Here is a 57,671-nt window from a genome sequence, read left to right as displayed (position 1 = left end):
GATGTCGGGACGCCGACCATCCACGTCAACGGAGTCGCGTTCTTCGGCCCGGTGCTGTCCCGCATTCCGCGTGGTGAGGAAGCAGGCAGATTGTGGGATGCCGTGGTGACCCTGGCGGCCTACCCGCACTTCTTCGAGCTCAAGCGCACCCGCGACGAGAACCCGGAGTTCGACTGAGCCGCCGGGTTGCGGTGCCGGCTCGGGCGCCGCAACCCGCCCGGATCAGTGCGGGGCTTTCGACAGGGTGACCGGGTCGCCGCCGTATCCGGGAGCCGGTGGCTGCCCGGGCATCGGGGCGAACCGCGGCGGGGCCGGATCCGGCCGCCAGAACAGCCGTCCGTGCCGGCTGCGGTCACGCAGCGCCCACATCCGCCAGGTCAGCACCGGATGCGAGGCCATCGCATTGACCATCCAGACGAAGAAACCGCGTTCCTGGGCCGCGCGGTCGGCCATCTCGTCGAATCCCACCACCGAGTTCAGGTACTTGCCGGCCGCCAGCGTGCCCATCGCGGCCGGCGCCCCCTGCGGCCGATGGCAGTAACCGTGGTTGTCGGCGGTGTACTCCTGGGCGCGGATCAGCGAGTTGCCCAGGATCGGCAGGAACGGCGCCAGGAACATGCCGAGCTGGCGCCAATAGGAGACGTGACCGGCCGCGATATGACCCACCTCGTGACCGATGATGAACGCCAGGGCATCCGGTTCCCGGGCGGCGCCGCTGATCTCGAACAGATCGCTGTACACCACCACGTAGCGGCGGAAACCGTGCCCGGAGGCGAAGGCGTTGATACGCCCGTTGCCCAGCACGACGTAGGCGTCCGGCGCACTGGCCATACCGAAGCGGGCCGCGGCCTCCTGCACCATCCGATATCCCTCGGGGAACTGGGAGGGCGACATCTTCACCCCGTTCACCCGCTGCGACGAGAGGTTGACGCCGCGCCCGAACCAGAGCAGCAGCGGCGCCCCCACCAGGATCAGGATGAACTGGTTGACCAGCCCGAGGAACAGGAACAGGAACGCCAGTAGGTACGAGACAGTGGTGAGCAGTATCACCACCACCAGCAGGGGGATCTCCCAGCTGTGCCGGGCGGGCATCCCGAACGGCGACAAACCGCGGGGCTCGTGCCGGGGCACCGGCGGTGGGGGGTATCCGCCCGGGAGCGGAACAGACGAGCCGGGATGGTCGGTGAGCCACGGGTAGGGTCCGGGCTCCGGTGTACTCGCGGACCAGGCGGCGCCGGGGCCGGATCCGGACGGCTGCTGAGGGTCGTGCGGCTGCATACCCACGACTCTAGGCAGTGAGCCGGTCACCCCGCCCGCCGTCGGCGCCCGTCAGGAGGCCTGACAGAATCGCAGCCATGCGCGTATACCTGGGTGCCGATCACGCTGGTTTCGAATTGAAGAATGCCGTCAAGGACCATTTGGAAAAGGCCGGTCACGAGGTCGTCGACTGCGGCGCTCTCGTCTACGACGCACTCGACGATTATCCCGCCTTCTGCATCGAGGCGGCCCGCCGCACCGTCGCCGACCCGGGCAGCCTGGGGCTGGTCTTCGGTGGCAGCGGTAACGGCGAGCAGATCGCCGCGAACAAGGTGCCGGGTGCGCGGTGCGCGCTGGCCTGGAGCGTCGACACCGCGCGTCTGGCGCGGGAACACAACAACGCGCAGCTGATCGGCATCGGCGGCCGGATGCACTCGCGCGACGAGGCACTGGCGATCGTGGACGCCTTCATCGAGACCCCGTGGTCGAACGAAGAGCGCCATCAGCGCCGGATCGATATCCTCGCCGACTACGAGAAGACCGGCGAACCGCCGGCACTGCCCGCCGACTGATCCACCGGGCAGGCGAGTAGTCGGGTGCCCGAAGGTCATACCCTGCACCGCCTCGCTCGTCGGCACGAGGAGCGACTGGCCGGCGCGGTGGTGCGGGTGACGAGCCCGCAGGGGAAGTTCGCGGCGGGAGCCGCCCGGGTCGACGGCCGGGTCCTCGTCCGCGCCCAGGCGTGGGGCAAGCATCTGCTCCACCAATACGAGGGCGAACTGTACGTGCACGTCCACCTGGGCCTGTACGGCGCCTTCACCGAATCGGAACTGCCGATGCCCGAGCCGGTGGGGCAGGTCCGGATGCGGCTCACCGGGCCGGGTCGCGACGGCCGCGGATTCGGCACCGACCTGCGGGGTCCCACCGCCTGCGAAATCCTCACCCCGCCGGAGACCGAGGCGCTCATCGCCCGGCTCGGCCCCGACCCGCTGCGCGCGGACGCCGGCCCGGACCGGGCGTGGGCGCGGATCCGCCGCTCGCGGCGCAGTATCGGATCCTTGCTCATGGATCAGCAAGTGATCGCCGGAGTGGGTAATGTCTACCGCGCGGAAGTGCTTTTCCGGCACGGCATCTCCCCGCAACGTCCCGGCGTGGAACTGACCGCCGCGCAGTGGTCGGCGTTGTGGGCCGATCTGGTCGATCTGATGCGAGTGGGTGTACGTCGGGGAAAAATGCACGTTGTGCGGCCCGAACACGATCACGGCGCGCCCTCCTACGCCGCGGACCGGCCGCGCACCTATGTCTACCGCCGGGCGGGTGAACCCTGCCGGTGCTGTAGCGGCCCGGTGCGGCATACGGTGCTGGAGGGCCGGAACCTGTTCTGGTGCGCGCAGTGCCAGCCGGCGTGAGCCGCGGGGCTCACCCTGCGACGGCTGTATCGGCGTCGAGCGTTTCGGCTCCGGCGTAGCGGCGACCGCCCGCGGTTTTCGCCGAGTACATCGCCTGATCGGCCCGGCGCAGCAACTCGGCCAGTTCGCTGCGGTCCGTCGGCGGGGCATAGGTGGTGCCGACGCTGGCCGAGACGGGGACCGGCCCCACCGACGACCACACCGAGTCGTTGAGCGCGTGCACGATGGCATGGGCCAGTTCGGTGACGCAGTTGTCCGCCATGCCGGCCGCCAGCACGAATTCGTCCCCGCCGTAGCGGCACACCACCGCGCCCGGCGGCGCCACCTCACGGAGCCGTTTGGCCAGTTCGACCAGTACCTCGTCGCCCACCGCGTGACCGTAGCTGTCGTTGATCTGCTTGAACCGGTCCAGATCCACCACCAGCAGACCCACCCCCCGGTCGGCCTGGTCGGCCATCTTGCGTACCCGCTTGCGCAGCAGGGTGCGGTTGGCCAGGCCGGTCAGTGCGTCGTGGGTGGCCTCGTATTCGAGCCGCTGCTGCAGCGCGGCGAATTCGCGGACCCGCTGGGTGGCCTCGTCGGAGAGGTTCTTCTTCTGCTGGGCCAGGGCCAGCTCCTGCAGCGCCTGGGCGTAGCTGTCGATGGCCTGGCTGGCCACCAGCGGCCATCGGGTCGCCACCAGGGATCCGCGCGGGCCGGCGGGAAAGCCGAGCAGGGTTCGGGTGACCAGCGCGAGCATCCGGACCTGGTGCAGCGGTTCGGCGCAGAGACGGGCGCCGAGCCGGCGGGCGGCGCGAATCGGGAAGGGATCGGAAACGGTGAGGTGCAGCAGCTGCTCGAGAATATCGACGAGAACAGGTTCGATCTCGGCGGCGCTGATATCGGCGTCGGGTTGGGCCCCCGCGGCCAGCGCCCACTCCCGTGCCGTGGAACGGACGGGTGGCCGGATCTCAGCGGTCATATCGACCACCGGCGGCGGTGGAACTCGCGCCACGGACCGGGGTCCGCCACGTCGGTACCGGTCTCGGCCGGCTCTGTCGCACTGCTATGCGGATGGTCCACCTTGTCGGGTGCACGCTACCGCCCCCTTTCCAGATACCCCGTCCGGCAAGAAGATCGTAGCAAGATGGTGGAACCCGCCGACCTGCGTTCTATAACAAGTTCTCGGGCCCCGGTACAACAGTGATCTCTGCTCCTATCGTCGCGGAAACCCTTGCGTTACACACTTTTGCAGAAAGTCCGGTGCCGCGGGCAGCCCGTTCGGGCGAGGGGCCCCCGAACCGCGGAATCGGCGGGATTCCCGCCATTGGTGAATCGACCGGGCCGCCCCGCCCGGTGCCGCCGGTGATATCTGTGCCCTCGCGGGGCTGATTGGCGAAATGAAACCGGGATTGGGTAGAGTCTCGGTGCACACGGTATCGTGGCGATCCCATCGATGTCGTATGCACGCGGGTGTAGTTCAATGGTAGAACCTCAGCCTTCCAAGCTGATGGTGCGGGTTCGATTCCCGTCACCCGCTCCACCGAAAGAGCCCTGTCATCAGGGCTTTTCTCCTCGAATATCCTCTCCTCGGTCCCCGGTGTAGCCCCGGGTGGAGCCTTTCCGTTCATCTCCCTTCCCTGCCGGCGGCGGTATCCGACGGTCGGGGCACGCGAGCTCGCTCACCGCGGTGTACCGGCCTCCGTGGTTCGTGGTTCGGCTACCGCCGCAGAGGCTGGTCGGGGCTGCCGGAGAAGGTGGCGATCGCCGCGACGGGCCCGCTGAGGGACCGTGGCGGCCGTGTCGGTCCCGCCTCTCCGGCGTGGTTTGCCTTTCGCCGTGGATGCGTGGCATCTTGTTCTCGTTCGAACGTCCCCGGGTAGCGGGACCGGAGAATACGGTGAGATCCGGCCGGTACGGACATCGGTTCGGTCCCACCGGCCCGATCGGGTACGATCGGGCGGAGCGAGAGTCAGTTCGACCAGCGGTTTTCTGGCATATGGGCAGGTCCCGTACTACTGAAGATCCGTCTTCCGAGAGCTGATGGTGCGGGTCGGATTCCCGTCACCCGCTCCGGTCCGGTGCTCGATTCCTCCGGGAGAGTACGGGGTGTGGCGCAGCTTGGTAGCGCACCCGCTTTGGGAGCGGGTGGTCGCAGGTTCAAATCCTGTCACCCCGACAAGTGTTCGTTCTCGCCGCGTGCCGCTGATCTGTCCCTCAGATTCGCGACCGTGACGGCTGTTTTCCGTCGTTCATCGCACTCTGCTGGCCGGCGCGGGGAAGCCCGATCTCCACATCCGGCGCCGGTAGTTCCGCGCGTCGCCCGAAGGCCTGGTCGATCAATTCGGACGCGGCCCGGGTCACAATCAGCCGCGCGATGGCGAGATCGGTCTCCAGTTTGGTGCGATCCTTGGGATTTCGTTCGGATTGCTCGTAGGCGCGGCTCGCCAGGACGTAGAAGATCTCGGCGGCGTAGCGGTCGGCGATACGGTCGCAATCCGCGCGCAGACGTTCGACCAGATGGAAGGTGGCGGCGGCGGGTAGACCGGCGTCGGTGAGCCGGGTGGCCAGATCGCTGCAGCGTGGGTTGGTGACCCGGTATACGTCGAACGGGTCGTCGCTGGCGGCCAATGCCTGCTGGACGTATTCGGGAAGTTCGTGGACCGGCTCCTCGGGCTCGGGCTGGGCCGGGGCCGGGGCCTGCCGTTCGGGCGTGCTGACGGTCTGGTCGGTGACACCCAGTACGTCGCCGAGCCCGTCGCCGCGGTCCCAGGCGGCGAGGAGTTCCCGGATGCCGTTCAGTTTCATACCCCGGCCGAGTAGACGGCTGATGGTCTGCAACCGGTTGAGGTGGTCCGAGCCGTAGTAGCCGATCCGGCCCCGGACGTCGGGGGAGGGCAGCAGCCCACGCTCGTGGTACACGCGGACGCTGCGCACGGTGGTTTCGGCAGCCCGCGCCAGCTCGTCGATCGTGTACTCGGATTCGCCAGCCATACGTATAGGAAACCATAATCGGGCCCGTAGATAAACGGTCCGTAACCAAACGAACCGCTGAGCAGCGGCTAAAAGATGTGAAAAATAGGTCAACGTCCCGTTACCTAACGGCATGAGGCCTTGCCTGAAGCCCCTTCTGTGCTCTAACGTGCGTGATACAGCTGACATCAGCTGGTTTCCGGGGACTGTTGAGCAGCCCTGACGTTCCGCCCGACCCACGGGACACGTATCGGTTTTCCCCGGCGTGCCCTCGGCAGTTCCGGAGACGGTTATGAGCACAACGCGAGTTCGTTCCTTGAGCGTGGTAACACCTCGCTCCACCACTACTTCCCGGCTTCCCGCGACGCCGCTGCCGGCGCCCGCGAAATCGGCGCAACGGCCCCCGTGCGCGGAGGTGCCCGACAGCTGGGACCTCGACTCCGGCACTCCGGAAGCCTGGCATTCGGCAGTGCGCATCTGCTATGGATGCCCGTTGTTCGCGCAGTGCAGCCGGCTGGCGCAGACTCTCATCGAGCGCGGCGATGCACCGCGAGCCATGATCTGGGCGGGCGTCGCCTACGACAACTCGGGTAACGTCATCGAGAACCTCGACCGTCACCGGACCGTGCCAATCGACCACAAGCGTCCGATGCGCATCATTCGCAACGGCCCGCGCCCTACCCACGGTACGGCGGTCGGGGGCGCCCCGAAACGGCATATCGTGCTGGGGCGCCCACTGCGGCCGACCGAGTCGGCCGCAGTCTGACTATGCTCCGGGGGGAAGTACAGATCTAGCTCGGGTGGTGCGTAGATGACAATCCTGGCGTTGGAGATCGGTCCGACCCGGTTCGCCGCGATCGAGATCGCCGACGACGTCGGGGCCGACCGCGTCGAACGGATCCCGGTTCCCCGTGCCGGGGCATGGGACCGAGTTCGGGAACTCCTGCTGAAGATCGCCGCGGGGCGAGATGTCACGGCGGTCGGCATCGCCTCGGGCGGTCCGATCGATATGGCCTCCGGAGTGGTGGCGCCGGATCGGGTGCGGGAATGGCAATCCGGTTTCCCGCTCGTGGAATCGGTGCAGAAGCTGTTTCCCGCCGCCACCGTCGCGATGGCTCTCGACGGGGTGTGCCTGGCCCTGGCCGAACGGCATTTCGGCGCCACCCAGGAGGTCATGGACTCGCTGTCGATGTATGTCTCGGACACCATCGTCGGCGGTGTGATGGTCGGCGGCTTCGTGGTGGTCGGGCGCACCGGAAACGCGGGCCAGATCGGCCATGTCCTGGTGCCCGGCTACGACGACCGATGTGTATGTGGGGGGCGCGGCTGCCTGGAATCGGTGGCCGGTGGTGCGGCGCTGATGGAATGGGCACGGGAGCAGGGCTGGGCCGGCGACTCGCTCGAGGCCTTGGCGGCCGACGCGCAGGCGGCCGACCGGACCGCGGTCGTCGCCCTGGAGCGGGCCGGGACGGCGCTGGGCCGGGCGATCGCCTCGGTGGCGCCCCTACTCGATATCGACCGGGTGGTGATCGGCGGACCGATCGCCACTCCCGGATCGGCGCTGTGGAAACCGCTGCACAACGCCGTCGCGATGCACGCGCGGCTACCGTTCCTCACCGGATTGCGGGCGGTCGCGTCGGAGCTGGAGGATCTCGGCCTGCTGGCCGGGGCGGGCGTTATCGCGCTGACTTCCCAGAGTGAGTGAAGCCCTTCTCGGAGAGCGCACTCGGCGCACCCGGCTCGTTCGTGACACCGCGTCGAGGTTCCGTGCCGTGGCGGCTCCGTATCCGCGGGGCCGCGACGGTGGCACGGCGATCCGCGGATTGCCGATGATTAGCTCGTATCCCCGGCGGAGTTCGGATCCGGCTCCGGTCCGGGCGGTAGCCGGTGCGGGCGACCCGAATCATTCATGTTGCCAATGGTTTCCGTAGAATCCCGATTCGGCGGGCGGCTGACTCGGTCAACGGGGGTTGCGTCAGGCCCGGTTGCGGGGCGCGCTCCTCAGGGCGACCCAAGGTCCACTATTGAACGTACCGCTGCGCAACGGTACATTATCTCTTGCGGCCGTTGTCTCGTTTGAGGCACCCACCGCGCAACAGTAGGACGCACGCGATGAGAGGGCGCAGTGATCCCCTGGGTGACGGTCGAAACTTTGGCGCCGGAAGGATTCTCGGTCGCGTCGGTCGGGGATACCGCACGGGAGTTCGCCGATTGGCGACGAGTACTGCAGCGGCAGCTCGCGCGCACACCGGCCCTGTACGACGGGCTGAGCACACGCGATATCACCGAAGCTCTCCGTGCTTGTATCGAAGGCTCGGTCGAAGTGGACAAATCCGTGGCCACCCGCTCGGGTCCGCACCGGTTGATCGTGCGGCCGGTCTTCGGGCCGGGGGGAGAAGTGCACGCTGTTCGCTGGTGGGCCGGTCCTCGGGAAGCGCCGGTCCCCCCGTTGCCCGGCGCGGTCGGGGTGATCTGGGATCTGGACAGTCAGACCCTCGCGCAGCCCAGTGGTATCACTGCCCTGTCGGGGATCGCGCCCGAGGAATACGTGCCGCGGATGTCCATCGCCGAGTTCTTCCACCGGATCTCGGCCTTCGATCGGCACGCGGAAGTGCTCGATCTCCTCTATCGGCCCGTCCCCGGAGACAAGCTGCAATTCGAGGTCTCCGTACTACGCAACGCGGGCCGCGCCACCCGGTGGCGGATCACGATGCGGGCGCGGAACGACGAATACGTGCGTGGCGCCGGGTGGCTCATAGAGGACATCACCTCCGACCGTGACCCGGCGATCTGGCCGACGCTGGAAAGTGTCGGACTGCGGGAGGCCCATCGGAGGGCGGGAAACCACCTCGCGGTGGTTCAGCTGGCGCACGCCAGCATCTCCCATTGGCTGACCGACCCCGCACCCTGGATCCGCTGGGACTACCTGTTCCGGCCGGTCGATGTCTTCCATCCTGAGGACCGGGTCCGGTTGATGGACCTGGGTACCCAGGTGAGCGATGGTGACAGCGCCGGGGTCACGTTGCGGGCGCTCAATTACGCCGGCGGCTACACCCCGACCTCGCTACTGCTGTATCCCTACCCGGGGTTCTCCAATAGAGAGCTGGCCATCGCTCAGCTCGTACGGGTTGCCGACAACATACCCATGGTTGAGCCGGATCCGGCCGACCTGGCCGCGCCGGGAACACCGATCGGTTACGACGACCAGCTCCGATATCGGCTGGCCGGCAGGTTGCGGCACAACGCGATGTCCTGAATATCGCGGCCCGCGCCCCCCCACTCGGGTCCCCAGATGTGGGAAGGGATTGCGGGTCGATGGCTCGGTGGCTCTTTACCATTTCGAGAGTGAGGACTGGGGTTGCCGGACGTGCAGATTCTCGCGAAGCGTTGCTTCGCCAGATGACCGTGCGCAGGCGCCGCGACAACCTCGTCGTAATCGTTCTCGCGGTGCTCGCCGTCTTGGGTGGTGGCCACGCTGTGTACGACTTCTTCGCCACCGACCCGGAGCTTCCCGGCGACGACGCGATGATCGCCGTTGCCGGTCACGATCGTCTGGCCGGTTCTTTCGCCGAGGACTTCGTGGTCGCGTATCTGAGCGCCGGGACGGGACAGCAGGAGGCGTTGTCGCGATACGTCGGCGGGTCCCAGCAGCTCTCGCTCCCCAAGACCGGTCAGCAGGTGCGCGACCCGATCATCGTCTACACCAGCCGGACCCTGTCCGCGGGGACGATGGAGGTCTGGTCGGTAACCGTGTCCGTCCATGTGGGGCGGAGCCAAACCGACAGCGCTCGGCAGTATTATCGAGTGCCGGTCTCGATATCGGAGGGGAACCTCCGAGCGCTCACCCTGCCCGCTGCGGTGCAACCGCCGGGTGTCGGCGCCGATCTGGCCCAGGCCTATTCGGCGCCGTGCGGTGAGGAAACTCCGTTTGCGCAGGTCGTCACCGGATTCCTCACCGCCTACCTCACCGGCTCGGGGGATGTCGCGCGATATGTGAGCGTCGACTCCGGGATCGCGGCCCTGCGCCCCGCCCCGTTCACCGAGCTGTCCACCGTGGCCGTCACCGCCGAGGACACCACCTGCGGAGCCGCCGGGGACAACGGACGAGTGCTGGCGACCGTGACTCCCGAAGGACAGTCCGGAGCTGCTCCGGCGCTCGCCTATCCGCTGACGATGACGCGCGGCGACGGGCAGTGGCAGGTGCGGGTCATCGAGACGCTGCCGGCTTTGAAAGAGCCCCTCACCGCTGTCGCCAACCAGGGGGAGAAGGCCGGTCCGGTTCCGGGCACCACCACCGGGGCACCCACCACGACCGTTGAGATTCCACGGGCCACCCAGAACTGACGTGAGGCGAAAAAATGGGCAACATCTCCAATATCCTGTACGGAATTCTCGTCTTCGTCCGCTGGGCGGGCCTGATCCTGATCACCATCGTCTCGATGGGTGTGATGATCTCGGAGGCCGCTAAATCCAAACTGTCCCCGGCGAAGATCCTCGGGGTCGCCGGTTCGGCGATCCTGGCCGCGGTGTTGTTCTGGATGCTGCCGACCCTGGTGAATTACGCGCGTGGTGACGCCAACATGATCGTGCCGGACCACCCTGTGGGTGGTTATAGGTGACCCAGGTGATCAAGGTCTTCACACCGGTAAAACGTGTTCCCACCATGATCGGCAAGGCCCAGAACGGCCAGAAGTTGCCGTTCGGGCCCTACACCCTGCCGCAGGTGGCGGGTGTGGCCGTCGGGTTGATTCTCACGGGCCTCGGTGCGATGACCTTGCCGGTGAATCCGGCGATCACCTTCCTGGTAGGTGTGGCGCTGACCGTAGTGATCGGGTTCGGGCTGGGCCTGATTCCGTATACCGGGGTTCGGCTGCTGTCCCGGGTCGTCTGGTTCGGCCGGCTCATCCTCGACCCGAAACCCACGCTCGCCTCCGGTATGCCGGTCACTCCGGAATCGGCTCGGATCACCATGTTCGTCGAGGAGACTGTCGTAGCGATTCTGCCGCACGAATCGGCCGGCCCGATATCGGCGCGGGAACGCGGTAAACGCAACACCGCCCGCGGAGGTCAAATCCTCGAAATGCTGGGGACGAACCGTTTCCTGCGGCCGGTGGACGTAGGCGAGCCTGTCGCCACGTCCGGTGCGCCCTCGAATTGGCGGACGATGATAGGTGGTAACGGGGGGCGACCGAAGAGCGGAGAGGGACGCTGATGGGGTTCAACCGGGATCTACAACCCACCGCCGCGATTCGAGGGCATCTGCAGTTCACCCATACCGGGTTGGTCACAGCGAACTATTTCATCACCCCGCTCGGCTACGGATTGCGTAAGGCCAGCGATAAATTCGATGTCAAACTGGCTCATCACTCCCTTGTCAACAATCTGCCGAACGGGTCGTTGCTGCTCGGTATCCAAGCCCGGCAGAACACCATCGACGTATTGAGCAAAATGGTCGAAGGCGTGGATCTCGACGAATGCGCCGACTACGCCGACGAGGTGTTCGCCTCCTACGAGCGGGTCCGCGCCATCGCCCCGCAGACCCGGATCTTCCTGCTTTCGATCCCCGTGGGGACGGCCAACACCAGCGGAATCTCCGCGCTCTCGCGGATGTGGCGGGGAAGTACCACCACGATCGATGCCACCGCCATCTCCCGGGCCGAATTGGACGCCTACGAGAACGAGGCGAACGAGATCCTGTCCCGCATCGGTGGCGACTTCGATCCGGTACCCGTACCGGCGGCGATGTTCCAGTGGCTGTGGGAGCACTATCTGGCCCGCGGTGCGGTGGGCGACCCGGTGGCCCCCACCCGCGCCGGCGCCCTGGACGACGCGACCTCCGCGGTCTTCAAATCCGCGGCGCTGGACGAGGGCGCCCGGGCCGATTCACAGCGCCGGCTGCGCCCCTCCTTCGTCCCGGTGATCAAGGTGGTACAGCCGGACACCGGCTATCGTCCGTCCTACCAGGCGATGCTCACCCCGCGTTCTTTTCCGTACGCCGGCATGATGTTTCCCGGGGGCAGCGAATTCCTGAACGTGATCGACGGCCTCGGCGATGTCACCGTCGACTGGGGCATGCGGATCTCCACCAAACCCGCCGAGCAGGTACTGAAGGCCAACGAGATCAACCTGCGGCGGCTCGGCGAGCAGATGGACCAGCGCGACCAGGAGATCTCCTTCGCGCAGAACACTTTGATGTCCAAGGCGCAGATGCTGAGCGAGTACAACCAGCATTTCGAGGTCAACGGCGGCGAATCGGAGGTGTCCTTCACCACGGTCATCGCCATCGGAGGCCCCTCCCGGGACGAGACCATGGACGCGGTCAACACCCTACGGCGCCGCTACAAGCGGTTCCAGGTGGAGATGACCGCGCCGGTGGGTGCGCAGGTGGACCTCTGGTCGTTGCTGGTGCCCGGTAGTCCCCCGCGGCGGGCGTTCGATGATTTCGCCCATATCGTGCCCTCGGATATGTGGGCCGGGTTCGTCCCGTTCACCACGAGCCAGATCGGCGACGACAGTGGTCCGGTCATCGGTATCAATCTGCTGTCCGGGCATTTCGAGCCGATCCATTTCGGCATCATGGAGGCGGCACTGCACGATCTGTCCGCTTCTTTCGCCGTGACCGGGGAACTCGGCTCGGGGAAATCGTATTTCCTGAAGTTGATGGCCGTCCTCGTCCATGATATGGGCGGACAGTTCCTCGCCATCGACCGCAGCCAGGTCGGGGAATGGGAGCATTTCGCTTCCGCCATCGACGATGCCGTGGTCATCGACCTGGCAAATCCCACGGTCTCACTGGACCCGCTACGTCTGTTCGATCCACGGGTGGCCGGGGAACGTGCGCTGGACTCCGTGCTGCCGCTGCTGGACCTCTCGCCGACCTCGGGTACCGGCGCGGTCATCAGCAATCTGCTGTCACCGCGTGGGATCGAGGAACACAAGATCACCAGCTTGCTGGACCTGTTCCGGGTGGTCTGCCGGCTGCGTGACGAACCGGGGTCACTGGAGGAGTACTCCGACCTCGCCTCCCGCCTGGGAACCATTGTCGAGCGGGTGCCGGTGCTTTTCGATCCCGGTCTGGCGCCGATCCGGCTGGACGCCGCGGCCACGGTGGTCCGCAGCCACCGGCTCGCGCTACCGACCGCCGAGGAACTCACCACCCCGCACCTGTACAACCGGCTGCCGCTCACCAAGCGGCTGGGCACCGCGCTGTATGAATTGGTGGGGGTGACCGCCCGGGAAGCGTTCCTCTCCGACAACGGCCGGTTCGGTCTGCTGGTCGGGGACGAGGCCCACCATTTCACCCAGACTCAGGTGGGTTCGGCGGTGACCTCCGATTTCAGCCGTGACGGACGTAAACACCTCGCCGCCATCGGACTCGCGTCGCACGATCCCGCCACCGACTTCCAGGGGGCCGCGCACAACTTGATCCCCAACCGCTTCGTCTTCCGCCAGCGCGACGAGACACTGGCCCGTAACAGTCTGGAGTGGCTGGGAGTCGATCTGGAGGAGGCGCCGTTCCTGCTCCAGGCGCTGCGCGAGGAGACCTCGCCACCGGTGGGTGCGGGCCGGCAGGTACCCGAAGAGCGCCGAGGTGAGATGTTCATGCGCGATGCGTTGAGCCGGATCGGACGCGGCAAGGTACTCGGCCCGGCCCGTACGGACAGGGCCGAAGCCATCACCAGTACTCCGACCGTCGTCGCGAAGACCGAGCGGCGAGAGCCGGAGGCGGTGCGGTGACCGGGGCGTGACGATGGCGGACGAATCGAGTTCGGACCATAAACGTAAAAAGGCTCGGATGCGGCTGATCATCGTGCTCGCTGTCCCGCTGATCTGCTGTTGTGGCCCCGTGATCGGTGCCCTGGTCCCACTCGGGAATCTGACGTCGTACGGCAGCAAGCACTACAACACGCAGTGCGATATCGCGCTGGGGCCGGAGCCGGGCGCGTCGACGTCGGCCACCGCCACCACAACCACCGCCTCGGTGCCGCAATCGGTCGAACGGCAGCAGCGGCCGGAGAAGAATCCCTATGCGGAGTTGACTTTCGATCCGGACGATCCGAACGTCACCGATCGAGATCTGGCCTGCGCGTCGGCTATGAAGACGGCGCCGATACAGGACGAGCCGTGGCAGGAGACCAATTCCGGGCCGGCTGTTTCGTGCGCTGCCGACCTGGCGCTGCGCTATCCGGAAGCGGGGGGCACCGCCACCATGGCCGACTACGCGCGCGACGTGATCTATAGTGCCTCGATCGCCGGATCGACCGGGCAGTGCGCCCCGACCCGGGCGCCGGCGGTGGTCGTGGTGGAGAACTGCGGAGACCCCACCGCAGCTACGACAGCCGTGATCTTGCCGGCCACGGTCGGCGACCAGGGTTACTGCGGGCAAGTGGTCGACCCGAAAGCGGCGTCGCCCGGTGACCTGGTGTTCTGGGAGTACGTCGACCGCCGCGCGACCCGGGTCGGTGTCGCGCTCGGGCCGGGAGAATTGGTGACGGTGGACAGCGGGAAATTCGCTCGTCTGAGGATCCCCCAGGGCGCCGAGATACAGATCAAACGGGTATTGGGGGGTGGCAGGTGACCAGCGCGGAAATCGGTCCGTATCCGATCGAAATCGAGGTCATAGGGGAGGAACGCGACGGCGGTGACGCCCGGCCGGAAAAGCCCGGTGACCGTCGAACCGGGGGCGGCGGAAAGAACGGCTCGGTGCCGGGGGCGCCTGCACCGCCGCCCGTTTCGCCGCCCCCCAACGCCACCGCGCCCCCGGCGGCCGGTTCCCCGCTTGCTCCCGGATCGGCCGCCACGACCGCGCCGCCGCCCGTTGCGACTGCATCTCAGCCACCGGCGACGCCACCCGCTGTACCGGCGCCCTCGGCCGCGGCCCCGGCGGCTCCGGTGCCACCGCAGGTGGCCGCGCCCGCCCCTGCTCCGCTCGCCCAGGGCGAAGACCGGCCGGAACCCGAACCACTGGTCGACCCGGAGACCGTGGCCCAGATGGCGCCCATGGCGATGATGGCCGGCGCCGCTCTGCTGCCGATGATCGGTTCGGCGTTGTCGGGCCTACTCGGTGGCGGTTCCGGTGGTGGTGCGACTCCCGCCGCGGCGGGCGGCGGCACCGCGATGGATCCGGAGTCCCAGCAGGCCATGAATGCGTTGAAAGCGCTGGAGTCCGTATACGGCGACGGGGAGCCCACCGACCCCGGGATGAAGAAGCTGCGGGACGAGACCACCGACTCGGACACGGGCAGCGGCGACGGTCCGGCGATGGTGAAGGCGAAGCGATTGTTTCAGGCCAATCGCGCCACAGCCTTCAACAATCTGGACAAGCAGTTCGTCAACTACCTCAATACGCTCGGAACCGCCAACAAGGTCGACCAGAACGCCGTGCGGCGCCTGCTGAAGATGACCAACGACGCCCTGGCCGAGCTGGGACCGATGGCCTACACCAAAGAGGGGCAACAGAAGGTCCGCCAGATCCTGACCGCCGCTCTGCAGACCGCGCACAAGATCGTATCCGGGGGTACGGCGAGCAACGGTGATGCGGCGTCGGCGATAAACCAACTCACCAACCAATATCTGTACAACATCATCGGTAAGCCGTTGCCGGGTGGAGTCAAGTTCAACGCCGCCGCCGCGACCGTCCAAGGCGGGTCGGAACGTGCGCAATTCGCGGTCCAAACCGCGCTCGCCCAGATCGGCGACCCCTATGTGTGGGGCGCCGAGGGCCCGAACAGCTTCGACTGTTCGGGACTTACGCAATACGCCGCGGCGAGGGCGGGAGTGAACATTCCACGTGTCGCCAACGACCAGTACCGGCAGCTACCCGCTGTGAATCCGAGCGAAATCCAACCCGGCGACCTGATCTTCCCGTCGACCAGTATGAAGAACGGCCAGATGGGTCACGTGATGATGTACATCGGCAACGGGCAAGTCGTCCATGCGCCCAGAAGCGGCGAGAATGTGAAGATCACGAGTCTGCCGAGCAGCTACGAGGCTCGCCGCTTCGCCTGATGGAGTACGGGCCCGTGGAAAGGCGGGTTCTCAACGTAGCCATCAATCAGTAACGCCTGGTTACGTATCCCACGGATCCAATCCCGAACCCGGATCGAGGTGGTCCAGGTTCGCTACGCGGGTACTCCATCTGGCCAGCTCGCGCCGGGCGGATTCCGTCGGGGTGTTGTAGTACTGGTTCGCGGCGGAGCGGAATGATTCCGACACCTCGCTGGCGATGGCCCAGCGGGTGTTGCGGCCGACCGCGTTCCATTCGTCCGGCGAGATCGCGCTACGCAGGGCGAGGTCGGAATCCCAGTTCTGCCGGACCCTGCTCACGAACCCGTGGTTGATCACCGCGCCGGGCGGCGGTGAGCTGGTATGCCGGGCGAAGTTGTCGGCGGCCACCACGGCCTGCGCCGCGAATGCCCGTTTGGTCGAATCGGTATCCGTCGGCCGCAGATGGTTCTCGACAGCACGAGACGCGGCGAGCGCTTTCTGCAGCGGCGCCCAGCCGTACGGATTGGTCGACATACTCGCCTTCATCGCGGCCTGCGCGCGGAGAACCTGATGTACCAGCTCGTCCGGCGCGTTGCCGGCACGGAGCACAGCGGCCAGGTAGCTGTCCGGTACCCGGCTGTCGCCGAGGCCGTCGAGCGCATTCGCGGCGCCCAGCGGATTGGCCATACCGCCGTAGCCGACGGCCCGGGCCTGCGCCTTGCGCAACCAGTTCGCGCGACCCAGCTGGCCCCAGCGGTACAGCTCTATCCGTGAGTCGGCCGTCTGGATATTGGCCAGATCGGACATCTTCTTGCCGCGGGCGAGCGGATTGAGTGGTCCCGGTGTCGCGGCCATCAACCAGCCGGTGACCGGCGAGTTGTTGATGGTGTTCAGCGCGGCGATCGCGGCCAGGCCGCTCAGTGAGCCACCGCCACCGCCACCGCCCCCGCCACCGCCCATGCTGCCCATGCCGATAGCCACAGGGCCGCTACTCCCTGGCCCGGACGGGCTACCCTGAATAGCCAGGGAGACTCGGTTCGTGACCCAGTCGGTGCCATGGGACATGCTGTTACTGAGCGTCCCGAGCTGGGAGATCGCCACGACCATCACGGTACACGCGATGAACATGACCGACATCACTTGCCCACGCGCTTGGTCGAAGAGATTGCTCATGAACAGGATGTAGACACCGAGAAAAATCGTGAACACGGTCATGCGAGCGGCGGCCATCAGTCCGTCGACGATATCGTGCACCATTGCGGTCTGTGTCGGTCCATACATGAAGCCGCCTGCTGCGCAGCCGAATATCAACCTGAAGGCATGGTAGACCGCCTTCATGGCCGCCTTCATGACCTTGAAACCGAGATAGACCCCGAAGGCGAGCAACAGCGACGCACAGATCAGCAATATGATTCCGGTTCCGACCTGGCCCATCGACGGATTATTGGCCCGGGAGTACGCGGAGCTGTTGCATTGCTCGATACCCTCGAGAACCTTGTCGTCCTTGCCCGACAACACTCCCGCAGACCAGGCCGACTCGCACGCCGCAGAATTGTCGACCACCTCGCCGAAGTTCCATACCTGTACGGGTTTCCGGGCGAAGTTGTCCGCGAGGTCCTCCTGCATCGTTTTCACCAGCAGGACCGGATTGGGGTTGCTGTCACCGGTGAGTCCGGCCGCGACCGAGAGGCCCACATCCCGGCCCTGGGTGAGTAGACCGTCGGAGGACAGGACATCGGCGAGTGGTTCGGCGAGGAAGAACGGACCGATGATCGCGACACCCAGCATGGTGATCACCTGCATGGTGGCTTTGCCGGGGAAGCCGCGGACGATGAACCAGGCCACGAAAAAGGCGCCGATTGTCGCTGCGGTGATCAGCATCATCGGGGTGGCGATCTGATGGGACAGCGCGGCGGCGACACCATTCAGCGCATTGGCGAACATATCGAGCCATGTGAAGCCGAAGGTGAAACCGATGATCCAGATGGCTGTGGTCACAATGGCCATGTAGCCCACGAACTCGAGGCCGAGTATCGTCCACAGAATGGTGTAACCGGGATTGATGAGACTGCCTCGGTTCGAGGCGAAGGTGTAGCTCGACAGCGGTACGCCGTTGGAGTCGGTGATATTCATCCAGCCCAGGCCGTCGATCTGTGAGACGCCGCTGCTGACCTGTGCAGTCGCTACAGCACCCACTACTCCCGGAAATACGACGAAGAGGAAGACGAGACCCAGGATCCACAGTGTCCGCCGAAGCCGCGGACGCTCGGCGAGCCGGTCCCGCGCCCTTCGGGCAAGGGCATCGGGATAGTAACGCAAGGGGTCCCGGCCGGTGTCGTCGGCGCCGCGACATCGGAGGTCGCGAGTGTGCCGGGAAGGCCGGACGGGCGCGGTCATACGGCACTCACCGCCGGATAGCGGTGGGATCGACCGGTAGTGACGGGATGGTCGACGATACGGCGGAATTGTGGCACGGGTAATTGCCGGCGTCGGTTCGCTGACCGGGTGCAACGCAGGTCCATCCGGTTGTTCCTCCTGCGCATGAATCCGGGCCTCGTTGGAAAGAGGGCATGTTGGTGCACATCAGTTTACGAGTCGCTGATTCGATGATGACGTGTCGTACCAGGTCGCCGCTTCCCCGAGGTGGGAATCCCCGACAATGAGGTCAGTCAGGAAGGAGAGGCGCATATGGTCGGCTGCCGGTGTCCGCGATCTCGGTTCGGCCGGTCCGGACTGCCTGGCCGCGGCGCCGATATCAACCACATGACGCCGACCGCGAGCGTCCTCGCCATCGGCAGGTGAGGCCGTGGCTTTCTGGGACGGAGTAGGTGACTTCTTCAGTGAACACGGTGCCGATATCGCGGTAGGCGCCGTGAGTGTGGCCGGCTTCGCGGTCGGCGGGCCCCTCGGGGCCGCCGTGGCCGGAGGTATCGCCGGCGGAGTCGCCGCTGGTTTCGAAGACGAGAACATTTTGATGGGAGCCGGTCTGGGTGTCGCGGGCGGGCTGGTCGGCGGCCTGGGTGGCGTCGCGTTCAGAGGTTCGGCCAAAGGGATGGTGGGTGGCTTGCTGCGCCAGGGGCATTCGCTGGATATAGCCCGGGGGATGGGCGCCGGTGCGGAAAAGATCGCGTTCCAGCGGTCGGGGCTGTTCGCCAAACGAATTCCCGAGCTACTCGGGGGCGCGCACCTGTCGCCGTGGAAAACTTGGATCGGTCTGTTCAATACGGCATTCGTTCCACAATACATGGACATGATCCAGAATGCTCCGGACGATATCCGGAACCTGTGGTACAAGAACATGGGTTTTCCCGAGATTCCGCTGCTCGACATCAGCGAAGAGGAGCTCGCCTCCATCCCGGACAAGATGCCCCATATCCTGATGCCCGACCCGGCTCGCCTGCCGAAGGGACTGGAACTGACGGCGCCGGTCGAGGCGAACTATCGCACCCTGGCCACCGCCTACGCGGGCTACTGGAACGCCTTCGGAGAGAAGCCGGGCACACTGGATCCCCCGAAGGAACTGGAGGTCGGTGACATCTTCGGGGAGGACAGAGCTCGGATCGCGAATTATCCGCAGAAGGTCGAGAAGATGCGGAGCCGGCTGGCGGAACTGCGGTCCGAGGCGGCGGCGGCGAAGGAGGCGAACGAGCAGACCATCCAGCTGTGCGCGGCCGGTCGCGGGGATTTCGCCCAGGCGGTGGAGGGGCTCACGGGGTTTGCCCGACTGGACCCGCGGGATGGGGAGCCTATCGGCGCACTGGTTTCCCACTACTCACAGAAAATGAGCCAGTACACCGGTCAACCGGTGTTCCGGATCAACCCGACACCTTTGGGCGCCGGCCCGCCGAGCGAGGACGTGTACGCGATGGTGTTGGTCGACGCGGCCTACGGGAGTGCCGCGTCGATACTGTCGTGGTACGCGGACGCATTCGAGGCATTGGGCGCGAGAGTGCAGTCCCGGCAACCGACCACCGAGGAAAGCGGGCAGACTCCGGGAACCCCGACGACTATTCCCACAGACAATGGCAACGATCCCTACTATGATGCTGCGGCCGCCGCCGGCAGCCGGATCTCGCCGACCGCGCAGGCGAGCCCGTCGGCGGTGCCCGCGCCCACCCCGTGGAATCTCGAGAGTGACGCCGGCTCGGGAACCGGCGCCGATCGCGCAGTGGCCGATGATGCGGTGGCCGGCGAGCTCGGCACGGCAACGAGCACTCCCGATGCCTCGTCGGTCGCGGCCGCGGCGGTACCCGGGGTGTCCGCCGCGGGAAACGCCATGGGCTCGGCAATGAATTCCATGATGCTCCCGTCGTTGATGCAAGCTCTCATGGGTAACAACCGCCCGGACGCCGGGGCGGACCCGGAAAAGGATCACCGGGACGGCCCGGAAAGACCCGAGATCCACGCGGCCCCGGGGCCCGTGCCCGCGCCGGCGGCCACCGCCGCGCCCGCCGCGCAGCAGCCGGTACACCCGGCGGCCCCCACCCCGAATGGCGAGACCAGGCCTGCTGTGGCTCGTCCCGATTCCGGGCGGCCGCCCGGGAGCCCGCTGCCCGCGAACGCTCCCGACGCAAAGGGCACGGTGGTCTACACCGTCCCCGATGGCCGGACTGTGGAGGTTTCCGCCGTGGTGGCGCGTGGGCTGGACGCGGCATTCGGTAACGCGTCGGGCACGGACGCGCGCGCGGCGTACACAGGGACACCCGCGGCGTGGACCGATCCGAAACAGATAGGTCGCCGGATCGATCCGAGCGAGACGGTGACCGGCGATGTCGGCGCGTGGGCGGAGCGGACCGCCGTACTCGTCCGATTCGAGGGCCAGGACGTACTCGAAGCGGTGGTCGACGGTGCATTGGTCAAGGTCGGCGAGCTATCGCAGATGCGTGACGACGCAGGCGACTTCGGTGGGTTCGTGGGTATCTTCCATCCGCCCGGTATCGAGCAGGTGACTGACGAATCCGGTGCGACCGTGGTTCCCGGTGCGCCCGCCGACCAAACCGGCTCCGTCGTCTCGGTGTCGGTGTAGGAGGATTCGGTGGGCAACGACTTCTGGGATGGTGTCGCAGGGTTCGCGGTCGACCTCGGCGTAAGTTATGGACTCGAGCACGTCTTCAAGGGCGGCAGTGGCGGCATCATGAGACAGGTCCTTGTCGGTGCTGCCGCCGGTGGTATAGGCGGTGCAGCGGGGGATGCATTCGCCCACGGTGGCCCAAATTGGGGGGATACTCCCGAGGCATTTTTCTTCGGTGCACTCGGCGGTGCACTCGGCGCGGGCGGGGATCGATACATTGCGAGCAAGTTCACGAAAGTGAAAGCCGACGCCGACAATGCCTTGAAAGAGGCGAATTCGGCCAAGTCGACCGCCGATGCGGAGCGGGAAGCGCTGGAGAACGCGGAAAACGCGCATACCGCGAATCAGAAGGGGCTGGATCAGGCCGAGGACGCCCTGCGGAAGGCGAACGCGGACGTTCTTCCGCTGCAAGCCAAGGTCGACGACCTCACCCGCCAGGCACTGGCCGATCCGGACAATGTCATTCTGCGAGATCAGTTGTCCCGGGCGCAGAACAAACTGGACGCGGCGCAAGACAAAGCAAAAGCAGCCGAGTCGGTACGTGACAAGGCCAAAGCAGATCTGGACCTGGCGGGCGACAAGTTCAACGAACTGAATGCCAAGCGGGGCGAACTCGACAGCGCGAAGACCTCGGCGGAGAAAGCCTTCGACAAAGCCGAAGCGGCAGCGAAGGCCGCGGGTAAGAGAGCCGACTACGTCGGAAAATACGGCCACGGCACCTTGGTCGCCCTCGGCTCGTATGCCTTCATGATGCTCAATGAACACGGCTGGCCCGGGACTTCCGACGGGTCCGGCGGGGAGCAGCCGGGTGCGGCGGTGAACAGGGTGCCCCTGATGTGGGACGGCTACCAACCCGCCGCGGCAGCGGGGGTGATGGGCACGCCACCGTTCGAGCAAGGCTCGTCTCCCCAGAAAGGGCAGGGTTTCCTGCTCCGCCCGGAGGGACTGAATCCCAGTATTGTCCGGTGGTTCGGTGGCCCTTCCGACTCGTTCGCGTATTCGCTGGTGGATACCCATGAGATGTTCGGCGATCTGAAGAAGAAGGAAGAACTGAAGGTCACACCGATTCCGGCGATGCCGACGACGGTGCAGACCCCCACTGGATTCAGCGCCAAGGGCGGCGCCACCTATACAGACTTATCGCGCTCGCTCGGCGAGGCGGGCAAGAAGCTGACCGACACGCAGCAGAGCGTGGTGAACGTACTGCCGACCGTGGAGGAGATCAGCCAGCGTGGCAAGGAGAATCTCGGGAAGCTCATCGTCGGTGTGAACAGGTTCATGGTGGAACGCCTGCAGACCGGCTCGGACAAGGAGGTTCTCGTCGTACTGGGCCAGGGATTCACCGAACTCGCCAACGAGATCCAGAATGCCGCGCAACAAAACCAGAATTTGGCCAATGGCATCCCGACCCCGGAGCAGGACGCGGCCGCGGCCCAGGACCTGGCCAACTCGGTCGGTGGTTATGCCAACCAGATGAACAACCCGGGCCTGACCCCCGACAGCTCCCAGATCGGCGTGAACAACCCCTGGGACCCGGGCAACCTCGGGACCAGCAGTGCCACTACTCCGGACACCTCGGCGCTGAACGATGCCACCGAGAGGTTCCGGGAGCAGGCCGAGAACCTGGCGGGTGCGGCGAACACCCCCTCGAATCTCAACCCCGCCCCCTTCGACCCGGGCGCTTCTCAACTCGGGTCCACCGGCGGTATGGGCAGCTTGATGGACATGATGTTGCCGTTGCAACTCATGGCCCAGCAAAGAGCCATGCGGGAGTCGGTGGACCCCGATATATCCGACCGGATGGATGATCTCGATCCGTCCCGTTTCGACCAGCCCGCCGTCCCGGCCATGCCGCAGGTGCAGCAGCCGGTGGGAACCACGCCGTGGTCGAATCAGGCGGCCGCCAACAATGCCGCCGCGACGCCGGCCCAGCCCGCCGCGCACCATCCGGCCGGTGCCCCCAATGGCGCCACTTCCACCCAGCCCGGCGCCTCGGTGCCGAAGCGAGTGCCCGGGGATGACGGTCTGGTGCCGTACGTGTTCCCGGAGGAGACCCAGCGCGTTCCGCTCGCTGTGGCGCTGGCGCTCGACAAGGCGTTCGCGAACAAGAGCGGTACCGATGCGCAGGCCGCGTATCAGGGAACCGCGGGGGCGTGGACGGATTCGAAGGATATCGGCCCCGCGGTCGATCCGTCCGCGCTGGCCACCGGCGATGTCGGCACGTGGATAATCCGGCAGCCGAAAAAGGAGTCGCAGCCGACGGAGCCGGTGCCCGCGCGGGCCGGCGGCGACGCGCAGATCCGGCCCGCCGCGATGGTCACGGTCGGTGGCGACACCGGAGAGAAGAAGAACGAGCCGGAAACCGGTTCGAGCGGGGACCCGGAATACCGGACCGCCATTCTGGTCGTGTTCGGAGAAGGCGAGACCGGCACCGTGAAAGCCGTGGTGAACGGGGAGCTTCAGCAGTACGAGGCGGAAATGTCGGATACTGAAGGGGACTTCGGCGAGTTCGCCGGGTTCAAGCACCCGAAGGGTGTGGAGGCCACCGGCGGTAAGGGCCAGGACAGCGAGACGATGGCGACATCCGGTGACCAGACCACGGCCGATATACCGTCGCTCACGATGCCGGTCTAGTGGGTGTGCAGCCACGGTGAGAGGAGATGAGACATGCCGGTGAATGTCGATCTCGGTGACCTCGTGTCCGTCGCGGGCCGGTCCGCCGACCTCGCGCGGATGACGGGAGCGGCGATGCCCCGCGAATGGGTGCTGCCCGCGGGGGCCGATCCCATCTCGGCGCAGGCGGTTCCGCAACTGAACGCGCAGGCGGCGGCGCTGTTCAACGCCACCATCGGCGTGCTGAACAAGATCCAGCGCGACGCCCATCGCATCGGTGCGGCGGCGACCGAGTACTCGACGGCCGATGACGAGGGCGCCCGCCTCGTCAACGCTTCGGGAGGAGAAATAGTCGCCAACCCGGTCCCGGCCGTGGAACCGGTGGGATTGCGGCGGGTACCGGATGGGCTGAGCAGTATGCCCGTGGTCACCGGAGATCCGCTGACTCTCGCCAAGCAGTTGCACAGTGGTCCGGGGCCGGAGCCCGCGCACCGCTTCGCCGATTCGGTACGGTTGTTCAACGCGAGCTCCCGGACGCAGGCGTCCGCCGATATGGATAGCGCGAGCTCGGTCCTGCAGAATTGGACGCCGGTGGGGACGGAGGTCGCCCAGCGATTCGTCACGTATCGCGGCTGGATGGACCATTTGGGGGACGCGATGGAGAAATTGGCGCAGGGCGCCGAGGACTACGGCAATGCCTTCTCCCGCGCCAAGGCGAAGCATCCCACGCCGGAGGAGATCCTGGCCGCGCGAAAGCGTATGCTGGCCGCGGCGCGGGCGAAGAACGAAGCCGCGCTCGCCGCCGCCACCGCGGAATACAACGAATTGAACGTGCGATCGGGCGAAGCCGCGGGGTCCTACGCGACGGAAACCGGCACCGGTATCGCGAATTCGTCGGAGGGTACGGCCGCCGCCGCGCAAACCGGTTCCGGCGGTTCCAGCGATTCGCTGTCCCAGATGCTGCCGATGCTGATGCAGATGATGCAGCTCGGAAACAACGGCCTGGGCCAGGCCGACGACATTTCCGACGACGACTGGTACGACGATTCCTTCGACGACTACGGTCTGGGGGATTACGCGATACCGTCGATGGGCAGCAGCCCCTCCGGCGGCTCGCCCTCGCTCTCGCCCTCGTTGCCCGGTAGCACGATTCCCAGCGTGTCGGATGTCCAGGCGCTCTCGGCGACGACTTCCATGCCATTGGCTGCCATGACCGGCGGCAGCAACGCCGGGTCTCCGGCCCGGTTGTCGCTGGGCGACGGAGGAGCGGGAGGTGCCGCCTCCGCTCGCGGTGCCACCGCCGGTGCTCCCATGATGCCTATGGGGGCGCCCATGGGCGGCGGGATGGGCGGGGCCGGCGGCGGTGGCGGTGGCGGCAACGAACGCAACCGCGTGGTCGCCTGGCATCCCGACCGGCTGATGTACGTCGATGACACCCCGCACACCGAACCCGTTATCGGGGAACGGCCCACCATCGCGCCGACGGTCACACAACCGACCCCGACGCCGGCCAATCAGGCCCCGACCCGCTCCGGAGGTAACGCATGAGTATCCACCCAGACGTGCAGGCCGCGCTGGACGCGGCCCGCGAACTACGGCATCGCATCGCCGATATGCGGGAGCGTATCGACGATGTGCGTGCCCGGCGGCCCTCGCCCAGCGGCACCGTCATCCCGGAGGTGGACGCGATGGGCCGACTCACCAGCCTGTACCTCGCGCCGGGCACTGCGGGCCGGTTCACCAGCGAGGAACTGACGGCCGAGATCATGGCCGCCATCCGGGAGAGCACCCGCGATGCGGCCCGGCAGTACCAGGCGATCATGGAGACCGTGATCACCGAGAACAGCGAGGTGGACGACGCGGCGGACAATCATGAGTCCGCCGGTGTCGCCGAGGCAGTGCGGTGACCGGTACCGAGGACACGGACGCGGCGGACGATTCGGTATCGGCCGCCGATGCCATCGGGTGGCTCCACGAGGAAGGCCTCACGCGGCTCGCCGCGCTGGGTTCCGGCGCGCCGAACCCGGCCGTCGCTTTCTCCGTCGATGTCGCCACCGGAATCGTCACCAAGTACCCGGCCGCCAACGGCGGTATCGGCGCCGATTCGAGCACGGTCGCCGCCGATGATCTGCCCGCCCCCTTGGACAGCTCCAATCGGCTGGTGGTCGTCGGTATCACCAGCACCGACCAGGTTCTGGTGGTCGATCTGGCCGGATCGCTGGTCATCGGGATCAACGGGGACCGCCCTGAATCGGCCGCGCGATCCTGGGTGATGCAGTTGCTGCTGAACCCGGAGATCACCGTGACCACCAACAGTGGTGATGTGGCGATCGGCAGCAGTCCGCGCTGCCGCAAGAGCTTCATACCCGGTGGTGGTGGTTCGATCGTCAGTGTGGACGACGGTAATCCACCGGTGACCACGATATCGATGAATTCCGATGTCGAAGGTTCCGACTACCTGGACCTGCTCGGCGACGGTACCGGTGAGATGTACCTGGGCGCGCGGGTATGGCCGCTGCGGCTGGTCATGACCATCGGCGACGCCGCGTGGTCGTCGCTGTCGAAAACTCTGGACCGGGCAGCCGGATAGATTCGCAGGAGAAGAAGATGAACGACGATTTCGACTACGACGATATCGACGACGATCAGGAGGATGCCTCGGCCACGACATCCGCGGCCGCTCCGCAGATACACGAGGTTTTCAACCCCGATCACACCGTCGGAGTGGCCTGCGACCGGGACGGTGAGATCGTCGGATTGCACATCACCGAGGATGCGCAGGAAAACGGCGACACCTGGCTGAGCGCGGAGATACTCAAGGTTGCCGGGCTCGCACACGCCAAATCACGCCTCGGTCTGCGGCGGGAGATGGAATCGAACGGCGCCCGCTCCTACACCGTCGACTCGTTCGGCCTACCGACCGAGGCCGCCTATCAGGCCATGGAAGACGAGGCCTTCGGCCTCCGCCCCGCCTGACCCGCGCACCGGACAGACAGGACACCACCATGGTGAACATCCTCTCCCTCGACTCGGTGAAGGCGATCGTCGGTGACGCCGCCGGGGCGCTCACAGTGATGACCGACGATATCGGTACCACCGTGGATTCGCTGGTCCTGCAGTCGAAAGCCGATTCGCCTCTGGACCGTGATATGACCGGCAAGCTGGATTGGATTCGCGATGTCTTCACCGCCGCGGCCGCCGATGTCGCGGAACAGTCCGGAATCACCGTCGAGGCCACCGGTCACGGCACGACCGTACTGTCGAATGCCGATATCGACGGCCAAACGACCGTGCGCTCCACCGCGGTGTGATCGGACACGATGGCGCCGGAGCAGACGAGCCCTTACTGGGACCGCATCGTCGGGGACCGTTGGCCGCAGATACCGCCGTCGGCCTGGCACGGCCTGGCCGACAATGCTCGTGAGGGTGCCGCGGCACTGAACCTGGTCGATGTGGAGCAGGCGCGGCGCGCGTTCGAACGGACGGTTCAGCAGTCGGTCGGTCTGGCGGAGATCCGGCGGGCGCTCGTAGCGCTGGAGGCGAATCCGCGGGCGTTCGCGACTGCTCTCTCCGCCGCGGCGGATACCTTCGATACCTTCGGTGAGGTGGTCCGGCGTACCCGCAACCAGATCCTCGACGTCGTCGCCGATGCCGCCGAGCGGATCGAGCAGGCCACGCGGGGCGACAACAACGACGACGGCGAGGAAGGCGACGCGGCCGAGGCCGAGGCCGACCGTCAGGCGACGGAAGCCATCCTGGACGATGCCCGGGGAGATGTGCGCGATATCGTCGCCGCCGCCCTCAATTCGCTGGGGCCGCAGGGTCTACCGCGGCTGGACGATATCGCCGAAGCTCTCGGGCAACCGGGGCCGTGGCGCAAGGGCGGGGGCATGCCCGGTGTCGCACCACGCAGGCCCGGCGCGCCCGGTCGGCACCACGACGTTCCGGGCCACCAGGGGCCGGGGTTCGAGCAGGGGCCTTGGGTTCCCGGCCACGACCGGCCCGTGCGGCCCGATCCGGTTGCCGGGCAGATACTCATCGATCTGATCGACGACCTGCTTCATCCGGCAGCGGACCCGACGGTCTTCGGGCCGCCACCGACGCCCGACGTGCCACCGCCGGTGGGCGTGGAAGACGGGCCGCCCGCGCTCACGGACCCGGCTGGGCAGACCGACAGCACCGGTCCGGCGCCGACGGTGGCCAACCCCTCTGCCGGGGGGCCCGGCGCCCCGCAGCCGGCGCAGCCGGTGGAGAACGCGGGACCGCCGGACGAAAACGCGGCGGACGGTGCGGAGACCGGCGTCGACACGGCCGCTGTCGACGAAACCTCCGAGTCCACTGAATCGTCGAGTTCCGGGACCGCCGGCGAACCGGACGAATCCACGCGGCCCGACCGGGAGATCTCGACCCACGGCAGCGCCGATACGCCGGATGCCTGGGGACTCGCCCGGCAGGCGGGTATGCACGTCACCCCCGGGTCCGACACCGAGAACGTGCCGCCCGGCGCCGCCCCGCCTGTTCTGCCGGCGGCGACGGGCGGTCCGGTCGCGGGGACGACCACGGCTACCGCGGCACCCGGCGCGAGTACCGCGGCTCCGGCGAGCGGTCCGGCGGTGAGCGGACCCGCCGCCCCCGCGGCGGTGACATCGGCACAGGCCGCCCGCGGCGCGGTGGGACCGATCGAATCCCAGCGTGGTGCGGGCGCCACCGGTAAGTCCCTTGCTTCCACGTCCCAGCCGGGGGTCACCGCAGCGCCCGGCGGGAAACAGCCGGTGCCGGTGCCGGACAGTGATCCGGGCGGCGGAAAGACACGGGGTCCGGGCGATTTCGTCCAGGATGCCGTCGGCGCCGCCATGATCTCGGCCGCCGCCCCGGCTTTCGTGGTCGGCGAACGCGTCGACGGGGACCTGGTTCTCGCGCGCACATTGCTGGGTGGGATCCGCGCGGCCACCGATTCCTGGGTCGTCGGTGTGGACTGGGCAGTGGCGATCATGCGCCACCCCAGCGGGGTCAGCGCATTCGTCACCTCGAACGAGGGGCGCGGCTGGTTGCCCGCTCGGCTCTATCTACCCACCGAAGTGTCGTTGCCCTGGCTGTGGGCCGTATCCGAGGGGACGGGGTGGGAAGGTACCGCGGACCCCGCCCGGATCCTGGTGGAGTTCGCGATCGCCTGGGGCGCGAAGTCCGGTTCGAAATTGTCCGCGCTGGCCTCGTCGCAGCCCATGGATCCCGGTCTCGGCGCGCGGCTCGGCAGCGTCGCGCTGGCCGGATCGGTAGCGGCTTCGGACACCATGGACCTGCGCAGGCCCGCCCCGGGCACACTGGATCGTCTGGGAGTCACATCCTCGCCCCGGTTGCTCGACCGGGCAGCCAAGGTCCTCGACCGGGATATCGCGCTCCGCTGTCTGGAATTGGCGGTCGACGCGCATATCCGGGTCCAGCGCGCGGAAATCGCGACGGTGGACACGATGGAGGCACCGGACATCAGGCTGCGGATTCTGCGCGCGCTACGCGACGGTCGCGATTTCGCCGACAGCTGGTGGGAGGAACTCCAGGATGTCGACGATCTGATCGCCGCGACCGTGCTCGGGCACCGTGCCGACACCAGCCGGATCGGGCTCGGCGAACTCCGCTCCGGGGCAGCGGATCTCGATCCGGACTCGGACCTGTCGATACTACGTGCCCTCACCTTCCAACGCCGCTGCAACGAGCTGGTTCTGCTCCTACCGGAGGAGAAGTCGCGCCAGACACTGCGCGACTCCATGTACGCGCACACCCAGGTGCTGGGGCATCCGCTGTTCGCGGCGCCGCCGGCGGCCGCACCGGCCCCGCGGCGGTCGACGGTCACCACCGGCGCCCACCGGTGAGACCGGCGCGGCCGCCCGCAATTTCTCCCCAAGGTTGGGAAGAATCGACAATGAGAGAATCGCTGTGGGAAAGGATTGATCGAGCATGCCGGAATGGTTGGACATCGACCCTGCGGTACTGCGTCAGCTGGCACTTCAGCACGATCAGGTAGCGGCGGAGACCCGGGAATGGGCTCAGCCGCCGTCCGAATGGCTCGCCAAATTCGAACCCACCTACGGCAAGATTGCCAATCCGGTCAAGGAAGCCCTGGAACGGTACTACGACGCTCGGCTACGCGCTGGCGAGGCCCTGGCCAGGGAACACGAGCAGACCGCCGCATCGCTACGTGAATCCGCGAATGCCTATGAGCGGACCGACGCGGAAGCCGCCGCGAGCGTGAACCGTTCCGGCGAGGACGTCGGCGGCCGGGGCGGAACCTTCGGCGATCCCGCCTCGGCCGGATTCGCCCCCACTTCGACAGGTCCGAACAGCCGGCTGGGCGCACCGGTGGTCACCGGTCCGGGCGCCGGTGCGGGCTTCGGCCCCTCGACTCCTCCGGGACAGATGGATCCGGCGGCCGCAGCGAACGGGGCCGGACAGGGCCCGAGCGGTGCCCCGCCCGGACAGGCCCAGAACGGCGTGGTTTCCGGTGGCGCCACCGCCACGCCCGGCGCGGCGCCGCCCGCCGAGCACACTGCGGGGACCGGTACCACACCGGGCGCCGGCGCTCCGGCGGGTACCGGAACGGTTCCGCCCGGTGGCGCGCTGGTCGGCGGGCCCCTCGGCTCCGGTACCGCCGACGACCGCGGTACGACCAGTCCACCCAGCGGCGCAAACGCGCAGGACGGGACCGCTGTCCCGGTGGTCGGGGCTCCGACACCCTTCAACTCGGCGGTGGCCTCGGCGAAGGACAAGGAAGCCGAGCCCGCCTACATCGTCGGCGATGCGGTGAACGAGGACCTTCTCATCGCCAGGACCCTGCTCGGGGCGGTTCTCGCCGCTACCGAGGAGGCAGTCGGAATAACCTGGGCGGTGGCGGTATTGCGCGGTCCCGCCGGTGCGGGACTGTTCATCACCTCGAATGAGGGCCGGGGCTGGCTGCCGGCCGGTCTCTTCCTGCCGCGTCAGGTGTCGACGCCGTGGCTGTGGGACGAACTGCTCGGTGCCGACGGTGAGGTCGCCGCACCGTGGGAGGGGATTTCGGACCCGGCACGCACGCTGGTCGAATTCGGCCGGGCGTGGGGCGCGAAGGCCAATGCTGTGCTTTCCGCGATCGCCTCCTCCGGTCCGATCGACCCCGGCCTGCGGAGCCGGCTGAGCGAGGTCGCCATGCAGGGCCTCGTCGAGCCCGGCGCCGATCTCGATCTCCGGGTGCTCACACCCGATACCACTGATCGGCTCGGTCTCACCGGTTCCGTGCCCGCGCTGGAATCGGTGGCGGCGGTACCGGACGCCCAGGTCCACCGGCGGTGTGTGGAACTCGCGCTGGACGCCCACGCCCAGGTCGGCCGCACCGTATCGCAGCATTTCGACAGCTCCGGCTCGCGTGCGATCCGGGATCGGATCCTGGCGAAGGTGGAAGTCCGCGAAGAAGTCCCCGCGTCCTGGTGGGAGGAACTCCGCGACGCGGACGACCTCTTGGCCGCGGCGATGGTTTCGCAGCGGCTCGATGTGACCCGGGTCGATCTCGGTGCCATCCGCGTGGACGACGAAGTGAGCGCCCTGCGGGCCATGGTGTGGGATCGGCGCTGCAACGAGCTGGTGGCACTACTGGCGGCGGAGCCGAACCGGCAGGTTCTGCGCGACGCGGTCTACGCGCATCAGGAGATCCTCGGTCACCCCTCGTTCGTGGCCACGCCGGCGACGGTGGCGACGGGCGCCGACGAACAGGTGGTTCGACCGGCCGCCGGTGGGTCCGGGGTTTCGGCTCCGGCGGAACAGGCCGGTGCACCCACGGAGTCGGCGGCACCGAGCGCCGGCGGTCCGCCGTCCGGTGCTGTCGTCGCTCCGGAGGCCGGGGGGCCGCCGCAAGGTGCGCTGCCGCCGTCGGTGACACAGCCACCCGAGTCGCGGGGCGCCTCGTCCTGATTCCTCGATGGCAGATCTCCCGTTGGTTCTACGTGGGAAGAGTCTGCCTGCGGAAATACCGAACCGTGGACGCGACCGGAGCTCGGGCTGTATTCGGTGTGAGCTGACCGGAGCGCTGACGATTTGCCGGGTGACATCAACCGCGGGCATTGCCGGTCGGCCGACCGGCTGATCCCTCCGGGGCGGGGGTCCCTGCGCGTCCGTTCGCGAGGAGCGAGCTCGACGGCCGCCGAGAGACCAGGGGTCGATACGTGGGAGCACCTGCCCGGCCGGCGCGTTCGATTTCCGGCCCGGCTCCGGAGCGGGACCGATTGTTGTCGGCAGCGCATGGCATTTTCACCGGGCCGGGTCGAGCCGTCGACACGGAGGCATCTGAACGAGCCGGAGAGACCCCCGGATTGCCGGGGGAATCAGCTACGCCCTAGCTAGGTCCTAGACCTGTTTGCTGGGAGATGTCGGACCGTACGGAATATTGTTCTGGGGGTCGGTCGAGCCAGGGGCCGCCGGTGCGTTCTCGCCTGGTGCGGGGGCCGCCCCGGTGGGCGGTGCGGCGACCGTCGGATCGGAGGCCGGGCCGGGGGCCGGGGGAGCGGGCCGACTCTCGACCTCGTCCTCGTCTTCTCCCTCCTCGTCTTTCTTCTGGCCGAGGAGTTCGGGGAGCTGGCCGAGCATGGGCATGAGAGCCATCGGCAGCATGGCCAGCATCGGCAGCATGGACCCGAGGCCGTTCGCCCCGGCTGCGCCGGCGGCACCGGTGCCGCCGGCGCCGGACCCGCCCGAACCGGATCCGCCACCGCCGCCGGCGGCGCCGACGTTCACATCCTGCGCGGCCGTGACCACCTCGTTCACCTTCACCACCGCGGCCGCGATATGGTCCATCACCGCGGCTGCTTCACTCGAACTGAGCTTCTTCGGAGCCACGGTCAGCAGGGCGGCGTTCAGGTCGCTCTCGATATGCAGGATCTTCAGCAGCGTCTGCGCCTGTTCGGCGGCGACCATCTGCGAGGTTCCGTCCACCTGCGCATCCATATCGACCAGCGAGTCCTGCCGCGCGCTCGCGGAGACCACCTGCTGTTTGTACAACTCGACGCCCTTGCCCGAGCCCGGCATGTCCGCTGCCTGGACCTTGATCGGCATGATGCCGCCACGCGGCGGGGGTGGCGGGTCGGACCGGCCGAACCCGAGCACATCCACCGATTTCTGCATCGCGTCTTCGGCATCGGCGATGAGTTTGTTGACGATATCGTTCGTTTCGGAGTCCGCTTTCATCCGGACCAGTTCTACCGTGTGCAGCGGCTTCGCCGGACCGGCCCGTTCGGAGACCAATGAACCGCCCTCGGCGGCCGGACCGTCGGCGCTCGTCGCGACGGGTTTTCCGGTAACCGGGTCCGTCTTGCTCATCAAGGTGGTCGGGCGGTCGTCCGGGCTGCCGGGAACCGGCTGGCCGGGGCGTGGGTCACCCGGCCGGGGGCTGCCGGACGGCTGCCCATCATCCGGTTCCGTTCCGGGGGTGTCGATATCCGCGTCTGCCGTCGCTGTATCCATCCGCTGTCGTCGCCTCCCGTGATGTCTTCTTCATTGTGTTGTCTTCCTAGAGATGGGAATAGGAGGAATGCCGTTCATCGGTGTGTTGTCGCATAGTCGAACGGACAACAAAGGCTTGATTGCCGAGGAATTGCCCGGGGTGCTGGGGCAGAGAGGTAAGTCGGTGCGATGAGCGATGGCGAGCTGATCGTATGCCGGCACTGACCGATGATGTGCACGGTGTGTTGCGCGAGCTGCTGGGGTTGTACGGGGCCGGACAGCCGTCCGAGCGCGCGTCCACCATGCTCGCGCAAACCATGGCGGCGGACCTGTCCAGGCTGTCCGGCGGGGGTGCCCGCGGCTACGGTGACGCGCTGGGAATCCAGCGTACGGTGCTCGACACTCAGTACGGCCGGGACGGCGTCGTCACGACGACGGTCGGCGAGTCGGGAGCCGGAACGCTCAACGGGCGCGGGATATTGAGCAGTCAGATCTCCGACCTCCAAACGAGAATCCAGGCCATCACCACCATTGCCGACACCCGATTCAGCGGGCCGGCCCTACTCGATTCGGCTCAACAGACCATCACAAACGCGACCAGGCAGGTGAACGCCGATATCGACGCGGCACGCAGACAGGCGGCTCAGATAATGCCGCCGGTGGCGCTCGCCGAGCGCAACCGAAAAGCGGCGTCCCCGCCCCGGAAAAGGCGGCGACGGCGACCCCGCATGGTGTCCGGGCAACAGGTCGCGAATCAGCCAGCCCGCCGCGGTATACGTCGGAATTGGGACAAGACCCGAGGTGGGCGGGCCGCGCAGGCCGCCGACGGCGCGCTCGGCCTGCCCTACATCTGGGGTGGTGGCGGCGCGGGCGGGCCCAGCGGGGGCGGTTTCGACTGCTCCGGGCTAACCCAGTACGCCATCGCGCAAGCCACGAACGGCGAGGTCGTCCTCCCGCGGACCACCTACGATCAAATCTACGCCGGTGAACGAATCGATACCAGCAAGGAGCCGGTGCGGGCCGGGGATCTGGTGTTCCCGGCGTCGTCGTTCAGCTCCCGCGGTCCTGAACATGTTCAGCTCGCCGCCGGCAACGGTATGGTGATCGAGGCGCCCTATTCGGGTGCAACGGTCACCTATTCGCCCATGCCGGCCAGTGCTGTCGTGGTACGAGTCGTCTGAGCGGAACTCTCGCCTTTGGCTATCGAGATACCACACGAAGTGGCGATGTTCCTGAACTTCATCGGGGTCCCGTATCCGGATATCAACGAGGACCAGGTTCGGGAGCTGGCCGGTCACGTCCGTACCTTCGCCGACGAGGTAGCCGGGACCCACGATGCGGCGACCGGCGCGATCACCGAGATGGGATCGGTGTATCAGGGGCAGTCGTATCGCGCGCTGGTGGCGTCCTGGGCGAGCTTGAGTTCGTCACATATGGAGAGGCTGGACGAGTTGTGCCGGGCAGTGGCCCAGGCGCTGGAGATCGCGGCCGAGGTGATCACCGTGGTGAAGGTCGTGGTACTGACCGAGCTCGCGGTGCTGGCCGCCGCCTACGCCGGGGCGATGGCGGCCACCGTGGTGACGTCGGGGGCCTCTGTGGCGCTGAGTCAGTCCATTTCACTCGCGGCCCGGCGCCTGATCAAGGCCATGGAGGAGATGCTCATCGGCTACATCGTGGCCGAGGTACTCGGTAAGGCCATCGAGCCGCTGGAGGATGCGGTCGCGGACATGATCAACGGCGTGGTCTACAACACCGCGGCCGACCTGCTGGGCGTCGACCCCGGCAAAAAAGATGTCGTGTACATAGATCCCGATGAGGTCCGCCGCTACGCCCAAGTCCTCGACGATCACGCCGACGACATCATGAAGCACGCGGAGAAGTTCGCCACCGGTGTCGCGGCACTCGACTTCACGACGCCGGTCGGTCTCCCCGGTGTGAGTGCTCCGGTGACCCAGTCGGCCGGACCCGCGAGCTCCCCGGTCGTCGGTGTACCGGATCGGCAGCCCGCTCCGCAGGAAAGTGCTGCGACGCCGCAGAACTGGACACCCGGGACCACGGCCGGTGCGGCGCCGGACCAGGCGGTCGGAGCGCCTGCCGATCACCGGTCCCCGGCGGAAACCACACCGCAGAGTGCGCCGGGCTCATCCGCGGGCGGTCAGAGCGGTGGCCCGGACACGAGCGCTGCCACCGGACCGGGGCAGGCGGCCGGGGACGCGCGGATCGCGGGTCGCACCGACGAGAGTCCGGCGGTCGACACGCAATCGGCGCAGGCCCGGGGGGAACGCCCGGCGGTCGTGGGCGGCCAGGAACCGGATGCTGCGCGGCTGTCGACGGGGTCCGCGAACGATACGGTGGGCGCGATGCTGGACGGAGCGGGGGGGTCGGCCGAGCAATCGCCGTCACAGGGTGGCGGTTCGGGTGGTGCGGATTCGGCCCGTGACGCGGAAGCCACGAGTGTCCAGCCCGGCCGAGTCGGTGATCCGAGCGGGAGTGCTCCGACCGGAAGCGGCGGTGCCCCCGCCAGCCCATGGAATCGTCAGACAGCCACTCCGGGCGGAGCGCCCGCCGGCTCCGGGAACACCGCACCCGGTGGACGCGGTCGCCGCCGCGCGGCCGACGGTGACAAGCCGGGCCGTACCGCGGGCGGTCGACGGCGTCGGTCTGCCCTGCAGAACCCGTGGTCGGCGCGACCGGCCGCGGCGTCCGCACCGGCGCGTACGCCGTGGGGTAAACCGTCCGAGCCCGCGGTTTCCGCAGTGGCGGCGGAGGGGGAGGCGCCACCGCCCGTGGTGTCGGCCGACGGGAACGGAAAGGGCGGCACCGAAGGGAAGGGCGGCACCGAAGGGAAGGGCGGCGCCGCACGGGAATCGGCGGACCGAGCGCACCGGCCGGAGGCCGCGGCGCCGGTGGTGTCCGCGCCGGTTCCCGTGGACGAGGGTCCGCCGCCGCGCGGGTGATCAGCTCGGCACGGCTTCGTGCCGCCCGGGCCGAGGGTTCCCCGCGGTGCGCGATCTAGGTTTCGGTCGATCGAATTCGGGAGCGGCGGCCGATGGCTCGCTGTTTCCACCGGCCGCCGCGGGTGAGGTCATCAGGGATGAGGGAACTGGTGACCCGCGGTCAACTATAGCCACATTTATCGTGCCGTTCAACAACGGCACTATTTTCAGGAGCGGGAATTTTGTCCGACTTCAGATCGCGAGTGGATTGCTGGTCGTAACCGGAGCAGGCGTATCCAACACCGGCCCTGTCAACCTGTTTCGGTTGACGACCCGCGTCGTGAGGTGCATGCCTCATGCTGGTTTTCGGTTGTTTCGTCCAAGGGGTGCGGTACGAAACCGACTAGTATTTATCGCTGGATTACGGCTCGTTGGTTGATGTAAGGCGTGTCGCGCGGATTTGCGACATTCATCCGTATTGTCGTTCGCACTCGCGCGGCCGCCCGATCGGGGTGCCGGATACTCGACCGGCGCCTTCGTGTCGCGACTCCACTTCCCAGCGCCGGGAAATGCCCGATGTCTATCCCCGCCCCCGGGTGGCTTACCCTGCCAGCAGACGAGGGTCGGCGGAAGGGATGTCCGAGGTGTCAGCGGCCGAAGACGCGTTCTACACGGGCGTGCAGAGTTTGGGATTGGTCGCCGGTGGGGTGCGCAACGAGGAGCATGCCCGTGCCGCGTTCACAGCGGCCACCGATATCGATCCGGATATGTGCGACGCATGGCTGGGGCGAGCCATGGCAGGGGAGGTTACGTCCGAGGTCATCTACGGCGCTTACCGCTCCTCGCACAACCTCTATCGCGATCAGCAGCGGGCCGGTCTGGTGGACAGGGCGCTGTGGTGTCAGGTCGAGATCGGTGTCTTCGGCCTGCGTGTGGCGATGGCCGATCGCGATCAGATCGCCATCGCGCAGGCGTGTGCGTATGCCGACGGGGGTGAATGGCAGGAAGCTGCCGCGATTCTGGACGAGGTGCGTGGTGACGATGTCGCCGATTTCGCCCGGATCGCCCTGTTCTACCGGACCGGGCGCTGGCCCGATGTCCTCACCGCGCGGGCCGCGAAAACAGTCCTCGAGGATGGTCTGCTCGATATCGCCGCCGAACTGATGGCGGCCAGCGCGCTGGCGCATCTCGGCAGGTTCGGGGAGGCGTTGCCGCGGGCTCAGCGGATCGTGGAGGACAGTCAGTCCGGGAGCCTGTCCTACATCTGGGCCGATGCCCACTATCTGCTCGGCATGATCCTGCGGCACAACGGCGATCACGACGCGGCCGACAAGATCCTCAAAGGCCTGCAGGGATCGGGTCTGTGGCCCAGTCGAGCCGACTGGCAACAGGCGGTGCGGGACAAGAACTTCCGTTTGGAGGTCACCACTCCGGCGGTGATCGCCTCCCGCACCGATATCTGGGATCCCAAATCTGGTGACGATCCCGCCGAGGTGGCGGCGAGCGCGGCCAAGGCCGAACGCGACGAACTGCTCGAAGAGGCATCCAACCTGCTGCAATCGCAGATCGGCATGGACTCGGTCAAAGAGCAGGTGGACCGGCTGAAATCCGGTGTGCTGATGGACCAGGTCCGGGCCAAGCGCGGTCTCGCGGTCGATTCCCGGTCCAACCACCTCATCTTCTCCGGGCCTCCCGGCACGGGTAAGACCACCATCGCCCGGGTTATCGCCAAGATTTTCGCCGGTCTCGGCGTGGTGGAGAACGCCGAGGTCATCGAGGCATCACGCAACGATATGGTCGGTACCCATCTCGGTCACACCGCGCCCAAAACCAATGCGCTGATCGACTCCGCGTTGGGCGGCGTGCTCTTCATCGACGAGGCATACACCCTGATCCAGGAGGGCCTGTCCGGTGGTGACGCCTTCGGCAAGGAAGCGGTCGATACGCTGCTGGCCCGGATGGAGAACGACCGGAGCAAGCTGGTCGTGATCATTGCCGGCTACGAGGCCGAGATCGATCGGTTCCTGCAGTCGAACGAAGGTCTGTCGTCGCGTTTCACCAAGCGCGTCCGGTTCCCGAGCTACGATCCGGACGAGCTCGTCCAGATCGCCGACCATATCGCCGGTAAGAAGGATTCGATCCTGTCGGATCAAGCTCGGGAGGTACTGCGCGACCGGTGCACGACGATGTCGGAGGAGAGCAGGAATGGCCGCCGCCTCATCGATCTCGCCGGTAACGGGCGGTTCGTTCGCAATGTCGTGGAGGCCGCGGAGGCGGAACGAGACTTCCGGTTCACCCGCGACAATGTGGATATCGCGGCGCTCACCGACGAAGAGCTGATGACCATCGACGCCTTCGATATCACCGCCGCGCTCCAGGGGTTGGCGCCCGTCGGAAAATAGCGCCCGCTACCACCCCGCCGACTGTTCCCAATTCTGGGGATTGGTCGGTTCGGGCGTGCGCGCTAGGTTGTGGCCGAGGTCGGCGGAAGGAACGTATACCGGTGGCACGCTTCCGGGTGGTGACCAAGCACCAGGTTTCGGGTTGGCGGTTTCTGCTACACCGGATCGAGCACGCCCTGGTCCGTCGCGACGCCTCGATGATCGACGATCCTTCCCGCGGCCGGTCCACCGCCCTTGCGGTCGGGGTCGCGCTGGCCTGCGTGGGCATCGCCGGAGCCGCGGTGCTGGCGTTCTTCAAACCGGCAAAGCCGGTGGGAGACTCGCCGATCCTCGCGGAGAAGGACAGCGGTGCGCTGTATGTCAAGCTCGGTGAACGCCTGCATCCCGCCCTCAACCTCACCTCCGCGCGGCTGATCGTGGGACAGCCGGCCAAGCCGGTGGAAGTATCGCAGTCCGAGCTCGCGAAGTATCCGCGTGGCCCGTGGGTCGGTATTCCCGGTGCGCCCGGGCAGATCAACGACGAGGCGGAGAAGGATTCCGAATGGACGGTCTGTGACACCGCCCGAACCGGTGCCGCGGCACCGGTCGATCAAGATACCGGCCTGCCCACACTGTCGCGTTCGGCGGTGCTCACCACCGCCATCGCCGGCCCGCTCACCGTCGACGACGATGCCGTTCACGAACTGAGCGGCCGTGAGGCCCGGCTGCTACGCGGTGAGGATGCGACCTGGCTCGTGTACTCCGATCCGGAACAGGGCGTGGTGCGCGCCGAGATCAATCTCGCCGATTCACCGGTGATGCTGGCCCTCGGGATCGACACCGGCGCCCAAGTGGCCGCCGCTTCGCCCGGGCTGCTGGGAGCGATACCCGAGGTCGCCCCGATCCGGGTCCCGGATGTCCCCGGCGCCGGTACGCCCACGACCCTGAAACCGGCACTCGATGCGGTGGTCGGGTCCATCGTCACGGTCGCGACGCCGAATCAACCGGCCATCTATTATCTGGTGTCCAATTCCGGGCTGGTACGTGTCAGCGGGGTGCTGGCGTCCATCGTGCGCAACGCGAACTCACATGGTGCGGTGGCTACGACAACGATCGGACCCGATGTGGCGGCCGCCAACCTACGTCCCGGTGATTGGCCGGGTACCGCGACTTATCCGGCCGAATCGGTCGAAATCCTCGATCCCATTCGCGACCTGATCACCTGCTATCACTGGGAGCGGACCGGCACCGATCCGGACGCGCACACCCGGTTGCTGTTCGGTCGGCAACTCCCGCTCACGAAAGAGGAGCAGGGCCGCACCGTCGGGTTGGTGACTGCCCCGTACTCGGGCGGCACGACCGCTGACTACGCTTATCTACCCCGCACGACCGGAAAATTCGTGCAGGTCACCGGCGCCGAACCCGGCTCGCCACTGCGTGAATCGCTGTTTTGGATATCCGACAGTGGTGTCCGCTATGGCATCGATGCGGACCTGAAGGCCGGCGGCGGGAAGGATCCGTCGCTCACGGCACTGGCGCTGCGTGACCCGGTCCCGGCGCCGTGGAGCATAGTCTCGCTCTTCGCCGTGGGCCCGGCGCTCTCGGTCGGCGACGCCATGATCCAACACGACGGGATCCCACCGAATATGACAGGTGCGCAGATGACGGGGAACAAATGACCGCGACGCGCCGTTTCGTCCGTCCGGCCCGGATGGTGCGCGGGCCCAAGGCTCCCGCTGTCACCGAGTTGCGGCTGCAGCCGCCGACCGAGCTGCCCCGGCCGGTGCCGATGTCCAAGATCAAGATGATCATGCCCGTGATCATGGTGTGCGCCATGGTCGGCATGATGGTGATGATGTTCTCCGGCGGCCGTGCCATGTCGCCGATGATGCTGATGTTCCCCATGATGATGATCGTGTCGATGTTCGGCATGCTCGGCGGCCAGCTGGGTGGTGGCGGCGGAACGAACAGCACCGCGGCGGGGTTGAACGAGGAACGCAAGGATTATCTGCGCTCGATCACCGATAACCGGAAAACGGTGCACGAGGCCGAAACCGAGCTCTACGACTATCTCTCCTACACCCATCCCGGGCCGGCCGGTCTGGGCCGCCTTGTCGGCGGTAAGCGGATGTGGGAGGTACAGGTTGCCAACCCGCAGTTCCTGCGCGTGCGGATGGGCCGGGGGCGGATCGCTAACCAGGTCCGGGTCATCGTCCCGGAGGCGGCGCCCACCTCGGACCTGGACCCCGTCGGCGTGGTGGAGCTGACTCGGTTCGCGAAGGCCTATTCGACCGTCGGCGGCATGCCGGTGGCGATCAATCTGTTGTCCGCGCCGCTGGTCGGCCTCGACGGTGACGCCGACGCGGTGGCAGGTCTGATCCGGGCCATGGTGGCCGAGATCGTCGTCCTGCACGGACCGGACCAGGTCGCGGTGGCGGCGGTGCTCAACAATCCGGACGACCCGCAGTGGGCCTGGTTGAAATGGCTGCCACATACCCAGCATCCCGCGGAAACCGACGCTGTCGGCTCGAGCCGTATGGTGTATCGGACGGTGGCCGAATTGCGGACGAAGGTACTCGCGGGGCTCAACCGCGGCCCGTTCTCCGCGAACAACGAGCCGGCGCTGGACAAATCGCATTACGTGCTGATCGTGGAATCCGGTGGTGCGAACACCGATCGCGACATCTCCGGTATCGACGGCTGCACCTGGCTGCGGCTCGGCGAGTCCGAGCAGTCGCTGCCACGGTCGCTGCGGTTCGCCGTTTCCGCGGACCGCACTCTCCAGGAACTCACCCCGCGCGGCAGCCGGTTGGTCGGCACTGCCGACAATATGTCGATCCCGCAGGTCACCGCGGTGGCGCGGACGCTGTCCCCCTATCGGCTGTCCAGCGTGGTGGAGGCGGTGGCCGCCGAGCAGGCCAGTGGTAGCACCTCGTGGGAAGACCTGGTCGGTATATCCGATCCGGGCAATATCCGGGTGGACCGGCAGTGGCCGGTGCGCCGCGACGCCGACCGCAACCGGCTGAACATCCCGTTCGGTCACGACCCGACCGGTCAGGTGGTGCACCTGGACATCAAGGAATCCGCCGAGGAGGGCATGGGCCCACACGGAATGTGCATCGGTGCCACGGGTTCCGGTAAATCGGAGTTCCTGCGCACCCTGGTGCTCTCCGCGGTCGCCGAGCATTCCCCCGACGTGCTGAACCTGCTGCTCGTCGACTTCAAGGGTGGTGCGACCTTCCTCGGTTTCGACCGGCTCTCCCATGTGACCGCGGTCGTCACCAACATGGAGGAGGAGGCCGATCTCGTCACCCGTATGGAAGACGTGATCAACGGCGAGATGGCCCGTCGTCAGCGCATCCTGCGCGACGCGGGCAACTTCGCCAGCGTCGCCGACTACGAGAAGGCGCGGGAGCAGGGTGCCCGGCTGGAGCCGTTGCCCACGCTGATGATCATTCTCGACGAGTTCGCCGAACTGCTGGAGCAGCATCCGAGCTTCTCGAAGCTGTTCGTCGCGATCGGCCGTCTGGGCCGCTCGCTGCGGATCCACCTGCTGCTGTCCTCACAGAAGGTGCCGGCCAACCGCATGGGTGAGCTGGAAGCGCATCTGTCCTACCGGATCGCGCTGCGCACCAATCAGACCAGCGACTCGCGTGATGCCATCGGCACCGCGGATGCGTACCACCTGCCGAAGAAGCCGGGTTCCGGGTATCTCCGGGTGGGCGCGGGCGATCTGCAGCGATTCCAAGCGGCTTATGTCGGTGGGCCGTATACCCCGCCTGCCCAGGCCTCCAGTTCCAGTGCGCAGCGCGCTCGCCGGCCCGGCGGCGGATACAAACCACCGCAACGGTTCACGGCCGCCTTTATCGCCGAAGCCCGGCCCGCGCCGGTGGCGGCGGCTGCTGTGCGCGAGCCCGAACCGGAGGAAACCGACAGCGAACCGGTGAGCGTGATGGAGACGGTGCTGCAGCAGTTCGCGCGGCACGGCCGCCCGGCCCACAAGATGTGGCTGCCGCCGCTGGGTGTTCCGCCCACGCTGGACAGGCTGACCGCCGCGGCCGAACCCGGCACGCTCGTGCTGCCGTGGGCGATCATCGACAGACCGCGCCAGCAGCGCCAGGACGTCTGGTCGGTGGATCTCTCGGGCGCGGGCGGCCATGTCGCGGTCGTGGGCGGCCCGCAGTCCGGTAAATCCACGGCGCTACAGACGCTCATCCTGTCGGCTGCGCTGACCCATACGCCGGAACAGGCGCAGTTCTACTGCTTCGACTTCTCCGGCGGCCTGTCCGCGATGCGCGCACTGCCGCATGTGGGCTCGGTGGCCTCCGCCCGCGATGTGGACCGGATCCGGCGGACCTTCGCCCTGATCCGCAATCTGATCTCATCGCGGCAGGCGCTGTTCGACCACCTGGGGATCGATTCCATGCGTGAATTCCGGCGGCGCCGGAACACTCCCGAGGGCTCGGCCGAATTGTCGTCCTACGGAGACGAGCACGGCGATGTTTTCGTCGTTGTGGACGGCTGGGACATCGGATTCGCCCTCAACGGCCCGTACTACGACGAGTACATGCCGACCATGGAGACCGTCGCGCTGCAGGGCCTCAATTACGGTGTACACCTGGTGATCAGCAGTTCCCGCTGGGCGGCGATCCGGCCCCAGCTCAAGGATCTGATCCAGACGCGCCTGGAAATGCGTCTCGGCGACCTCACCGATACCGTGTTCGGCGCCCACCGTGCCGTGGTGGCCGCGGTGCCGCCGAACCGTCCCGGCCGCTGTGTCTCGACCGACGCCCTCCATATGCTCACCGCGCTGCCCCGCCTCGACGGTAACGGTGAGGCGGAGACGGCGGCCGCGGGGCTGAGTGCGGCGATAACCCAGGTGAGCGCGACCTATGCGGGCAGGCAGGCGCCCGAGGTCCGGTTGCTGCCGGCCCAGGTGACGATGTCGCAGATCCTGGCCCGGGTTCCGCAGCCCACGAATTCTGCCGAACGCCTGGCGGTTCCGTTCGGTGTCCGCGAATCCGATCTGGGGCCGGCCGTCATCGACTTCGGCGTCTCCACTCATTTCGTGATCCTCGGGTCGACCGGTTGCGGAAAATCGACCGTACTGGGGGCGCTACTGGAATCCATCCGCACCCGGTTCACGAAGGACGAGGCCCGCGTGCTTCTTATCGATTACCGTCGCCAGCATATGGACGCGGTACCCGATGAGCAGTTGATCGGTTATCTGACCAGCGCCCGCGATGTAGTGGAAAATTTACCGTTCGTGGCGGAGAAAATTCGCGCGCGCCGGCCTCCGGATGGGGTGACCTCTCAGCAGCTCAAAGAGCGGTCCTGGTGGGGTGGGCCGGAGATCTTCGTGGTTGTGGACGACTACCATATGGTTGCCCAGCGCGGGCAGGTGAACCCGCTCGACTCGCTGCGCGAACTCATCGTCGATGGCCGCGACACCGGGTTCCACCTGATCGCTGCCCGCAATATCGCACAGGCGGACTCGGCCATGTACGACACCGTCCTGGGACAGGTGAAGAACCTGAACTCCTCGGGTTTGATCATGGATGGGACGAAGATGGACGGTATGCTCATCGGCGATGTGAAGCCCACCAAACAACCGGTGGGCCGGGGGATTCTGGTGGAGCCGCTGACCTCGACCAAGGATCTCGTGCAGTCCGCCTGGATCCCCGAGTGACCGCCGTCCGGTGGCCGTTCACCGGGACTCCCCATGAATGGGGATGGCTTAGCGTACATTATGTATTGCTCTGTTGCGACGACCGGCAACGGGCGCGGACGCTTATCGATCGGAGTTCTCGATGATCCCCTTCGAAGTCAACCCTGCGGAGCTTCCGGCGATCGGTGCCGCGGTGAATGCCCAGGGCGCCAGCCTGGCCTCCTTCCTGCAATCGGTGGCGCCCTATACGGTGCCGGAACCCTCGGTTGCCTGTGCGCCGGGGTTCTACATGACGGCAGGTCTCGGTGTCGTCGATGTCGTGATGAACGCTTACCTCGCGGCCTGCAATGCCGAAAGTGGTCTTTTCGGGTCCAGCCTCGGCCCCGTATCGGTGACCTTCGAGTCCACCGATGTTGCCGGCGGCGCGGGAGTGTCGGCGGTCGGCAATGGTGTTGCGAGCCGGGTGTTCGGCAGCTGATCGATAACCGGTTCGGAGCAGGGATGCTATGCCGTTTTTCGAATATTTCGCCCTGGAGCCGCTGCAGAATCGAGATCTGATCGATTCCGGGGCCGGTGCCGCACCACTGACCAATGCCGCACGCGCCTACTCGGCGATCGACAGCGCGCTCGAATCCACGGCTTCCAATACGGACGGCCTGATCAGAGACATGGGCGTCGCGTGGCCGCGTGGAGTGAGTTCCCAGCGTGCGCGGACCGCATTCGGCAAGCACAACGAGTGGGTACGTGTGCAGGCGGCGAACGCCTCGAAGATCGCCCAGCTGGCCGATCAGGGGGCGCAGCTGCACAACAGCGCCCTGGGGGCGATGCCGTCGCGGTTCGAAATCGAAGCGGCCATCGCGCAGTTGGCCGCGTCGGCTGCCTTGATGACAACATCCGGTACGGTCGCCTCCGCCGGAGCCGGGCCGGCCTCCGCCGCCGCCCTCTTGGTTTTCGGTGCGGCGAGTGCCTGGCACGCCATGGCCGAGATCGAGTACAACCGTCTCAAGCTGCAGGCCGCCGCGACCATGATGGGTTACGAAATCGGAGCACTGAGTCTGCTCGTCGATCTCGTCAGCGTGGCGGTCTCGTTCACGCCGCCTCCGCCTATCGTGCTACCGAGCGCCGGGTCGGTACCACCGGTGGGGCACGACGCGGTCGGACCGCTACAAGACCTGATCACCAAGGGGCCCGACAGCTCGTACTATCCCGGGAACGAGTCGACGACTACCGATGCCGGGCAGAACGGGACGGACGCGGGAAATTCGAATTCGGGTGGTTCCGATTCGGGCCCCGGCGGGGACGGGACCGACCCTGGACCGCCGGGCCCGGAACAGCAGTCGCTCGCCGATCCTCAGCAGGCGATCGGATCCGAATCCGGATCCTCCGGCTACGGTACGGAGTCGTCGTATTCGAGTCCCCTGTTGGGCGTTTCCTCGGAGTCCTCGACGCTGGCCGCCCTCGGTGGTGGTGGTGCGCTGGCCGGCTTCGGATTGGCCCGCGGGGGTATCGGTTCCATGGCCGGTGCGGCAACGGGTTTCCGGTTGCCGGGCAATTGGAACCCCGCCGCGGGTACCGCTTTCGGCGCATCCAATCCCGCCGCGTCGTCGGCCGCGTCGGCCCGCGGTGCGGCGCGGCGGGTCTCCGCGCCCACCGCGCGGATGCGGCGCCGCCGCCGGGAGGAGGAAAAGCGAACGGGGAAGGTCTTCACTCCGGGCGAGCAATTCGAGGTCCCGGAGCTCGAACGGCCGCCGGTGATCGGTGTCATCGAATACGAGGACGACGAACCCGATACCGAATTGCTCATGGACTCCTCACTCGTGGGAGTACTGGACCGGCTCGATGAAGAGAACGAGCCGGAGAATGGGTACAACGCCCGGTGAGTTGACCGGGTTCACTGAACATCGAAAGGGAGAACACCATGGCTAGCTCGGTAACACAGGCGAATCCCGACGACCTGGTCGCCATTGCCAAGAAGATGGACGGTCCGCTGCAGGGTCTGGAAACAAACCTGAAGCGGCTTACCGGCGTTCAGGGCATTCTGGAGGCCGCATTCAAGGGCAATGCCGGTCAGGCTGTATACAATGCGTTCGGTAACGTTCATTCCACCGGTTCCGGGGTCGCGCAATACATGGAAAGTGTCATGGCGCAGATTGTTTCGGCGAGTTCGAAGTTCGGCGAGGACGATCAGGCTGCTCGGCAAGCGATCCAGGGTATCCAGGGCAATATGGGAGAGGCCGCCGATGGGGTCTACAGCCCGGCCGCCGCAGACGGAGCATGGAACTCCGCTACACAGGAAAGCGTTGTGGGTCCGTCGAAGGCGAGGGTGGATTGGGTGGATACGCCCGCTAACCCCTGACCGAATCTTCCATCCTCCGACTTCTTTCTCAACATCAATTCGAAAGGCTCAATGCAATGAGCATGCCAATTTTTACCGACAGGGCCGAGATCGAAGCAGCTCTGACCCAGTCCAAGACTGTTGTTTCAGCGCTGCAGGACAGCTTGGGCGAGCTGTCCCGGATGCGGGACGAACTGATGGACAGTTTCCGGGGTTCGGGTGCCACGATCTACAAGGAAGTGGCCGATCAGCTGGGGGCGCGGCTCGATAGTTTCTCGGGCAGTATCACCGATCTCGACAAGGCAACGAACCACGCCGCGACGTTGATCGGTGATGCGGACACCGCAGTCGCCGGTATGTTCCAGAACCTCCTCTGAGGCGAGTGGTGGTTTGACCGAACATACGCCGGTGGGCACAACATCGGCGGAGGTGGAATCCGGCGATCCGGTATCGGTGGATCTGAACGTCGATGCCGCCCTTGTCCTGAAAGACATGGTCGGCATCGACACATATCCATTGGTCCTGGCGATCATGCCGAACGTCTACCGAATCTCCGACCGCGACCGAGTCCGGGCGGTGGTCGCGGAACAACTCGCCGCGGATGGAATCATCACCGATGGCGAGGTGGATCCGGTGGTCGCCGGTTGGCTCCGGTGCCTGAATCGTCCGGATACCGAGCTGGCCATCCGAGTGCTCGACAACGGCCGCGGTGGGGAAACTCCGACCATGCTGCGTGCCTCGCTGGTCCGCAGCGGGGAACAGCACGTTCTTGCCGTGCGCTGTGACGACGAGATCATCATCCAGTCGGTTTTCCACCAGGGCCGACAGCTGGATACGCTCACCGCGGTACTGGAATCGATCCTCGGTGACTACCCGGTCCTCGATTTCGACCCGTTCACCCGCGCCGACAGCGATCCCGTGGACGCCGAGCCGCCCGAGGACACGGACGGGGTGCGGGCGGGCCTGCGTGAACTGGGCGCCTCCCCGCGTACCGCGAACGTGCTCACCCGGGCTCTGGGCGAGATCGTCCGCCAGGCCGAGGTCCTCATGATGGAACACCGGGACGGCGGACCTGAAACACCCGACTTCACAATCTGTATGAACGTACTGGATACGTTTTCCGGGCGGTTCGTGATCACACCGAGCGTCACGTTGGACGGCCGGACCCGGTCGACCTTCCGGCCGGGCGACCACGCTGCCCTGCGTAGTGGTATCAACACTCTGGCCGAGTTGCTGCCCGGCCGTAGCTGGTTCGATATCGCACGTACCGGTTGACGTGCCAGTGCTGGATGAGAGGACGGTGAGATGAACCGGGCACCGACAACGAATGGCGACGCGACCTCCGCGCTCGCCAAAGGCGGTTACGACGCCTACTTCGCACAGCTCGACGCACACCCCGGTGGTGGAGCGGCCGCGGCCGCGAGTACTGCCGGTCCTCCTGAAATCTCATCGGCGGCGGTCGTGGCCGAGCCGACCACAGCACCGGAATCGGGGACCGATCACATGAGTTCGGCCGTACCGCATCCGCCGGTGCCCCGGCCGTCGGCCGAACCGCCACCGGCCGGTGCCCCGCAGGCCGCGGTGGTGCCGCCGCACCCCCCCGGACTCCCGCCCGAGGCGACCTCTGCGTACGACGGCGAACTCGCCGATCTGCGACAGCGCGCGGCAACCGCTCATCAGCAGGCCGCCATCGAGGAGCAGCAGGCCATCGCGCGCCGGCAGCAGCAGGGTGTCCACGGTGTAGAGGCGCCGTCTCCGTCCGGCGGAGCCCCGGCCGCACCGCCGGAAAACGGTGCGGCCGCGACGAGCGCATGGAACCCGCCGCCGGGGGCGGAAGCGCCTCCGCCGGCGCCGCCGTCGTATGCCGCGCCCACGCAATCCGCGCCTACGACCGGTTACTCCACCACCGCGGCCGGGTACGCCGCGCCACAGCCGTCCTATACCGGCTACTCCCCGGCCTCGGATGCTCAACCCGCGGCTACGCGTCAGACCGCCGACGCGTCCCGGGTGCCGGACCGGATACACCGCCCGGCCTATGACACCACCGGCCGTATCGAGGTGCTGCCGCCCGCCCTGGCCTCCGCGGAACTACTCGCCGAGATCGCGGCGGTACGCCAGGCGCACCTGCGCTCCAGTAAAGGCGTCCGTGGCGCGCTGAACAAGGTCGGTTTCAACCTGGGCCTCTCACCGGCCGAACAGGAGGCCGAGAACCGGCGCACACGCATCCGCAGGCAGCTCACCGCGCCATACCAGATCGCGGTGGTGAGCGTGAAGGGCGGCGTCGGCCGGACCACGACCGCTGCCGGGCTCGGATCCACCTTCGCCAAGCTGCGGCCGGACCGGGTGATCGCCATCGACGCGAACCCGGATTTCGGCGATCTGTCCAGCCGCACCACGCGCCACCAGTTCGGTCTCACCCTGCGTGACCTCGCGCAGGCCGGCGGTCGTCTGGATTCGTTCTCGGCCGTGCACTCCTACACGGCCGTCAATGCGGCCGACCTCGCTGTGGTGGCATCGCCCTGGAGTACGGACGCGGGGGAGGCGTTGACCGGGGCCGAGTATCAGGCCGGTGTGGAAATCCTGCGTCGCCATTACAATCTGCTCGTGGTCGACTGTGGAACCGGTGTGCTCGATTCGTCGACCAACACTGTGCTGCGTACCAGCGACGCGGTGGTGGTCGTGACACCCGCGACCGTCGGCGGGGTGACCGGTGCCGTCGCGACCCTGAACTGGTTGAGTTCGCACGGCTTCGACCATCTGATCGCGGCCTCCATGGTGGCCATCGTGCGGCAGCATCCCGTGAAGCCCACCGTGGACATCGAGGCCATCGAGAAGCTGTTCGCCTCCGCGCAACGGCCCACCGTTCAGATCCCGTTCGATCCCCATCTCGCCGAAGGCGGCGAGATCGATCTGCGCATGTTGGACAGGGAGACCGCGCTGGCCTTCGAGAACTTGGCGGCCGGCCTGGCCGACGATTTCCCCGGTTATGTCGCGGAGCCCTCCGGCGGCGACCTCGGAGGTATGCGGTGACGTCTGTGCAGACGGCGCCGACGGCCCCGTCCGGCGACGCCGCACCGGCGGAGGTGGCGCGGGCGCGGATCGCCGTCATGGTCGCCACCTACCAGGTGGATGTGGTCGTGCCGACCAAGTTCACCGTCGAGACCTTCATCGACGACCTCGTCGCGGTACTCGCCAACGCGATCGGTGACGAGGAGGTCGATTTCACTCCGCCGCACGGTCAGTGGAGCCTCGCGCGGCCGGGCGAGCCGCCTATTCCGCGCTGGCGCAGCCTCGGTGATCACGACATTGTCGACGGAACGGTGCTCATGCTGGCGCCGGTGGAGTCCTCGGAGGTCTTCACCCCGGTGGTCGAGGACATCACCGACGCGCTGGCGCTGATCAACGAACGCGAATTCGCCGAGTTCGATGCCGATACCGCCGCGATCGTGGGGCTGGGTGTCTTCGGTGCCGGATCGGTCGGGCTGGCGTCCATGCTGTCCTGGGCATGGACCGAGTCCGGTTCCCTGCTGTGGTGTGGCCTGCCCGCGCTGCTGCTCGGCGCGCTGTGCTGGACGGCGGCGGTGGCCATTCGCGGTAGCGGGGCGGCCCGCCGGATCTCGCTGGGTGCGGGACTGGCCGCGATCCCGCTGCTCTTCGCGGGTAGCGCCATGCTGGTTCCGCCCGCCTACGGCGAGCCCGGGCCGTTCGCGCCGGCCAATATCGTGGCCGGCGCGGTCGTCACCGCGGTGGCCGCCATGGCCATGATGCGGTTGACCGGCAGTGGTATCGCCACCCTGATGAGCATTGCCGTGCTCGGCATCGTGGTGACCGCTGTCGTGCTGCCGCTGGCCTACTTCGACCTGGTGACCCGGCAGGTAGCGGGTGCCGCGGTCTTCGTGGGGCTCATACTGCTCACCACGGCGCCACGGATCGCGGTGGTCATCGCCAAGATCCGGCCCCCGGACCTGCCCGACCCGGGCAACGAGGTGAACCCGGCGACCCTGACCGATATCTTCGACGCGGAAACCCACCGCGATGTGGAGCAGGACGCCGCGGACGCCGCGGCCGCGGAAGAGTCGCGGCGCACCGCGGAGGCGGGCATCGAGAGCCGGGCGCGGCTCGCGGTCACCAGCCTGCGGGGGCTCATCGTGGCCGTCTCCGGGTTGCTGTCGGTGGCCACGGTGATCTGCGCGGCGGTCAGCCCGGGCGGGATCCGGGAGATCGTGATGGCGGGTGCGGTGGCGGGAATTCTGGCCATGCGGTCGCGGTGGTACCCCGACCGAGTGCAGGCGATCGCCTTGGTGCTCGGCTCCGCGGTCACCGTGCTCGGTGTCGCGGCCGTACTCGTAACCGCGTACGAAACATCGTTCGCGCGGCTCGCCGTCGTGCTGGTGGTCGCGTTGATCGCATGCGGCGCGCTGGCCGCGGCGCTGCGCCTGCCCGGAAAGCGACTGACCCCGGTCACTCGCCGGATCACCGATCTCATCGAGTACGCGCTGATCCTCGTGGTGCCGGTGATCGCCATCTGGATCATGGGCGTGTACACCGCCATGCGAGGGATCTGATGGGCCTTCGTTCGAGCAGGGCAGCCGTGGCGGCCCTGGCCGCGGTGGTACTGGGCGCCGCGGCGGCCCCGGCGGCTGCCCTCGTACCGCCCGAGGTGGTCGTCGGCGTGGCACCGCCGGACGGCCCGCCTGCACCGGAAGTACCGACCAAGCAGGACAGCGGTTGCCTGGCGACCGGCGTTCTCAAGGACACAGATGTCTCCCGGACACCGCCCTCGGAACTGGCCTTGAACCTGGCCGACGCCCGAACCCTCAGCCGGGGTCTCGGAGTGACCGTCGCCGTCGTGGATACCGGCGTCTCTCCGCATCCGCGGCTGCCCAATGTGGTGGCCGGTGGTGACTACGTCGCGGCCGGTGGCGACGGCCTCCAGGATTGCGATGCGCACGGCACCTTGATCGCCGGGATAATCGGCGGTACGGCCGATCCCGCGGACGGCTTCACCGGCGTCGCGCCTGACGCGCGGATCATTTCCATCCGCTATCGATCCGCCGCGTTCCGAGTGGATCGCGGCATGGCCGATCAGCGGGAGCGGCTCGCGCTGGAAGTGCGCACTCTGTCGCGCGCGATCACCCACGCCGCGAATCTGGGCGCGGGTATCATCGCGGTCCCGCTGCCGATATGCCTGGCGGTGGATTCGGGCGTCGATCTGGGAGTCCTGGCCGAGGCGGTCGGCTACGCCGTGCACACCCGCGGATCACTCATCGTGGCCGGTGCCGGTAATGCCGAGACGATGGGTTGCTCCCAGAATCCGGGCTTCGATCCCGGGCGGCCCGGCGACCCGAGGAACTGGAAGTACGTCAAAACAGCTTCGCTTCCTGGGGTTTTCAGCGAGTCCGTGTTGACGGTGGGATACACGACCGCGTACGGAGGGGTCACCGATAAGTCCTTGATGGGTCCTTGGGTCTCCGTCGCCGCGCCCGGCACCGGCATCGAATCGCTGGGGCCTGGATCGACCGGACTGGTCAACGGCGTCGGGCCACCCGACAAACTCGGCCCCGTCGGTGGTTCCTCCTTCGCCGCGGCGTACACCGCCGGTGTCGCGGCGCTGGTGCGCTCGCGGTTTCCGAACGAGACCCCCGCGGAGATCACCGCCCGGCTGACCGCCAGCGCACACGCCCCGGCCCGCGGCATCGACAACACGGTGGGTGCGGGGGTGATCGATCCGGTCGCGGCGCTGAGCTACCGGGTGCCGCCCGAACCACCGGAGGGCCTGTTCCAGGCCGGGCCGCTCGAACTGCCGCCGCCGCCCCGGGCACCGGACGCCAAACCCGGTATCACCGCGGCGATCGTGATCACGGCGGCGGTGCTGATCGGCGCGGCGACAACCTACGGTGTGAACTCGTGGCGGAGGCAGCGGCAGTGACGATTACCGCGGAACGGGCCGTACGTGCCCCGGACCGCCGGGTCGCCGGGGTTGAACGCGGCCCGTTCGCAGTGGTGGCGATCGGAGGCAGTGTGGTGATGGCCGGATTGTCCGCGTATCTACCACTGTGGGGCGCCGCGTCGATCGTCGCCGGATTGCTGCTGATGGTCGTCGTCCGGATTCGGGGACGGACGCCCATGCGTTGGTTCATCGATTGGCTCGACTTCCGGACCGGCAGGTCGGGCCGGGCGGTGCTGCTCACCGCGCCGCTTCCGGTACGCGATATCGATGTCGCCGCCGGTCTGTGCGGAATCGCGGAGGACGGCGACGTGCTGGTCGCCATGATCCAGTTGGCGCCGAATCTCGACCTGCCGACGGTGATCGCCGAACAGACCATCTACACCGAGGACACCGTCTCGGTGGAGAGCCTGCTACCGATGCTCGACCATTACGGCATCGATATCGATATCGATATCGTGACCACCGGGCAACGGGTGCGGGCGGCCGGCAGCTACAGCATGCTCTACGACCAGCTGATCGGGTCCCATCCGGTAGTCGGGAACCGGCTGACCTGGCTGGTTCTCCGGCTGGATCAGGAACGCAATCTCCGGGCCCTGGCCAAACGCGGGCCCTGTGCGGTGGTGGCACCGCGCACCCTGGCCACGGCGGCGCACCGGATCGCCGGCCGGTTGCGTGAACGGGGCGTGTCGGCTCATCCGCTTCCGGCTGCGGCCCTGCTGGATGCGACCCGGCTGTTGCATTCCGGTGTCGAACTCGGTGATCTGACCGAACAGTGGGACCGTCTGAAGACCTCGGTGCCCGGGCGTTTCGTCACGAGTTTCGGAATCGACTGGACCGAGCTCGACGAGTCCGGTCTCGACGACTGCTGGACCTGGAACAGCGGGCGCACCACGCTCGTGGTCAGCCTTTCCGGAACCGACCGGCCCCGCGCCGTCGTCCGCTATATCGGCCCGGCCATGACCGACGCGCTGCCCGACTATCTGCGCCGGCTTCCCGGCCGTCAGTCGGTGGCGCTCCGTTCGACCCTGCCGACCGGAGTCTCGCTACGCGAGTTGACCCGGGACGAGCACACCGTCGACGAGGCGCCCGAAGAGCTGGGTGCGAGGCTCACCGTCCCGATCGGGCCCAACGGACAGATCCTGGGCGCGATCAGCGGCCAGACGCGCCATCAGCTGGCCATGCCACTCTTCGATCCCGCCCCCTACAACCCGCGTCGCCGCACGGTCGATGTCCAGGCGCTGCTGCCCGTCGCGCAGCAGCTGGTGCTGCGCGCGACCGTGGTCGGCGCCGATATCGAGGTCCACACCAGTCGGCCCCAGCGTTGGCAGCACCTGGTGAGCGCGGTCGGTGACGCACGATCGCTGCGGTTGGTCGAGGCGGGCGAAGAGGAGCCGGGCGTAGGCGCCACCATCTCGGTCTTCGACCAACTGCCGCCGCAGGCATCCGCGGCGCCGACCACCGTCTCGATCAGCGATCCGGGAAGCCCTCGCCGCGGTTCGGTGGATCTGTCGATCGAACAGGTCGGGGAGGCTCAGCTGGATGTACGGATCCCGATGCGCACGGTCCGGGTGAACCTGGTGGAACCACGGGGCGAGACCCGCTACCTCGATCACAGCGATCGGCCGCCGACGGTGGCCCCGCCGTACGGCAATTCCGAACGGACCGTCCCCGTGACCCGACCTCAGGGATATCCGGCCCGGTGAGTAGGACAGAGCAGGTAATCTCGATGACCGTGGTAGCGGATCCCGAATTTGACAATGGCAGATTCGACAACCCGGACGGCGCGCAAGAGCAGACACCACGGCAGGCCGCCGCGGCGATCTTCTCCAGCCGGCTGTCGGAACTGATCGCCGAATCTGTCGTGTCCACCGAAGACGGCTCGACCCGTGGGCTGACCTTGTATTCGCTTGCCCAGCACCTGGAACTGGCCTATCCGGATGTACCGGTTTCGCAGTCCGGTCTGTACCGGTTGATCCACGGTGACGCCATCCCGCGACTCGATCTGATCATCGCGCTGGCTCGGGTGTTCGATGTACCGCCCGAGTACTTCGTGACGGCAGAGAAGACTCGCTGAGCCGGGTCACGGCGGAGGTAGCCCGACCGGCCCACCGGGCCCGGCCGGGCTCCCAGTGGTGGGAATGATCGCCTTGCTGGTGGGTTCCCAGCCGATACCATTCCGGCTATGCCCGATGCGGATTCCGGAGACGTTTTTCTCCGCAATCGAGGTGCGATCCTGGATGCGCTTCTGGCGGATCCGGCTTTCGGGCTCGTGGGGGACACGCCCGACGCGTCCCCCGAACCCGAAGCGGAGCCGGCCCCCGTCCCGGCCGCTCCCGAAATCGCCTTCGACGAATCGTTACTCGCCCCGGCGCCCAGGGCGCGTGACGTGCCGGCTGATATCGACGAGACTCCACCGCCGGTGGGTGTGCGCTCGACCCCGGTCGAACCCGATTCCGGCCCGGCGGTCTCGCGGCCTCGTCGCTCGACGGCCGGGCCTTCGGCAAGCGAGCGGATCAACGCACTGCTCAGTGGGCAGATGCCCGACGCGCGGGACTCGTCGTTCGCATCGGACAATGCCGAGCGGGTGGCGGACCGATTGAACTCGACGGCTCCGCCCGAGGCCGAGGCCCGGCCGGCGAGCGCGCCCGAAGCCACTCGAGCCGACCGGCAGTCCCCGCAGGAAATGGCCCGCGAGGTCGCCGAGCAGCTGCGCAAACCGCGGGTCGCGCTGGCGGTCGCGGCGGTGGTCGCCCTGGTGATCGTGCTGCTGCTGGTGGTGACCGGGGGCAAGGAGGAGGCGAACACCACGCCGCTGGCCGTCACTGCGGCGCCGACCCAGCCGCTGCCCCAGACCACCGCGGAGGCCAGTAGCGGCACCATCGAACCGGAGTCGGCGGAGTCGAAGTGCCCGTCCGGCGGCACCGACGGTATGGACGCTTTCTCCGGCGAACCGGACAAGGCCTGGTCGTGCCCCCGTGCGTACAAGATCGACGGTCAGGTGCTGCGGATCGATCTGGGGAAGAAGTATCAGATCGATTCGATCGCCATTGTCCCCGGCTGGGATCATGTGGGCACCGACGGCACCGATCAGTGGACAAAATTCCGCACGGTCAGCCGTGTCTCCTACCAATTGAACGACGAAGACAAGACCACCTATACCCAGGAGACGCTGGACCAGCGGTCGCTGGTGGTGACGCAGCTCGAGCCGCCGATCGAAGCATCGGAGATCACGCTCACCGTCCTGAAATCCAGCGGCGACACATCGGCCAATACCGTGGCCATCTCCTCGATCGTGATTACCGGGCAGTGAGGCCGGTCATGGGAGACGGAGTGCGGCGATGACGGTGCGATGCCAGTACTGTGGGCATGCCGCGGCCGCCGGTATCTCGGCATGCGCGAATTGCGGCGCGCCGTTGCCCGGACTGCCGACCGGGCACGACGGGCCCGCGGCGCCGGCGGTGCATCACGCTGCGGCATCCGGTCATCCAGCCGAGATGAGCGGCTGGGCCGCGGCGCCGGGAAAGCACGGGCACCACAGCGCGCCCGGGACGGCCGCGCCGGAGCATCGGGACTCCGAACACCACGCGCACACGCGGCACCATCACGGTGTGCTCGGGTTCGTCCGATCCCATCTGGTCGACGAAGCGGAAACGGTTGTCCGGAAACATCATCCGAAATGGCAATGGCGCGCGGCCGGTGGTATCGCGGTGGCGGTGCTGCTGGTGCTCGCTTTCCTGATGGTGAAGTCCTGCACTCTGGCAGGCCCGCCGCTCACGGGCCCATCCGGCTTCGGGCCGGGCGGCCCGGCCGCGGCGACCGACGCGCTCTCCGCGCTACCCGCTCCGTTGCGGTCCGCCTCGTGTCGTCCCCACGACGAGACGGACGGTGTGCAGAGTTGTGTACTCGACGCCGGGAGCCCGTTGCTGATGGGTGAGATCACCGGGGGCCGGCAGCTGGCTTTCCAGGTGCAGACCGCCGCACCCGGTGCGCTGGCCCAGGCGATCGCGCAGTGGCGTGCGGCCGCCGGCACCGTCGTCACCGACGGTGAGGTGTTCGCGGCGATCAGTTCTTCCGCGGCGATCTGGTACGCCGATACGCAGTCGGGCCTACGGGTGGATACCGGCGCGTTCACCGACAGCGCCGGCGCGCGTACCTTTCTGGTCCGGTCCGGGTTGCTGCATCCGTAGCGCGGGCCGTCCGCGGGCCGTGTGGTGGCGAACGTCTCATCGGTGTGCCTACTTTCCGGCGCGCCGGATCCGGTGATGGTTACACGCGCGTAACGTACCGCTATACAACGGCACATTAGACGCGTAGAGTGCCAGGTGGAGTTAGTTCGAAACCGAAGCGGAAAGGCGCGGATTACGGTGACGACAATGCAGGACACAGTTTCGCCGATGCGATTCCGGATTGATCCGGACGAACTGGGGTCGGCGCGTTTCCGGACCGCGCTGTACCGCACGGCCGAAGCGCCGCCGGGGGAGTGGCGATTCACGCTCTACGCCGCGGGTGAGGGTGTTTCGCTGAGCCGGGTACTCCCGGTGCTGCACAGCCTCGGTGTCGAGGTCGTGGACGAACGGCCCTATCAGCTGGAATCCGACGGCGACCGCTCGGACTGGATCTACGATTTCCGCTTACGTGTGGTGTCGGCCGTACTACGCACCCAACTGGACCCCGAGCTGGAGGCAGACCTCGACCAGCCCGAAAGTCCCGGCGCCCAGGGGATCGCCCAGCGATTCACCGCGGCATTCGAAGCCATGTGGTTCGGTGTCGCCGAGGTCGACACACTCAACGAATTGATTCTGCGGGCCGGCCTGCACTGGCGTCAGGTCGTGGTGCTGCGTGCCTACGCGAAATATCTGAAGCAGGCCGGATTCTCCTACGGCGCCGCCGGTATCACCCGCGTGCTGCTGGCCAATCCGGAGATGTCCCGCGGTTTCGTGCGCCTGTTCGAGGCGTATTTCGATCCCGACGGCGACGCGGATTCGGCCGCGGGTATCGCGGAATGGCTGGAAGCCGAAATCGACGCGGTGGTCAGCCTGGATACCGACCGGGTGCTGCGTGCGGTGCTCGATGTGGTCACCGCGACCCTGCGCACGAACTATTTCCGCCGCGACGGCGAGGGCGAACCGCCCGCGCACCTTTCCCTGAAATTCGATCCGCAGTCCATCGCACTGCTGCCGCAGCCGCGGCCGAAGTACGAGATCTTCGTGTATTCGCCGCGGGTGGAGGGTGTGCATCTGCGGTTCGGTGCGGTGGCGCGTGGTGGTTTGCGGTGGTCTGATCGGTTGGAGGATTTCCGGACCGAGATCCTGGGTCTGGTGAAGGCCCAGGCGGTGAAGAACGCGGTGATCGTGCCGGTGGGTGCGAAGGGTGGTTTCGTGGTGAAACGCCCGCCGGCCGCCACCGGCGACGCCGCCGCCGACCGGCAGGCGCTGTTCGCCGAGGGCGTGTCCTGCTACCGGACCTTCATTTCCGGTCTGCTCGACCTGACCGACAATGTCGAACACGGCACCGGAACCGTGCTCCCGCCGGAGCGGGTGGTGCGTCGTGATGGTGACGACACCTATTTGGTGGTGGCGGCGGACAAGGGTACGGCGACGTTTTCCGATATCGCGAACGATGTCGCGGGTCGGTATGGGTTCTGGTTGGGGGA

Annotated in this window: 44 protein-coding genes and 2 tRNA genes (1 of these 46 running past the window's edge); 41 read left to right on the top strand and 5 right to left on the bottom strand. The window is 67.2% G+C overall.

The window, feature by feature from the left end; translation table 11 throughout:
- Window positions 1-177, top strand: partial view of a DsbA family protein gene (locus tag ABZV91_RS15330; RefSeq protein WP_355241134.1) — the final stretch only. The gene continues 471 nt to the left of window position 1, outside the view; 177 of the gene's 648 nt are visible here — the last part of the coding sequence; its start codon lies beyond the left edge, outside the window; its stop codon occupies window positions 175-177.
- Between the two features lie 45 nt (window positions 178-222).
- Here the strand turns inward: ABZV91_RS15330 and ABZV91_RS15325 are convergent, their stop codons facing one another.
- The gene (locus ABZV91_RS15325) at window positions 223-1,092 is read right to left on the bottom strand and encodes a M48 family metallopeptidase (RefSeq protein WP_355241170.1); all 870 of its coding nucleotides are present in this window, start codon (window positions 1,090-1,092) and stop codon (window positions 223-225) included.
- Window positions 1,093-1,355: 263 nt separating this feature from the next.
- Here ABZV91_RS15325 and ABZV91_RS15320 point away from each other — a divergent pair, with 263 nt between their 5' ends.
- Both ABZV91_RS15320 and ABZV91_RS15315 read left to right on the top strand, forming a co-directional pair.
- Window positions 1,356-1,829: a ribose-5-phosphate isomerase gene (locus ABZV91_RS15320; RefSeq protein ID WP_355241131.1), complete on the top strand. Its 474-nt coding sequence runs from the start codon at window positions 1,356-1,358 to the stop codon at window positions 1,827-1,829.
- 24 nt (window positions 1,830-1,853) lie between these two features.
- Window positions 1,854-2,666 carry a DNA-formamidopyrimidine glycosylase family protein gene (locus ABZV91_RS15315; RefSeq protein WP_355241128.1) on the top strand — a complete coding sequence of 271 codons (813 nt, stop codon included), beginning with the start codon at window positions 1,854-1,856 and terminating at the stop codon, window positions 2,664-2,666.
- Between the two features lie 10 nt (window positions 2,667-2,676).
- Here the strand turns inward: ABZV91_RS15315 and ABZV91_RS15310 are convergent, their stop codons facing one another.
- The gene (locus ABZV91_RS15310; protein ID WP_355241126.1) at window positions 2,677-3,627 is read right to left on the bottom strand and encodes a diguanylate cyclase; all 951 of its coding nucleotides are present in this window, start codon (window positions 3,625-3,627) and stop codon (window positions 2,677-2,679) included.
- Window positions 3,628-4,114: 487 nt separating this feature from the next.
- On the opposite strand from ABZV91_RS15310, the gene ABZV91_RS15305 reads away from it, so the two are divergent.
- Together ABZV91_RS15305 and ABZV91_RS15300 are read left to right on the top strand one after the other, a co-directional pair.
- Window positions 4,115-4,188 (top strand) — tRNA-Gly (locus ABZV91_RS15305).
- Between the two features lie 562 nt (window positions 4,189-4,750).
- Window positions 4,751-4,824: transfer RNA gene (locus ABZV91_RS15300), tRNA-Pro, on the top strand.
- Window positions 4,825-4,862: 38 nt separating this feature from the next.
- Here the strand turns inward: ABZV91_RS15300 and ABZV91_RS15295 are convergent.
- The gene (locus ABZV91_RS15295) at window positions 4,863-5,639 is read right to left on the bottom strand and encodes a MerR family transcriptional regulator (protein WP_355241123.1); all 777 of its coding nucleotides are present in this window, start codon (window positions 5,637-5,639) and stop codon (window positions 4,863-4,865) included.
- Window positions 5,640-5,910: 271 nt separating this feature from the next.
- Here ABZV91_RS15295 and ABZV91_RS15290 point away from each other — a divergent pair, with 271 nt between their 5' ends.
- The 9 genes from ABZV91_RS15290 (at window position 5,911) to ABZV91_RS15250 (ending at window position 15,626) form a co-directional block, all read left to right on the top strand.
- Window positions 5,911-6,384 carry a hypothetical protein gene (locus ABZV91_RS15290; protein WP_355241120.1) on the top strand — a complete coding sequence of 158 codons (474 nt, stop codon included), beginning with the start codon at window positions 5,911-5,913 and terminating at the stop codon, window positions 6,382-6,384.
- Between the two features lie 45 nt (window positions 6,385-6,429).
- Complete coding sequence (locus tag ABZV91_RS15285) at window positions 6,430-7,323, top strand: ROK family protein (protein WP_355241118.1); 894 nt, start codon at window positions 6,430-6,432, stop codon at window positions 7,321-7,323.
- Between the two features lie 432 nt (window positions 7,324-7,755).
- Entirely contained in the window at window positions 7,756-8,874 is a 1,119-nt protein-coding gene (locus ABZV91_RS15280) for a GAF domain-containing protein (RefSeq protein ID WP_355241115.1), read from the top strand.
- A 143-nt stretch (window positions 8,875-9,017) separates the two neighbouring features.
- Entirely contained in the window at window positions 9,018-9,962 is a 945-nt protein-coding gene (locus tag ABZV91_RS15275) for a conjugal transfer protein (RefSeq protein WP_355241112.1), read from the top strand.
- A gap of 14 nt (window positions 9,963-9,976) precedes the next feature.
- A complete protein-coding gene (locus ABZV91_RS15270; RefSeq protein ID WP_030525365.1) occupies window positions 9,977-10,237 on the top strand; it encodes a hypothetical protein in 261 nt (86 codons plus the stop codon).
- Window positions 10,234-10,830: a hypothetical protein gene (locus tag ABZV91_RS15265; RefSeq protein ID WP_355241109.1), complete on the top strand. Its 597-nt coding sequence runs from the start codon at window positions 10,234-10,236 to the stop codon at window positions 10,828-10,830. Before ABZV91_RS15270 ends, ABZV91_RS15265 begins: the two co-directional genes overlap by 4 nt.
- Window positions 10,830-13,355, top strand: a complete 2,526-nt coding sequence (locus ABZV91_RS15260; protein WP_355241106.1) for an ATP-binding protein — start codon at window positions 10,830-10,832, stop codon at window positions 13,353-13,355. Before ABZV91_RS15265 ends, ABZV91_RS15260 begins: the two co-directional genes overlap by 1 nt.
- 58 nt (window positions 13,356-13,413) lie before the next feature.
- Entirely contained in the window at window positions 13,414-14,196 is a 783-nt protein-coding gene (locus ABZV91_RS15255) for a hypothetical protein (RefSeq protein ID WP_355241102.1), read from the top strand.
- Window positions 14,197-14,510: 314 nt separating this feature from the next.
- On the top strand, window positions 14,511-15,626 hold the full coding sequence (locus tag ABZV91_RS15250; RefSeq protein WP_355241099.1) for an NlpC/P60 family protein: 1,116 nt from the start codon (window positions 14,511-14,513) through the stop codon (window positions 15,624-15,626).
- A gap of 60 nt (window positions 15,627-15,686) precedes the next feature.
- On the opposite strand, the gene ABZV91_RS15245 is transcribed toward ABZV91_RS15250, so the two are convergent.
- Window positions 15,687-17,801 carry a hypothetical protein gene (locus ABZV91_RS15245; RefSeq protein WP_355241096.1) on the bottom strand — a complete coding sequence of 705 codons (2,115 nt, stop codon included), beginning with the start codon at window positions 17,799-17,801 and terminating at the stop codon, window positions 15,687-15,689.
- Window positions 17,802-18,411: 610 nt separating this feature from the next.
- Between ABZV91_RS15245 and ABZV91_RS15240 the strand changes: the two genes are divergently transcribed.
- The 9 genes from ABZV91_RS15240 to ABZV91_RS15200 all read left to right on the top strand — a co-directional run bounded on the left by ABZV91_RS15240 (window position 18,412) and on the right by ABZV91_RS15200 (window position 31,224).
- Window positions 18,412-20,631 (top strand): hypothetical protein, encoded by a 2,220-nt coding sequence (locus ABZV91_RS15240; protein WP_355241093.1) that lies wholly within the window; start codon window positions 18,412-18,414, stop codon window positions 20,629-20,631.
- 282 nt (window positions 20,632-20,913) lie between these two features.
- A complete protein-coding gene (locus tag ABZV91_RS15235; RefSeq protein ID WP_355241090.1) occupies window positions 20,914-23,310 on the top strand; it encodes a hypothetical protein in 2,397 nt (798 codons plus the stop codon).
- A gap of 33 nt (window positions 23,311-23,343) precedes the next feature.
- Window positions 23,344-24,837, top strand: coding sequence for a PPE domain-containing protein (locus ABZV91_RS15230; RefSeq protein ID WP_355241087.1), 1,494 nt, complete (start codon window positions 23,344-23,346; stop codon window positions 24,835-24,837).
- Window positions 24,834-25,196: a YbaB/EbfC family nucleoid-associated protein gene (locus tag ABZV91_RS15225; RefSeq protein WP_355241084.1), complete on the top strand. Its 363-nt coding sequence runs from the start codon at window positions 24,834-24,836 to the stop codon at window positions 25,194-25,196. Before ABZV91_RS15230 ends, ABZV91_RS15225 begins: the two co-directional genes overlap by 4 nt.
- A complete protein-coding gene (locus ABZV91_RS15220; protein ID WP_355241081.1) occupies window positions 25,193-25,879 on the top strand; it encodes a hypothetical protein in 687 nt (228 codons plus the stop codon). Before ABZV91_RS15225 ends, ABZV91_RS15220 begins: the two co-directional genes overlap by 4 nt.
- Before the next feature lie 17 nt (window positions 25,880-25,896).
- Window positions 25,897-26,265 carry a hypothetical protein gene (locus ABZV91_RS15215; protein ID WP_355241078.1) on the top strand — a complete coding sequence of 123 codons (369 nt, stop codon included), beginning with the start codon at window positions 25,897-25,899 and terminating at the stop codon, window positions 26,263-26,265.
- Window positions 26,266-26,294: 29 nt separating this feature from the next.
- Window positions 26,295-26,600, top strand: a complete 306-nt coding sequence (locus ABZV91_RS15210; protein ID WP_355241075.1) for a hypothetical protein — start codon at window positions 26,295-26,297, stop codon at window positions 26,598-26,600.
- Between the two features lie 9 nt (window positions 26,601-26,609).
- Window positions 26,610-29,156, top strand: a complete 2,547-nt coding sequence (locus ABZV91_RS15205) for a hypothetical protein (protein ID WP_355241072.1) — start codon at window positions 26,610-26,612, stop codon at window positions 29,154-29,156.
- 85 nt (window positions 29,157-29,241) lie between these two features.
- Window positions 29,242-31,224, top strand: coding sequence for a type VII secretion target (locus ABZV91_RS15200; protein WP_355241069.1), 1,983 nt, complete (start codon window positions 29,242-29,244; stop codon window positions 31,222-31,224).
- Window positions 31,225-31,656: 432 nt separating this feature from the next.
- Here the strand turns inward: ABZV91_RS15200 and ABZV91_RS15195 are convergent, their stop codons facing one another.
- Window positions 31,657-32,625: a hypothetical protein gene (locus ABZV91_RS15195; RefSeq protein WP_355241066.1), complete on the bottom strand. Its 969-nt coding sequence runs from the start codon at window positions 32,623-32,625 to the stop codon at window positions 31,657-31,659.
- A 335-nt stretch (window positions 32,626-32,960) separates the two neighbouring features.
- On the opposite strand from ABZV91_RS15195, the gene ABZV91_RS15190 reads away from it, so the two are divergent.
- The 18 genes from ABZV91_RS15190 to ABZV91_RS15105 form a co-directional block, all read left to right on the top strand.
- Window positions 32,961-33,929 carry an NlpC/P60 family protein gene (locus ABZV91_RS15190; protein WP_355241063.1) on the top strand — a complete coding sequence of 323 codons (969 nt, stop codon included), beginning with the start codon at window positions 32,961-32,963 and terminating at the stop codon, window positions 33,927-33,929.
- 15 nt (window positions 33,930-33,944) lie between these two features.
- Window positions 33,945-35,705: a hypothetical protein gene (locus ABZV91_RS15185; RefSeq protein WP_355241060.1), complete on the top strand. Its 1,761-nt coding sequence runs from the start codon at window positions 33,945-33,947 to the stop codon at window positions 35,703-35,705.
- 623 nt (window positions 35,706-36,328) lie between these two features.
- Window positions 36,329-38,086, top strand: coding sequence for a type VII secretion AAA-ATPase EccA (gene eccA / locus ABZV91_RS15180; RefSeq protein WP_355241057.1), 1,758 nt, complete (start codon window positions 36,329-36,331; stop codon window positions 38,084-38,086).
- Window positions 38,087-38,187: 101 nt separating this feature from the next.
- Window positions 38,188-39,744 (top strand): type VII secretion protein EccB, encoded by a 1,557-nt coding sequence (gene eccB / locus ABZV91_RS15175; RefSeq protein WP_355241054.1) that lies wholly within the window; start codon window positions 38,188-38,190, stop codon window positions 39,742-39,744.
- Window positions 39,741-43,754 carry a type VII secretion protein EccCa gene (gene eccCa / locus ABZV91_RS15170; RefSeq protein WP_355241051.1) on the top strand — a complete coding sequence of 1,338 codons (4,014 nt, stop codon included), beginning with the start codon at window positions 39,741-39,743 and terminating at the stop codon, window positions 43,752-43,754. The genes eccB and eccCa overlap by 4 nt, the downstream gene beginning before the upstream one ends.
- A gap of 121 nt (window positions 43,755-43,875) precedes the next feature.
- Window positions 43,876-44,211, top strand: coding sequence for a hypothetical protein (locus ABZV91_RS15165; RefSeq protein WP_355241048.1), 336 nt, complete (start codon window positions 43,876-43,878; stop codon window positions 44,209-44,211).
- A gap of 28 nt (window positions 44,212-44,239) precedes the next feature.
- Window positions 44,240-45,613 carry a PPE domain-containing protein gene (locus tag ABZV91_RS15160; protein ID WP_355241045.1) on the top strand — a complete coding sequence of 458 codons (1,374 nt, stop codon included), beginning with the start codon at window positions 44,240-44,242 and terminating at the stop codon, window positions 45,611-45,613.
- A 38-nt stretch (window positions 45,614-45,651) separates the two neighbouring features.
- Window positions 45,652-46,089 (top strand): WXG100 family type VII secretion target, encoded by a 438-nt coding sequence (locus tag ABZV91_RS15155; protein ID WP_355241042.1) that lies wholly within the window; start codon window positions 45,652-45,654, stop codon window positions 46,087-46,089.
- Between the two features lie 56 nt (window positions 46,090-46,145).
- Window positions 46,146-46,445 carry a hypothetical protein gene (locus ABZV91_RS15150; RefSeq protein ID WP_355241039.1) on the top strand — a complete coding sequence of 100 codons (300 nt, stop codon included), beginning with the start codon at window positions 46,146-46,148 and terminating at the stop codon, window positions 46,443-46,445.
- 31 nt (window positions 46,446-46,476) lie between these two features.
- Entirely contained in the window at window positions 46,477-47,343 is an 867-nt protein-coding gene (locus ABZV91_RS15145; protein WP_355241036.1) for an ESX secretion-associated protein EspG, read from the top strand.
- Window positions 47,344-47,373: 30 nt separating this feature from the next.
- Window positions 47,374-49,098, top strand: coding sequence for a MinD/ParA family protein (locus tag ABZV91_RS15140; RefSeq protein ID WP_355241033.1), 1,725 nt, complete (start codon window positions 47,374-47,376; stop codon window positions 49,096-49,098).
- Window positions 49,095-50,633 (top strand): type VII secretion integral membrane protein EccD, encoded by a 1,539-nt coding sequence (gene eccD, locus ABZV91_RS15135; RefSeq protein WP_355241030.1) that lies wholly within the window; start codon window positions 49,095-49,097, stop codon window positions 50,631-50,633. Before ABZV91_RS15140 ends, eccD begins: the two co-directional genes overlap by 4 nt.
- Window positions 50,633-51,997 carry a type VII secretion-associated serine protease mycosin gene (gene mycP / locus ABZV91_RS15130; RefSeq protein ID WP_355241028.1) on the top strand — a complete coding sequence of 455 codons (1,365 nt, stop codon included), beginning with the start codon at window positions 50,633-50,635 and terminating at the stop codon, window positions 51,995-51,997. The genes eccD and mycP overlap by 1 nt, the downstream gene beginning before the upstream one ends.
- A complete protein-coding gene (gene eccE / locus ABZV91_RS15125) occupies window positions 51,994-53,721 on the top strand; it encodes a type VII secretion protein EccE (protein ID WP_355241025.1) in 1,728 nt (575 codons plus the stop codon). The genes mycP and eccE overlap by 4 nt, the downstream gene beginning before the upstream one ends.
- Window positions 53,722-53,744: 23 nt before the next feature.
- Entirely contained in the window at window positions 53,745-54,092 is a 348-nt protein-coding gene (locus ABZV91_RS15120) for a helix-turn-helix transcriptional regulator (protein WP_063062699.1), read from the top strand.
- A gap of 108 nt (window positions 54,093-54,200) precedes the next feature.
- Window positions 54,201-55,328, top strand: a complete 1,128-nt coding sequence (locus ABZV91_RS15115; protein WP_355241022.1) for a discoidin domain-containing protein — start codon at window positions 54,201-54,203, stop codon at window positions 55,326-55,328.
- A 28-nt stretch (window positions 55,329-55,356) separates the two neighbouring features.
- Window positions 55,357-56,205: a hypothetical protein gene (locus ABZV91_RS15110; RefSeq protein ID WP_355241019.1), complete on the top strand. Its 849-nt coding sequence runs from the start codon at window positions 55,357-55,359 to the stop codon at window positions 56,203-56,205.
- A gap of 219 nt (window positions 56,206-56,424) precedes the next feature.
- A partial coding sequence (locus tag ABZV91_RS15105; protein ID WP_355241167.1) for an NAD-glutamate dehydrogenase domain-containing protein occupies window positions 56,425-57,671 on the top strand: 1,247 nt, incomplete at its 3' end.

It is taken from the genome of Nocardia sp. NPDC004568 (assembly GCF_040609955.1).
Taxonomy (GTDB): Bacteria; Actinomycetota; Actinomycetes; order Mycobacteriales; family Mycobacteriaceae; genus Nocardia.
The sequence above is the reverse complement of the archived record's forward strand: the minus strand, read 5'-3'. Positions and strand labels throughout refer to the sequence as shown.

Excerpts from the sequence above, each read along its gene's own strand:
- ABZV91_RS15325 (WP_355241170.1), bottom strand. The coding sequence starts at position 1,092 with ATGCCCGCCCGGCACAGCTGGGAGATCCCCCTGCTGGTGGTGGTGATA.
- ABZV91_RS15320 (WP_355241131.1), top strand. The coding sequence starts at position 1,356 with ATGCGCGTATACCTGGGTGCCGATCACGCTGGTTTCGAATTGAAGAAT.
- ABZV91_RS15310 (WP_355241126.1), bottom strand. The coding sequence starts at position 3,627 with ATGACCGCTGAGATCCGGCCACCCGTCCGTTCCACGGCACGGGAGTGG.
- ABZV91_RS15295 (WP_355241123.1), bottom strand. The coding sequence starts at position 5,639 with ATGGCTGGCGAATCCGAGTACACGATCGACGAGCTGGCGCGGGCTGCC.
- ABZV91_RS15290 (WP_355241120.1), top strand. The coding sequence starts at position 5,911 with ATGAGCACAACGCGAGTTCGTTCCTTGAGCGTGGTAACACCTCGCTCC.
- ABZV91_RS15285 (WP_355241118.1), top strand. The coding sequence starts at position 6,430 with ATGACAATCCTGGCGTTGGAGATCGGTCCGACCCGGTTCGCCGCGATC.
- ABZV91_RS15275 (WP_355241112.1), top strand. The coding sequence starts at position 9,018 with ATGACCGTGCGCAGGCGCCGCGACAACCTCGTCGTAATCGTTCTCGCG.
- ABZV91_RS15270 (WP_030525365.1), top strand. The coding sequence starts at position 9,977 with ATGGGCAACATCTCCAATATCCTGTACGGAATTCTCGTCTTCGTCCGC.
- ABZV91_RS15260 (WP_355241106.1), top strand. The coding sequence starts at position 10,830 with ATGGGGTTCAACCGGGATCTACAACCCACCGCCGCGATTCGAGGGCAT.
- ABZV91_RS15255 (WP_355241102.1), top strand. The coding sequence starts at position 13,414 with ATGCGGCTGATCATCGTGCTCGCTGTCCCGCTGATCTGCTGTTGTGGC.
- ABZV91_RS15230 (WP_355241087.1), top strand. The coding sequence starts at position 23,344 with ATGCCGGTGAATGTCGATCTCGGTGACCTCGTGTCCGTCGCGGGCCGG.
- ABZV91_RS15225 (WP_355241084.1), top strand. The coding sequence starts at position 24,834 with ATGAGTATCCACCCAGACGTGCAGGCCGCGCTGGACGCGGCCCGCGAA.
- ABZV91_RS15215 (WP_355241078.1), top strand. The coding sequence starts at position 25,897 with ATGAACGACGATTTCGACTACGACGATATCGACGACGATCAGGAGGAT.
- ABZV91_RS15210 (WP_355241075.1), top strand. The coding sequence starts at position 26,295 with ATGGTGAACATCCTCTCCCTCGACTCGGTGAAGGCGATCGTCGGTGAC.
- ABZV91_RS15205 (WP_355241072.1), top strand. The coding sequence starts at position 26,610 with ATGGCGCCGGAGCAGACGAGCCCTTACTGGGACCGCATCGTCGGGGAC.
- ABZV91_RS15200 (WP_355241069.1), top strand. The coding sequence starts at position 29,242 with ATGCCGGAATGGTTGGACATCGACCCTGCGGTACTGCGTCAGCTGGCA.
- ABZV91_RS15195 (WP_355241066.1), bottom strand. The coding sequence starts at position 32,625 with ATGAGCAAGACGGACCCGGTTACCGGAAAACCCGTCGCGACGAGCGCC.
- ABZV91_RS15190 (WP_355241063.1), top strand. The coding sequence starts at position 32,961 with ATGCCGGCACTGACCGATGATGTGCACGGTGTGTTGCGCGAGCTGCTG.
- eccCa (WP_355241051.1), top strand. The coding sequence starts at position 39,741 with ATGACCGCGACGCGCCGTTTCGTCCGTCCGGCCCGGATGGTGCGCGGG.
- ABZV91_RS15165 (WP_355241048.1), top strand. The coding sequence starts at position 43,876 with ATGATCCCCTTCGAAGTCAACCCTGCGGAGCTTCCGGCGATCGGTGCC.
- ABZV91_RS15160 (WP_355241045.1), top strand. The coding sequence starts at position 44,240 with ATGCCGTTTTTCGAATATTTCGCCCTGGAGCCGCTGCAGAATCGAGAT.
- ABZV91_RS15155 (WP_355241042.1), top strand. The coding sequence starts at position 45,652 with ATGGCTAGCTCGGTAACACAGGCGAATCCCGACGACCTGGTCGCCATT.
- ABZV91_RS15150 (WP_355241039.1), top strand. The coding sequence starts at position 46,146 with ATGAGCATGCCAATTTTTACCGACAGGGCCGAGATCGAAGCAGCTCTG.
- ABZV91_RS15140 (WP_355241033.1), top strand. The coding sequence starts at position 47,374 with ATGAACCGGGCACCGACAACGAATGGCGACGCGACCTCCGCGCTCGCC.
- mycP (WP_355241028.1), top strand. The coding sequence starts at position 50,633 with ATGGGCCTTCGTTCGAGCAGGGCAGCCGTGGCGGCCCTGGCCGCGGTG.
- ABZV91_RS15120 (WP_063062699.1), top strand. The coding sequence starts at position 53,745 with ATGACCGTGGTAGCGGATCCCGAATTTGACAATGGCAGATTCGACAAC.
- ABZV91_RS15115 (WP_355241022.1), top strand. The coding sequence starts at position 54,201 with ATGCCCGATGCGGATTCCGGAGACGTTTTTCTCCGCAATCGAGGTGCG.
- ABZV91_RS15110 (WP_355241019.1), top strand. The coding sequence starts at position 55,357 with ATGACGGTGCGATGCCAGTACTGTGGGCATGCCGCGGCCGCCGGTATC.